Origin of the sequence: Vibrio sp. YT-17 (assembly GCF_033337375.1) — a bacterium.
Taxonomy (GTDB): domain Bacteria; phylum Pseudomonadota; class Gammaproteobacteria; order Enterobacterales; family Vibrionaceae; genus Vibrio; species Vibrio alginolyticus.
The window spans coordinates 1-57671 of record NZ_JAWOQP010000015.1 but is presented as its reverse complement, the minus strand read 5'-3'; the positions used below and the strand labels follow the sequence as shown (position 1 = coordinate 57671).

Annotated in this window: 55 protein-coding genes and 1 pseudogene (1 of these 56 running past the window's edge); 35 read left to right on the top strand and 21 right to left on the bottom strand. The window is 44.2% G+C overall.

The features are described from left to right. The 3 genes in view from R7F67_RS15395 to R7F67_RS15385 are tightly spaced (at most 9 nt apart) and all read left to right on the top strand, a layout consistent with a single transcriptional unit that may run on beyond the window. On the top strand, window positions 1-655 hold the 3' portion of the coding sequence (locus tag R7F67_RS15395; protein WP_005375320.1) for a hemin ABC transporter substrate-binding protein. Its footprint begins 215 nt before the window's first position; 655 of the gene's 870 nt are visible here — the last part of the coding sequence; its start codon lies off the left edge, out of view; it ends in the stop codon at window positions 653-655. 9 nt (window positions 656-664) lie between these two features. Continuing rightward, a complete protein-coding gene (locus R7F67_RS15390; protein ID WP_318057259.1) occupies window positions 665-1702 on the top strand; it encodes an iron ABC transporter permease in 1038 nt (345 codons plus the stop codon). Further along, window positions 1702-2484, top strand: coding sequence for a heme ABC transporter ATP-binding protein (locus R7F67_RS15385; protein WP_053303821.1), 783 nt, complete (start codon window positions 1702-1704; stop codon window positions 2482-2484). Before R7F67_RS15390 ends, R7F67_RS15385 begins: the two co-directional genes overlap by 1 nt. Before the next feature lie 112 nt (window positions 2485-2596). Here R7F67_RS15385 and R7F67_RS15380 read toward each other — a convergent pair whose 3' ends face one another. Then, window positions 2597-3058 (bottom strand): TetR/AcrR family transcriptional regulator, encoded by a 462-nt coding sequence (locus tag R7F67_RS15380; RefSeq protein ID WP_005385033.1) that lies wholly within the window; start codon window positions 3056-3058, stop codon window positions 2597-2599. A 607-nt stretch (window positions 3059-3665) separates the two neighbouring features. Here R7F67_RS15380 and R7F67_RS15375 point away from each other — a divergent pair. Then, window positions 3666-3965, top strand: a complete 300-nt coding sequence (locus R7F67_RS15375; RefSeq protein ID WP_318057258.1) for a DUF406 family protein — start codon at window positions 3666-3668, stop codon at window positions 3963-3965. Window positions 3966-4053: 88 nt separating this feature from the next. On the opposite strand, the gene R7F67_RS15370 is transcribed toward R7F67_RS15375, so the two are convergent. Next, a complete protein-coding gene (locus tag R7F67_RS15370; RefSeq protein ID WP_005375306.1) occupies window positions 4054-4326 on the bottom strand; it encodes a YnjH family protein in 273 nt (90 codons plus the stop codon). Between the two features lie 319 nt (window positions 4327-4645). On the opposite strand from R7F67_RS15370, the gene R7F67_RS15365 reads away from it, so the two are divergent. Next, window positions 4646-5245, top strand: coding sequence for a hypothetical protein (locus R7F67_RS15365; RefSeq protein WP_017821237.1), 600 nt, complete (start codon window positions 4646-4648; stop codon window positions 5243-5245). A gap of 74 nt (window positions 5246-5319) precedes the next feature. Here the strand turns inward: R7F67_RS15365 and R7F67_RS15360 are convergent, their stop codons facing one another. Next, window positions 5320-6429 (bottom strand): 1-acyl-sn-glycerol-3-phosphate acyltransferase, encoded by a 1110-nt coding sequence (locus R7F67_RS15360; RefSeq protein ID WP_005385027.1) that lies wholly within the window; start codon window positions 6427-6429, stop codon window positions 5320-5322. A 191-nt stretch (window positions 6430-6620) separates the two neighbouring features. On the opposite strand from R7F67_RS15360, the gene R7F67_RS15355 reads away from it, so the two are divergent. Further along, a complete protein-coding gene (locus tag R7F67_RS15355) occupies window positions 6621-7229 on the top strand; it encodes a hypothetical protein (RefSeq protein ID WP_005375302.1) in 609 nt (202 codons plus the stop codon). Window positions 7230-7356: 127 nt separating this feature from the next. Here the strand turns inward: R7F67_RS15355 and R7F67_RS15350 are convergent, their stop codons facing one another. Beyond that, on the bottom strand, window positions 7357-7839 hold the full coding sequence (locus tag R7F67_RS15350) for a hypothetical protein (RefSeq protein ID WP_017635276.1): 483 nt from the start codon (window positions 7837-7839) through the stop codon (window positions 7357-7359). A 14-nt stretch (window positions 7840-7853) separates the two neighbouring features. After that, window positions 7854-8387, bottom strand: a complete 534-nt coding sequence (locus R7F67_RS15345; protein ID WP_005375300.1) for a nicotinate-nicotinamide nucleotide adenylyltransferase — start codon at window positions 8385-8387, stop codon at window positions 7854-7856. Window positions 8388-8565: 178 nt separating this feature from the next. On the opposite strand from R7F67_RS15345, the gene nadE reads away from it, so the two are divergent. Continuing rightward, window positions 8566-9396, top strand: coding sequence for an ammonia-dependent NAD(+) synthetase (gene nadE, locus R7F67_RS15340; protein ID WP_005385021.1), 831 nt, complete (start codon window positions 8566-8568; stop codon window positions 9394-9396). A gap of 100 nt (window positions 9397-9496) precedes the next feature. On the opposite strand, the gene R7F67_RS15335 is transcribed toward nadE, so the two are convergent. Further along, window positions 9497-11314 (bottom strand): hybrid-cluster NAD(P)-dependent oxidoreductase, encoded by a 1818-nt coding sequence (locus R7F67_RS15335; RefSeq protein ID WP_017635277.1) that lies wholly within the window; start codon window positions 11312-11314, stop codon window positions 9497-9499. Between the two features lie 267 nt (window positions 11315-11581). Here R7F67_RS15335 and R7F67_RS15330 point away from each other — a divergent pair, with 267 nt between their 5' ends. Then, window positions 11582-11746, top strand: a complete 165-nt coding sequence (locus R7F67_RS15330) for a YqaE/Pmp3 family membrane protein (protein WP_005375297.1) — start codon at window positions 11582-11584, stop codon at window positions 11744-11746. A 155-nt stretch (window positions 11747-11901) separates the two neighbouring features. Next, on the top strand, window positions 11902-12930 hold the full coding sequence (pyrC, locus tag R7F67_RS15325) for a dihydroorotase (protein ID WP_053303823.1): 1029 nt from the start codon (window positions 11902-11904) through the stop codon (window positions 12928-12930). Between the two features lie 95 nt (window positions 12931-13025). Here the strand turns inward: pyrC and R7F67_RS15320 are convergent, their stop codons facing one another. After that, window positions 13026-13931, bottom strand: a complete 906-nt coding sequence (locus tag R7F67_RS15320) for a DUF808 domain-containing protein (RefSeq protein ID WP_017635279.1) — start codon at window positions 13929-13931, stop codon at window positions 13026-13028. 172 nt (window positions 13932-14103) lie between these two features. On the opposite strand from R7F67_RS15320, the gene R7F67_RS15315 reads away from it, so the two are divergent. Continuing rightward, a complete protein-coding gene (locus tag R7F67_RS15315) occupies window positions 14104-15021 on the top strand; it encodes a M14 family metallocarboxypeptidase (protein WP_017635280.1) in 918 nt (305 codons plus the stop codon). On the opposite strand, the gene R7F67_RS15310 is transcribed toward R7F67_RS15315, so the two are convergent. Further along, on the bottom strand, window positions 15016-15804 hold the full coding sequence (locus R7F67_RS15310; RefSeq protein WP_047101782.1) for an AraC family transcriptional regulator: 789 nt from the start codon (window positions 15802-15804) through the stop codon (window positions 15016-15018). The two genes, R7F67_RS15315 and R7F67_RS15310, sit on opposite strands and share 6 nt — an antisense overlap. Before the next feature lie 98 nt (window positions 15805-15902). On the opposite strand from R7F67_RS15310, the gene R7F67_RS15305 reads away from it, so the two are divergent. The 3 genes from R7F67_RS15305 to R7F67_RS15295 all read left to right on the top strand — a co-directional run bounded on the left by R7F67_RS15305 (window position 15903) and on the right by R7F67_RS15295 (window position 17856). Beyond that, the gene (locus tag R7F67_RS15305) at window positions 15903-16808 is read left to right on the top strand and encodes a DMT family transporter (RefSeq protein ID WP_151515373.1); all 906 of its coding nucleotides are present in this window, start codon (window positions 15903-15905) and stop codon (window positions 16806-16808) included. Window positions 16809-16953: 145 nt separating this feature from the next. Next, window positions 16954-17439 (top strand): acyl-CoA thioesterase, encoded by a 486-nt coding sequence (locus tag R7F67_RS15300; protein WP_005375279.1) that lies wholly within the window; start codon window positions 16954-16956, stop codon window positions 17437-17439. A 171-nt stretch (window positions 17440-17610) separates the two neighbouring features. Then, the gene (locus tag R7F67_RS15295) at window positions 17611-17856 is read left to right on the top strand and encodes a hypothetical protein (protein WP_005375277.1); all 246 of its coding nucleotides are present in this window, start codon (window positions 17611-17613) and stop codon (window positions 17854-17856) included. Window positions 17857-18223: 367 nt separating this feature from the next. Here R7F67_RS15295 and malG read toward each other — a convergent pair whose 3' ends face one another. The 3 genes from malG to malE form a co-directional block, all read right to left on the bottom strand. Next, complete coding sequence (malG, locus tag R7F67_RS15290; protein WP_005375275.1) at window positions 18224-19114, bottom strand: maltose ABC transporter permease MalG; 891 nt, start codon at window positions 19112-19114, stop codon at window positions 18224-18226. Between the two features lie 12 nt (window positions 19115-19126). After that, complete coding sequence (gene malF, locus R7F67_RS15285; RefSeq protein WP_005375273.1) at window positions 19127-20701, bottom strand: maltose ABC transporter permease MalF; 1575 nt, start codon at window positions 20699-20701, stop codon at window positions 19127-19129. A gap of 79 nt (window positions 20702-20780) precedes the next feature. Beyond that, window positions 20781-21959: a maltose/maltodextrin ABC transporter substrate-binding protein MalE gene (gene malE, locus R7F67_RS15280; protein WP_005375272.1), complete on the bottom strand. Its 1179-nt coding sequence runs from the start codon at window positions 21957-21959 to the stop codon at window positions 20781-20783. A 672-nt stretch (window positions 21960-22631) separates the two neighbouring features. Between malE and malK the strand changes: the two genes are divergently transcribed. From malK to R7F67_RS15195, 17 genes are all read left to right on the top strand, one after another. Further along, window positions 22632-23750 (top strand): maltose/maltodextrin ABC transporter ATP-binding protein MalK, encoded by a 1119-nt coding sequence (malK, locus tag R7F67_RS15275; RefSeq protein ID WP_005375271.1) that lies wholly within the window; start codon window positions 22632-22634, stop codon window positions 23748-23750. A gap of 422 nt (window positions 23751-24172) precedes the next feature. Beyond that, entirely contained in the window at window positions 24173-25573 is a 1401-nt protein-coding gene (locus tag R7F67_RS15270; RefSeq protein WP_033906767.1) for an undecaprenyl-phosphate glucose phosphotransferase, read from the top strand. A gap of 10 nt (window positions 25574-25583) precedes the next feature. Beyond that, window positions 25584-26789: an outer membrane beta-barrel protein gene (locus R7F67_RS15265; protein WP_017635284.1), complete on the top strand. Its 1206-nt coding sequence runs from the start codon at window positions 25584-25586 to the stop codon at window positions 26787-26789. Between the two features lie 12 nt (window positions 26790-26801). Next, window positions 26802-27335, top strand: a complete 534-nt coding sequence (locus R7F67_RS15260) for a polysaccharide biosynthesis/export family protein (RefSeq protein WP_411913741.1) — start codon at window positions 26802-26804, stop codon at window positions 27333-27335. A 15-nt stretch (window positions 27336-27350) separates the two neighbouring features. After that, window positions 27351-29531, top strand: a complete 2181-nt coding sequence (locus R7F67_RS15255) for a GumC family protein (protein WP_170893368.1) — start codon at window positions 27351-27353, stop codon at window positions 29529-29531. Then, entirely contained in the window at window positions 29509-30318 is an 810-nt protein-coding gene (locus R7F67_RS15250) for a putative capsular polysaccharide synthesis family protein (RefSeq protein ID WP_170893369.1), read from the top strand. The genes R7F67_RS15255 and R7F67_RS15250 overlap by 23 nt, the downstream gene beginning before the upstream one ends. A 2-nt stretch (window positions 30319-30320) precedes the next feature. Continuing rightward, window positions 30321-31373: a glycosyltransferase gene (locus tag R7F67_RS15245; protein ID WP_005375260.1), complete on the top strand. Its 1053-nt coding sequence runs from the start codon at window positions 30321-30323 to the stop codon at window positions 31371-31373. Next, window positions 31339-32586: an O-antigen ligase family protein gene (locus R7F67_RS15240; protein ID WP_005375259.1), complete on the top strand. Its 1248-nt coding sequence runs from the start codon at window positions 31339-31341 to the stop codon at window positions 32584-32586. Before R7F67_RS15245 ends, R7F67_RS15240 begins: the two co-directional genes overlap by 35 nt. Window positions 32587-32606: 20 nt before the next feature. After that, complete coding sequence (locus R7F67_RS15235) at window positions 32607-33440, top strand: putative capsular polysaccharide synthesis family protein (RefSeq protein ID WP_005375258.1); 834 nt, start codon at window positions 32607-32609, stop codon at window positions 33438-33440. Further along, window positions 33437-34468, top strand: coding sequence for a glycosyltransferase (locus R7F67_RS15230; RefSeq protein WP_170893370.1), 1032 nt, complete (start codon window positions 33437-33439; stop codon window positions 34466-34468). Before R7F67_RS15235 ends, R7F67_RS15230 begins: the two co-directional genes overlap by 4 nt. Window positions 34469-34476: 8 nt before the next feature. Then, window positions 34477-35784, top strand: a complete 1308-nt coding sequence (locus R7F67_RS15225) for an oligosaccharide flippase family protein (protein ID WP_042521586.1) — start codon at window positions 34477-34479, stop codon at window positions 35782-35784. A 2-nt stretch (window positions 35785-35786) separates the two neighbouring features. Further along, window positions 35787-36182, top strand: a complete 396-nt coding sequence (locus tag R7F67_RS15220; RefSeq protein ID WP_031781000.1) for a VanZ family protein — start codon at window positions 35787-35789, stop codon at window positions 36180-36182. Window positions 36183-36249: 67 nt separating this feature from the next. Then, window positions 36250-36570, top strand: coding sequence for a N(4)-acetylcytidine aminohydrolase (yqfB, locus tag R7F67_RS15215; RefSeq protein WP_005385855.1), 321 nt, complete (start codon window positions 36250-36252; stop codon window positions 36568-36570). Between the two features lie 50 nt (window positions 36571-36620). Beyond that, window positions 36621-37220 carry a TetR/AcrR family transcriptional regulator gene (locus tag R7F67_RS15210; protein WP_005385858.1) on the top strand — a complete coding sequence of 200 codons (600 nt, stop codon included), beginning with the start codon at window positions 36621-36623 and terminating at the stop codon, window positions 37218-37220. A gap of 151 nt (window positions 37221-37371) precedes the next feature. Beyond that, window positions 37372-38406, top strand: a complete 1035-nt coding sequence (locus R7F67_RS15205) for an NADP-dependent oxidoreductase (protein ID WP_170893371.1) — start codon at window positions 37372-37374, stop codon at window positions 38404-38406. A gap of 14 nt (window positions 38407-38420) precedes the next feature. Beyond that, window positions 38421-39038, top strand: coding sequence for a glutathione S-transferase family protein (locus tag R7F67_RS15200; RefSeq protein ID WP_005375238.1), 618 nt, complete (start codon window positions 38421-38423; stop codon window positions 39036-39038). Window positions 39039-39328: 290 nt separating this feature from the next. Continuing rightward, window positions 39329-40768, top strand: a complete 1440-nt coding sequence (locus tag R7F67_RS15195; RefSeq protein ID WP_033906756.1) for a catalase — start codon at window positions 39329-39331, stop codon at window positions 40766-40768. Between the two features lie 195 nt (window positions 40769-40963). Here R7F67_RS15195 and R7F67_RS15190 read toward each other — a convergent pair whose 3' ends face one another. The 4 genes from R7F67_RS15190 to norV all read right to left on the bottom strand — a co-directional run bounded on the left by R7F67_RS15190 (window position 40964) and on the right by norV (window position 45069). Then, the gene (locus R7F67_RS15190; protein ID WP_005375233.1) at window positions 40964-41842 is read right to left on the bottom strand and encodes an NAD(P)-dependent oxidoreductase; all 879 of its coding nucleotides are present in this window, start codon (window positions 41840-41842) and stop codon (window positions 40964-40966) included. 184 nt (window positions 41843-42026) lie between these two features. Then, window positions 42027-42365 (bottom strand): DUF1971 domain-containing protein, encoded by a 339-nt coding sequence (locus R7F67_RS15185; RefSeq protein ID WP_005375231.1) that lies wholly within the window; start codon window positions 42363-42365, stop codon window positions 42027-42029. A 42-nt stretch (window positions 42366-42407) separates the two neighbouring features. Continuing rightward, window positions 42408-43556 (bottom strand): NADH:flavorubredoxin reductase NorW, encoded by a 1149-nt coding sequence (gene norW, locus R7F67_RS15180; protein ID WP_054577063.1) that lies wholly within the window; start codon window positions 43554-43556, stop codon window positions 42408-42410. A gap of 10 nt (window positions 43557-43566) precedes the next feature. After that, on the bottom strand, window positions 43567-45069 hold the full coding sequence (gene norV, locus R7F67_RS15175; protein WP_005375223.1) for an anaerobic nitric oxide reductase flavorubredoxin: 1503 nt from the start codon (window positions 45067-45069) through the stop codon (window positions 43567-43569). Window positions 45070-45259: 190 nt separating this feature from the next. Between norV and norR the strand changes: the two genes are divergently transcribed. The 4 genes from norR to azu all read left to right on the top strand — a co-directional run bounded on the left by norR (window position 45260) and on the right by azu (window position 49416). Next, window positions 45260-46792, top strand: a complete 1533-nt coding sequence (norR, locus tag R7F67_RS15170; protein ID WP_005375220.1) for a nitric oxide reductase transcriptional regulator NorR — start codon at window positions 45260-45262, stop codon at window positions 46790-46792. Window positions 46793-47189: 397 nt separating this feature from the next. Beyond that, a complete protein-coding gene (locus R7F67_RS15165; RefSeq protein WP_053307894.1) occupies window positions 47190-47708 on the top strand; it encodes a hypothetical protein in 519 nt (172 codons plus the stop codon). 269 nt (window positions 47709-47977) lie between these two features. After that, the gene (locus R7F67_RS15160) at window positions 47978-48628 is read left to right on the top strand and encodes an HAD family hydrolase (protein WP_005385872.1); all 651 of its coding nucleotides are present in this window, start codon (window positions 47978-47980) and stop codon (window positions 48626-48628) included. Between the two features lie 335 nt (window positions 48629-48963). Beyond that, window positions 48964-49416: an azurin gene (azu, locus tag R7F67_RS15155; protein ID WP_005375211.1), complete on the top strand. Its 453-nt coding sequence runs from the start codon at window positions 48964-48966 to the stop codon at window positions 49414-49416. Window positions 49417-49642: 226 nt separating this feature from the next. Here azu and R7F67_RS15150 read toward each other — a convergent pair whose 3' ends face one another. The 6 genes and pseudogenes from R7F67_RS15150 to R7F67_RS15125 form a co-directional block, all read right to left on the bottom strand. Next, complete coding sequence (locus R7F67_RS15150) at window positions 49643-49993, bottom strand: ethanolamine utilization protein EutQ (RefSeq protein ID WP_017635301.1); 351 nt, start codon at window positions 49991-49993, stop codon at window positions 49643-49645. Beyond that, on the bottom strand, window positions 49990-51306 hold the full coding sequence (locus tag R7F67_RS15145; RefSeq protein WP_005385877.1) for an NAD(P)/FAD-dependent oxidoreductase: 1317 nt from the start codon (window positions 51304-51306) through the stop codon (window positions 49990-49992). The genes R7F67_RS15150 and R7F67_RS15145 overlap by 4 nt, the downstream gene beginning before the upstream one ends. A gap of 12 nt (window positions 51307-51318) precedes the next feature. Further along, on the bottom strand, window positions 51319-52602 hold the full coding sequence (locus tag R7F67_RS15140) for an NAD(P)/FAD-dependent oxidoreductase (RefSeq protein WP_230856647.1): 1284 nt from the start codon (window positions 52600-52602) through the stop codon (window positions 51319-51321). Beyond that, window positions 52591-52752: pseudogene (locus R7F67_RS15135) on the bottom strand (rubredoxin); the annotation flags it as partial. The pseudogene R7F67_RS15135 and the gene R7F67_RS15140, both read right to left, overlap by 12 nt. A gap of 142 nt (window positions 52753-52894) precedes the next feature. Then, window positions 52895-54331: an aldehyde dehydrogenase family protein gene (locus R7F67_RS15130; protein WP_054577060.1), complete on the bottom strand. Its 1437-nt coding sequence runs from the start codon at window positions 54329-54331 to the stop codon at window positions 52895-52897. A 1-nt stretch (window position 54332) separates the two neighbouring features. Beyond that, complete coding sequence (locus R7F67_RS15125; protein WP_054577059.1) at window positions 54333-55520, bottom strand: aromatic ring-hydroxylating oxygenase subunit alpha; 1188 nt, start codon at window positions 55518-55520, stop codon at window positions 54333-54335. Window positions 55521-55839: 319 nt separating this feature from the next. On the opposite strand from R7F67_RS15125, the gene R7F67_RS15120 reads away from it, so the two are divergent. Continuing rightward, the gene (locus tag R7F67_RS15120) at window positions 55840-57576 is read left to right on the top strand and encodes a BCCT family transporter (protein ID WP_138939664.1); all 1737 of its coding nucleotides are present in this window, start codon (window positions 55840-55842) and stop codon (window positions 57574-57576) included. Window positions 57577-57671: the final 95 nt, after the last annotated feature.

The window sequence follows — 57671 nt, the reverse complement described above, 5'->3', positions numbered from 1 at the left end:
AGTGGGCTACCATCGTCGTCTTTCAGCGGAGGGGTTGCTCGCCTTACGTCCGACAAAAGTCATTGGTTCTGATGAGATGGGGCCGAAAACAACATTGAGCCAATTGAAATCGGCTGGCGTAGATGTAGAAATCGTTAATACTGATGCAAATGTCGAGGGCCTTTATCAACGTATTGATCAAATTGCGAACCTTATGGATCGCAAAGCTCAAGCTGAAAGCTTAAAGCAAGATGTCCAGGCGCAAGTACAAGCACTCAATGCAAACCAACCTGATCAAGCGAAGAAAAAGAAAGTGCTCTTTCTGCTGATCCATGAAGGGCGACCTGCAAATGTTGCGGGCTCACAAACGACACCCGATGCAATTATTCAACTCGCCGGCGGACAAAACCCAGCCGCTACACAACTCTCGTCTTACAAGCCTCTATCCACAGAAGCGATGGTAGAGATGCAGCCTGACGTGATTCTTGTTAGTGGTCGCAGCTATGAAACGTTGGGTGGTGCCGATGCAATTTTAAAAGCAATGCCGCTTCTTGCTGCAACACCCGCTGGAAAGAACAAAGACATCATAACGATTGATGGCCATGCTCTGGTAGGTGGTTTGGGCCTTAAAAGCCTTGCAGAAGCTAAACGCTTGAATGCACTGCTTTACCCATAGAGACATGACATGTTGTTAAGACGCATCCCCCTTTCAACGACGTTATCAGTGCTTAGTGGATTTTTAGCATTTATTGCTATCGCCTCTATTACCGTTGGCCCAATGAACATTAGCTTTACTGACAGTTTGCGTAGCCTAACGGGAGGCAGTTCTGATCTCGCTCCTCACATTCAGTTGGTCATTAACGAAATCCGATTGCCTCGAACCATTTTGTGTATGTTCATCGGCGCCATTTTAGCAATTTGTGGTGTGGTTATGCAGGGCTTGTTCCGTAACCCATTAGCCGAGCCTGGTATCATTGGTGTGTCTGCTGGCGCTGCTCTTGGTGGTGCATTCGCTATTGTTGTATTTGCTGAATTTAGCCAAAACTATCCGCAACTAATGAACTTAGCGGCTCTGCCTCTTTTTGCTTTCCTTGGCGGTGCACTAACGACTATTCTCGTTTATAAACTCGGCACAAGTAAGTTTGGTACCTCAGTTACAATTATGTTGTTAGCCGGCGTTGCCATCAGCGCGCTCTCGGGTGCTGCGATTGGCTACATGAACTTTATCGCAGATGATCAGATGCTGCGAGACTTGACGCTTTGGTCGATGGGCTCATTAGCTGGTGCAAATTGGTCAGGGATTGCTCTATCTGCTGTAACACTCGTCATCCTATTGCTCTGGTTTCAGAAGAAGTCGATGGCGCTGAATGCTCTGTTGTTAGGGGAATCAGAAGCAAGACACTTAGGAGTTCCGGTTCAAAAACTCAAACGTCAGCTTATTTTACTTTCTGCACTGGGTGTTGGTATTACGGTGAGCATCAGTGGTGCAATTGGCTTTATTGGGCTCGTGATTCCTCACTTAGGGCGCATGCTCGCTGGGCCTGACCATCGAACGCTATTACCAATATCTGCCTTAATGGGAGCACTGCTTCTTACTGCCGCAGATATGTTTGCTCGTGTTGCTGTGGCACCAGCTGAATTACCAGTTGGAATCGTGACCGCATTGATTGGCGCGCCCTTTTTCATCTACTTATTGTTCCAGCAAAAAGGGAAGATTTTGTAATGAACCAGATCGTTTTATCGGGGAAAAACATTTCGATGACGTATGGCAACCGTGTGGTGCTCAATGACATCAACATTGATATCCGAGCTGGTGAAGTGACCGCCCTACTCGGCCCCAATGGCGCAGGTAAAAGTACTTTGCTCAAGCTTCTATGCGGTGAGATCTCTTCGAATCATCACATCACCTACTTCGGTAAACAAAAGCATGATTGGGAGCCTGAAAAAAGCGCCAAACATATTGCAATGCTCCCGCAGCACAGCACCTTAACCTTCCCATTTCTAGCCAGAGAAGTCGTAGAGTTGGGGGCAATACCGCTATCACTGTCCAATAAAGAAACCACTAAACTGGCTTTACATTACATGGAACAAACCGACGTATTGCATTTAGCAGAAAGCCTGTACCCGTCTTTATCTGGTGGAGAAAAGCAACGACTGCATCTAGCACGAGTGATGACACAACTACATCAATCTGGCGAAAAACGAATCTTAATGCTTGATGAACCTACCTCAGCGTTGGATCTCGCCCACCAACACAACACGTTAAAGATTGCTCGTGAAACGGCAAAAGCACAAAACGCAGCGGTGGTTGTGGTGTTACATGACTTGAATCTAGCCTCTCAGTACGCAGACCGCCTTGTACTCTTGCATAACGGGAAACTAGTTTGTGATGACACGCCATGGAATGCACTAACGTCAGAGCGCATTGAGCAAGTTTATGGCTATCGATCTATTGTGACAAAACATCCGACGCTAGACTTCCCTCAAGTGCATGCCGCAGCATAAAGCGTATCTCCTCTAAGCCGTCTCTAAAACACTTTGATACGACAAAGGCCCGCAATATGAGAATTGCGGGCCTTTGCTTTGATAGTGGCAGAATTTGGTGCTTTAAAGGCTATTACTTGCTCATTTGGATCAATGATCGACCAATCAACCACTCAAGCTCTTTGTCACCACCCGCACCAAACTGGCTTTCAACCATTTTGTATAAGCGGTCAATACCATTAGCAGCAAATTCTTGCGCATTTTCAGCGGTGACAATGTGATGGAATAGCAGTCGTAAAATCGCGAGAAACTCAGCATCTTCCAGCGCTTTAATCCAACTTTGTGAAAATGCATTTAATCCTTTATCAAACTCTAAGTGTTCAATAAACATTTTAAAGATACGGCCATCCAGTGCGGCGGTGAAGTCCGTTTTCTTAGGGAAGTGATGGCTAATACCGGTACGCGATATACCTGTCTGCTGGCTTAGCGTCGTGTACGACATTTTGTCGTAACCTAATCTGAGTAGCTGATCAATAACGGCATCCATGATCTTTTGGATAGTGATTTCGGTATCTTCTTTACTACGCTTTGGCATATTTTAAGCTCTTCTCTTTGTAAATCCATCTAACTCACTATTAAATGAGGCCAGAATGAAATCATTCTTAGCATTATACCCGGCTCGCCGATGCGGTTCGATTAGCGAAAACCTAGAAATCAGGTTGCTAAGCGCTGCACTTGAAAGCGCTTTGGGTATATGTATTGCGACTATTTAATATCATGTCGAGTTCCAAACCATAACGTCTTTACACTGCGTAATGTGTAATTTTCAGTTATGTTTTTGTCAATACATGCTACTCAAAATAAGGCGAAAAGTTAGTCTCATCAAAACCTTGCGCCAATTATTCATCGAAACTATTCAAAGACCAAGAATGATAATTATTAAAAATAATCAATCAAGAAATAGTCTTATAAATTAACCATTAGTTCAACTGGACTGAGCAAAATCTCGTCACTATGTTCGTTAATTGATTTTAAATGTTGATATATATCACATTAACGTTCTTGATGATTTAGTAATCCAATCTTTAACCCTTACTTAACAAGTGCCTATTCTGTTCCTTTTTTACGCAAAAGTCGTCATTTTTGTAGATACAGATCAAATACCTGATAGAATACCCTTAGTATTTACAAGAGGATTCGTTATGAGTGTCGAATTAGAAAAAAACCAAGTATGTGAGGCCTGCGGCTGTGCTGGCGAGATTGGCTTTATCATCAAAGAAGGTGACGAAGTTGCCGACGTAACGGTTTTCGCACAGACAAAAACAGAGCTAGAGTCTGAACTACAAAAATACATCGAGCTCGCTAAATCAGTATGTGCTGATGTTGAATACAATGTTTCAGAAATAACCGAAGAATCGAACCAAGCGACGACTCGATTCAAATTTGAAGTAAGTGCTGAAAAACTTATCTTTGAATTAAAAACTCGCTCACTCGCGCGTTAATGAAAAAAGCGAGCATGATGCTCGCTTTTTATTTTTCCAATCTCTTAATCTTAAACCGCTCTAAATGAAACAGACAACTTCGGCGCGTTTATTTATCTTTTTTGAACACGACCCACTTTAACGAGCCATTGGTTTCAAAATCGTTCTCAGCGGTACACATCAGTAATACGCCTTCAACATTAATCACGGCCCCTGTGGTGTAGGCTTTATCATCGTAGTAACAGATACGCTGACCTACCTTACCGTCAGCAACTATTAGCGCTTTGTTTTCTGGTGTACTGTATGATTTAGCAAAAACGGAACCCGACAGCAGTACTGCAAAAACACCAGCGGTAAAAATAGATACACTTTTTAACTTCATGAAAATCTCCCTCAAACCTCAATAATACTAACAAGGACCCTTGTGAAGTTCTTGGAAGAATCTCATATTATTCAAATATCTACTGATATTTTTCTCACCTCTACACTTGGGTCTGCTTCACATTCAATCATTTAATTTATCTCATTTTAGTAAGCTTGAAGTTACTTAGCTCAGTAAAGAAGCGCACACTTTTAACGTGTATCTCTAATTTGAATATTTAAGTTATGAATCAAAAACTGTGAGCAAAAAATGCATAATAGGTTTATTTAAGTATAAGATAAGCACCTGTTGATCTCGGTATTTAACTAACTCTTTGACTATGCGTTTTGTTTCCCTATGCCTTACTTCAATCCTACTCTGCTCGTCTCCTTTGGCATATGAGCTAGATTACTATTCTAAGTTTGGTCACATCGATAATTACGGCAATCTTGATCTTAGAAACAAGCCTTACACCCAACTACCCTCTGGCCTAGTGGTAAAGGGCAACTTAAACATCTCACAAACCCCTATCAAAACCTTGCCTAAAGGGCTTGATGTTGAAGGCAGTCTGGAAGCAACTAACAGCGCACTCAAAGTTATTCGCTCAGGAACAAAGATAAAAGGCTATGCAAACCTACTAGGTAGTAAGATCGAAAACTGGCCTAAAGGCATCAAACTAGGCGGTTACCTAAATCTGACAGATACACCGTTAAAAGCGCTTCCAGCTAAACTTCGAGTAAAAGGTGATCTAAGTGTTATTCGCACTCCCATTTCTGAACTTCCTGAAGGATTGGTGGTTGATGGTAATCTTTATATTGGAGGATCAGCGCTGAAAGTATTTCCAGACACAATGACGGTGAAAGGGAATATCTATTTAGGTGGTAACAGGATCACCAAATGGCCTAGCAATTTAACCCTTGGTGGCGCCGTCGCACCTTAAAGAGCAGATAAACAAAAGCCCCGGCAGACCGAGGCTTTAAGGCATTCTGAATCAACAGAGTTCAGTGACGAAAGTTACTCTTGGTTATTCACAGGATTGGCATAGCTCGCCACCAAATAAGGTCTTGCGCCTTCAGGTAGCTGATCCAACTTATCCGCGAGATGACGCTTAACCGCTTCCGTAATGATGCTCGAATCTTCATGCCCAGCAGCTAACAAGTTGATTGGGTACAACTTGTAGTTGTTGTGAATTTGGCGGTCGATTTCACCAGCAAGAGATTCCGGCGTTTCAAACTCTTGCTCAATCACATCACCAAACGCAACATGTACACGGCCTTTATAGCCAACGATACCTTGAATGATGCTTTCGATATCTTCAAATTCGCCTTTTTCATAGCGGCCATTTTCTGCTTTTTCGTACAGCTCTTTTGCTTTGGCAATGTCACATGGATCATTTTCATAGGCAATCGAGACAGGAACGATTTTCAGAGAACGCGTGTACTCACCAAAGCTGATCTTTTGTTTACGACCTTCAACATGGAACATTTTTAAAATCGCAGGATCAGTAAAGTCGTTTCCATCTTTAGCACGGCCTTCCTTTTGGGCAATCCAAATTGAATTGCCAGTATCAAGCGAATGTTTGATATAGCTTGAAAGTTGTCCCAATGCTTTCATCATTTCTCTAGGCGCTTTAGCAGAGCGCTTAACGATGAAGCTCTTATTGAGTCGCATCAATTCTGTCGCACATGGCTTCTTCAGCAGGTTATCGCCAATCGCTATACGAACTGTACGGTGCCCACTTTGGTACAAGCCATAGTTTACGAGCGCAGGGTCCATCGCAATATCACGGTGGTTAGAAACGAATAGGTATGACGTGTTTTTATCCAGCTTATCCAAACCAGAAAAAGTGACGCCATCCGTTGTCTTATTCAATGTATCTTTCAGATACTTCTTCACTTCAATCTGAATTGCTTCGACAGAATCAAGCTTGCTCCACTTAGCTTTCAGGTAGATGCGCAGGATCGGGCTCATTAGCGTTTTGAACCACGCTGCTTTATTAGCAAAGCGATGTTCTAGGATAGCAGTGATAAATTCATCATCTTGGATTAGACGATCCAGCGCTGCTGGAATTTCTTCGTCGTTGTAAGGACGAATTTCAATATAAGGATCGGTATTGGCTGTCATTGTTCATTACATATCAAAAAAAGCTGGCACATTTTACGCATAGTTTTGCTGACAAGCAGCATTTCAACCCATACTTTTAACATGGTCATACCAGTTAAGCCACCATTTATCATGCTAAAAAATTCTCTCAGCAGGTTGGAATCGTATGGGTTTAACGTTACCCTTAGCGCCAAAAAACACTGGTACTCATAATGAACTACGCAATTGAATTTCACGACGCTAAATACCCCTTTCTTGATGTAGCTGCGCGTAAAAAAGCACTGAAGCACAGTCTATTGTCTGTCATCGAAGGGTTAGCCGTCATTAAATTGGGTAAGCAGGAGTATGCCATTGAACCAGGCCAATATTTTTGGATTCCTCAAGGATGTTTGAGCTCCCTCACCTTTTTACCTAATTCTCGTGTATATCGTTGTGATTTTTCTGTGCGTTTAAATGACGACTTCTCACAACAAGCGGGCTTTGTGAAGCCTTCACCGCTACTAAAAGCGCTCGTCGAGAAGCTAGCAACAACTGCCGAACGCTCGGATCTGCAAACCGATCTACTGACAGTAGTAAGACATGAAGTATTGACGCTGTCTCCTAAACTAGCGCACTCAACGTTAACGAGAACCATCAATCAATGGACTCCTGGCTGTGACATGAATATTTCTAAAGAGCTTTGCTTGGTACTAACACTACGTGAAGCAAGAAAAATGAAACTGTCGGGGAAGAAGGAAGAGCAAATTGTTGACTCTCTTTTTGCTGGTAACACCGAAGAATATGAACAGCTTTGCTTTTTAGTCTTTGGAGAAGCGCTATAACTTGCTCTTTAACAAGCTACGTTTTCAGCATTACGTAGAGTTACGGATACAGAAAGTAGAGATTCAAGTAAAAGCAAAAAGGGCGTACATTGATAATGTACGCCCTTTTTTCATTTGCTTGAGGTGTCTAGAAAGGTACTTCTATCTGCATCATCCAGTCAGCGTCATAATATTCGTGCCAACGATAATCAAACCGCATTCTTGGCTGTCCGTCGGATTTATCACCAAAACCAACGCTGAACATCAACCCGTGACTACGAAGCCACTCTTCTGTATCCATTTTACTCTCTTCGTCTCGGAGCTCTTCCGGCATCCAAAAACCAAGACCAAAGTAATTCTTTTCTAAGTTTTGAGTTAGAAGTGGGGTGTCTTCCGGCTTAATCGCCCACTCCTCCCAATAGTTTTCTGTTGGTCCTTCAAGCTTCGCTTCCGCTGCATACCAAATCAATGCTTCAGTACTTAACACGCCGATGGAATCTAAAATTTCTTCACAGATTGGAAGCGTGTTATCTTCAAACACCACGGAACGATCAGAAAAATAGTTACACGCGGAATGAGCTTGTGTCACCACAAGCAGCGCACATGCACTAAATAAAACTACTCTGACCATGAAAATCTGACCTCTCAGTTCCCAGACAATGTTTCTCTGTATAAGCCTTTACTAAGTAATAAATCACGTACGGAAGGTGTTGTATAGGCGCCGATCTCTTCACCCTCGGCCAATGCTTTGCGAATATCTGTGCTTCTGACTTTTACTTTTTCAGGACATGCCATAACAGTCCAACGTTCCGTAATCTCTTCAGCTCTACTAAATTTAGCAAATTTGAAGAAATTATCAGGACCAATGACAAAAGTTATATCGGCAGTTGGGTAAATTTCTTGAATTTTTTCTAACAACGCATAGGTCGTCACACTTTGTCCAGGTTGGTATAAAGCTTGCTCTGCATCAGAACGCTGAACATTAGAAAGCCCCATATCCTTGATGAACGCGTCAACCATTTTGCACCGAGTTGGGTAATCAAGCATGTTCTTGCCCCAAGCGTGTGCAATGCTTGGCTCAAGTAGCACAAGATCAAAGTGGCTCAAAGACTCAATAACACTTTTATGCCCTAAACTAGGTGGGTTAAATGCACTACCAAAAATGGCGATTTTTTTCATATCCGGTGATTACCTGGTTGAAGAGAGTTTTCTAATCTGATGATTTCGGTATGATACTACTAATCTTTACAGCTTTTGACCCTAAAGTCGCGTTTAATGAGCCTCAACTGTATGGTTTATCACCATTTGAGCAAATGCGCTTTAGAGTCTGAAATATTTGCAGGAAAAGGAACCCTAAATGGAACAATCCATCCGTGACGAAATGCGCGTACTCCCTTCAATTGATCCGCATTTTGAAATTGAACGCCGTGTCGCTTTTATTAAGCGTAAATTGCAAGAAGCGGGCTGTAAGTCTCTTGTTCTTGGCATCAGCGGTGGCGTTGACTCAACGACATGTGGTCGTTTAGCTCAGTTGGCTGTAGACCAACTAAACGAAGAAGCGGGCAACAATAGCTACCAATTTATCGCAGTTCGCCTGCCTTACGGGGAGCAAAAAGATGAAGATGAGGCTCAGCTCGCTCTGTCTTTTATCCAGCCAACCCATTCTGTATCGGTGAACATCAAAGCAGGTGTTGACGGGCTTCATTCGGCTTCTCACGTTGCATTAGAAGGCACAGACCTTCTACCAACTGATGCAGCAAAAGTCGACTTCGTAAAAGGCAATGTAAAAGCGCGTGCTCGCATGGTTGCTCAATACGAGATCGCGGGCTACGTAGGCGGCCTTGTTCTTGGTACTGATCACTCAGCAGAAAACATCACTGGTTTCTACACTAAATTTGGTGATGGCGCTTGTGACATGGCACCATTGTTCGGATTAAGTAAGCGCCAAGTTCGTGAAGTGGCTGCTACATTGGGTGCACCTGAGCAACTAGTGAAGAAAGTGCCAACGGCAGACTTAGAAGAGCTTGCTCCACAGAAAGCAGATGAAGATGCCCTACGCCTAACTTACGAGCAAATCGACGACTTCTTAGAGGGCAAACCTGTTCCACAGCAAGTGAGTGACCGTCTGGTAGCGATTTACAAAGCAACGCAGCACAAACGCCAGCCAATCCCGACGATTTACGACTAAGCGATATTTTCAGCTCTCTTTAAAACTCAAAACGCTGCTAAAAATAGCAGCGTTTTTTTGTCTAGGAACAGTTTTTGTCGAATGACAAAGTTGCTCTCGCCTAGTTGGTTACTGTTACGTCCGTCTCTGGCACAGCACAACACGCCAACACGGTTCCCATTGCACGTTCCTCATCAGTCAGCGCGGGCACGTCCGGATGATGAACTTGCCCCGACGTAAGCTGAACTTTACACGCGCCGCATAAGCCAGCACGACAGCTATTGCTGATGACCTTCCCAGCATCTTCGAGCTGATCTAACAACGTTTTTTGGTTGTTGCCTACGACTTTAGCTCCATTAAAGTCAATAGCGAGACTTTTCTCTGGCTTTGACGTAAGAGAAGAAACTCCAAACGCTTCTTGATGGTAGTTTTCCTCTGGCAGCCCTTTTCTTAGTAGAAGACTTTTTGCTTTATCCATAAAGCCATCCGGGCCACACACAAACACCTGCCGCTGTTCAACATCTTTGATTTGCTTAATGTGTGACAAACTTAAACGCCCTTTCAAACCAAACCAATCAACAGCAGGTTGCGTTAAACAGACTTTTACTTCTAGCCCTGGGTGCTCACGCTTTAACTGCTCCAACTCTGAGCGACAAGGAATATCATTCTCGGTGCGACATTGATGGTAGAAAACCACATTATCCAACTGATTGTGATCCGCTAAGTAACGCACCATTGATAACATTGGTGTTACTCCGCTACCCGCAGAGAGTAACAGCAGAGGCTGCGCTTCATGCGTTTTAAGGTGGAACTGACCGTCAGGTTGTTCTGCCTCTAAAACATCACCGACTTGTAAGTTGTCTAAGAGTGAGTTAGAGACTCTTCCACCCGCGATACGCTTTACAGAAATAGCATAACGACCCGGGCGAGAAGGACTGGATGATAAGGTATAGCGTCGACCCACTTTCTTACCATCAATATTCACCTCTATTGGCAGGTGTTGTCCTGGCAAGTAATTAGGCAACGAACCTTTGTTTGGCTCTAACCATAAGGTCACAAAGTCTTGGGCAATTTCTTCACGCTCAACACATGTAAGCTTCATGCGCACTGGCGAGTTATCTGCGTAAAACTCCGGCTCTTTGTACTCCAATACTTCAACTTTATCGCCTTGACGAATAATGCCTTCATTTCGCGCGACAAGATTCTGGCCAAAGAACACACCACCGACATCGTTTGCACGGAACTGTTGCAAGGTTTTGAGCGGCTCTTTGCTCTCACGGAATGTGCCTCTTTGGGTATTCACCGTAGTCAGGATACAGCGCTCGCAAGGTTTGAGAGACTCAAACTCTACCTCACCGATTCGTATGCGCTTCCATGAATCTTCTTCAAATGGCTTAGTATCAGAGACAACTAAGTTAGTACGAAACTGATCCATTGAGTGTAGCTCTGAACTTCTTCGGTTCAGCTCATCAAGTGAAGCTTGGCTGATCACTAAAACCGGATAACCATCAGCAAAACTGACGTTTTGACCTAGCTTTTCACGGACACGATTCGATTGCTCACCACTAAACAACAACTCAACGCGCTGCCCCAACACACGACTAAACCAGTCATCTGCATCATCTGTCGTGGTATAGGCAGTAAACGTATCTTTCCAAACCGTTGCAGGTGTCTCCTGCATTTTGAAATCTTGGTAACGGATTTTAAGTGGCTCCATACCCAAACTACTAAACACCACTCCATCGGACAATAAGGCAGACTTAATGGTTACCATTTGCGGATACTTTCGCGCAGTGATCATCGAGCCATCAGCTTTCGCAATCATAAAGCGACGATCGAAGCTCAATCCTTGCTTCTCAACCCATACGGACGACAGCGATAATCCGCCAACTGACTTAACCGGAAAAACATTAATTTGGGATAAAACGGGTTGCAACATAGCCTTCTTCCTACGGGTGTTTTTTATTTGTTGCGGTATTGTATACTCAAATCACATTAAGTTGCAGAGTCTGCTGCCTCTTCATCCATTTCAACTTTCTCGAAACCATATTCTTATAAATTTGGTTTTAGTGACAAGTATTTACTACACTCAATATTCGCGTTTTTTAACACCGTTCTGACCAAATACCGTTTGATAAAGTGTGATACGACACACATAATTCACCCAAGTTATCACTACTCCCATTTATCGATTTGGAGCTTAATTATGGATACAAGAAAACTGGTTCTGATTTTGTTATGTATCTTTCTTCCGCCTGTCGCGGTGTTTATGGAGAAAGGTCTAAATAAAGACTTTTTGATTAATCTAATATTGACGTGTTTCTTCTTTCTACCAGGTACGATCCACGCGCTTTGGTTAACAATGAAGTAACCACTTACACTCTCACTCTTTATAAAATTGAAAAATGGGATGAAATATGAGGGCAATTCCTCTATCATCCTGTCGCCTAAGCGCAAGCGTTTGCTCAAAAGCAAATACGGCGCTTAGGCTCCAATCAGACAACTTTTCAATGGTGGGAGCAATTAATGACAACACTGACTATCACTCGTCCTGACGACTGGCACGTTCACTTACGCGATGGGGAAGTTCTTAAAGACACCGTTCGCGACATCAGCCGCTACAATGGCCGTGCGCTGATTATGCCAAATACCGTCCCACCTGTTACTACAACTGAGCTCGCCCTAGCCTACCGTGACCGAATTATTAAAGAGCAACATGGCGAACAGTTTGAGCCTTTAATGGCGCTTTACCTTACAGATAACACGACACCAGACGAAATACGTAAGGCTAAAGCAACCGGACACATTGTTGCTGCCAAGCTCTATCCTGCTGGCGCCACAACAAACTCAGATTCCGGTGTGACCAATGCGAAAAACATTTATCACGTTTTAGAAGCAATGGAAGAAGTCGGAATGTTACTTCTAGTTCATGGGGAGGTAACACATCACGATGTTGATATATTCGACCGAGAGAAAGAATTCCTTGATACTGTCCTCGCTCCTATCGTCAATGACTTCCCTAATCTTAAAATCGTTCTAGAACATATCACCACCGCCGACGCAGCAAACTTCGTTAGCAACGCCTCAGACAACGTAGCGGCTACCATCACTGCCCACCACCTTCTTTTCAACCGTAACCACATGCTTGTGGGTGGTATTAAACCTCATTTCTACTGTTTGCCAATTCTTAAGCGCGGAACCCACCAGCAAGCGCTGATCGAAGCAGCAACTAGTGGTAGCAAGAAGTTTTTCCTAGGTACAGACTCAGCGCCACATGCGAAAGGGGCAAAAGAATCGGCTTGCGGTTGTGCTGGTTCTTACACTGCACACGCAGCGCTAGAGCTTTATGCAGAAGTCTTCGAAAAAGAAGGCAAGTTGGAAAACTTGGAAGCTTTCGCAAGCTTCAACGGTCCTGATTTTTACGGCATTGCACGTAACACAGATACGGTAACGTTAGAAAAATCCGCTTGGGATGTGCCAGAAACGATGCCATTTGGCAATGATATCGTTGTGCCTATTCGAGCAAATGAACAGATCGAGTGGAAAGTGAAGTAAGTACTTTACTGACATTTCACCTATAAAACAGGGTCATGCTTTTTGTAAAAAGAAGTCATGACCCTTGTTATTATCGTCTCATGTTTTAGATGTGATTATTGACCACGAAGCTTTTCAACCATCGTCCATACCGCAACCACAACCAACCCCGCCACAAAGCCGATAATACCGTTCAATAAAATAGGCAAAATGGCTGTAGCAACCGAATAACCACTAAAGTTCATAATAATCGGCTCTACAAAGTGATGAATGGCTGGCACGTTGTGCACCACAATTCCCCCACCCACCAAAAACATCGCAGCAGTTCCTACAATGGTTAACAACTTCATCAACTTTGGTGCAAAAGCGACCAAGGCCCCTCCGACTTTCGCCACCCAACCTTTACCGTTTGAGCGACTTTCAAGATAAAGGCCTAAATCATCTAGCTTCACAATCCCAGCGACTAGTCCATAAACTCCAACCGTCATAATCACTGCAATTAAACTGACAACTAAAATTTGCGTAACAAGACTGGCTCCTGTCACGGTACCTAACGCAATCACGATGATCTCTGCTGAAAGGATAAAGTCTGTTCGAATCGCACCAGAAACTTTACGCTTTTCATACTCTTCTATCGACTCGCCAGTATTAACTAGCTCCTCTTTTTCTTCGTGCGGATGCGAGTGAGGGAACACTTTCTCAAGTACTTTCTCTGCCCCTTCAAAGCAGAGAAATAAGCCGCCAATTAGCAATAATGGCATGATAAGCCATGGAATAATGGCGCTAATAAGTAAAGCAGAAGGAACCAAAATCAATTTATTTTTGAATGAGCCTTTTGCAACCGCCCAAACCACTGGAATCTCTCGCTCAGATGCAACACCAGACACTTGTTGAGCGTTTAACGCTAGATCATCTCCCAACACACCTGCGGTTTTCTTTGCCGCCATTTTTGACATTAAGGCGACATCATCAAGCACCGTGGCAATATCATCCAACAGTGTGAGTAAACTTGCTCCAGCCATTTTTTGTCTCTTATATGAAATTGAGTAAGTAACAAAATGTAACACCAATGAATCACTCATCAAAGTGATGATTTTGCAAAGAATACCACCCCAAATGGTGTTTTATATTGCCGTAAAGATAAGACAGGTCTAGTCTTGTGATACCTTTCAGCAGTCAAAAGAAAAAGTATAGATGAAAAGTGGATACATTTACCCAATCGGTACTCCTGGCCAACCTTGGAACGAAGAAGAACGTAAAGCTTGGTTAGCAACGCAAGAAGTAAAACGTAGCTACCAAGATGAAGTCGTCAGTAAAATCGATGCCCTACGCGAGCGTTTTGATGTTGAACAATATGGTGCGCTCTCATACAACGAGGCACGCTTCCCTCTGTTTTGTATCAAAACACGCAATTGGGATTCAACTAAACCTGCTGTGTTGGTCACAGGCGGCGTGCACGGTTACGAAACCAGCGGTGTACATGGCGCTTTAAAGTTTGTAGAAACGGAAGCAGAGCGCTATGCAGAGCATTTCAATATTGTCGTTGCACCCTGCGTAAGCCCTTGGGGTTACGAGGTGATCAACCGCTGGAATCCAAACGCGATTGATCCAAACCGCTCTTTCTATAAGGATAGCCCTGCCGAAGAGTCCGCTAACCTCATAAAGCTAGTTGCAACTTTAGGCGATGTGTTAATGCACATTGATCTACATGAAACGACAGATTCTGACGAAACTGAGTTCCGTCCAGCCTTAGCTGCTCGTGATGGTATTGAGTACATTGAAGGTATGATCCCAGATGGCTTTTACACGGTGGGAGATAGTGAAAACCCTCAGCCTGACTTCCAAAAAGCGGTCATTGAGTCAGTTGCAAAAGTGACTCACATTGCACCAGCAGATGAAAACGGAGAAATCATTGGTTCACCCGTCGTACAGTTTGGCGTTATCAACTACCCAATGGTAAAACTGGGCCTGTGTGGCGGCGTAACAAATTGCGTTTACGGCACGACAACGGAAGTGTACCCAGACAGCCCAACAGTGACCGACGAAGAATGTAACGATGCACAGGTTGCAGCCGTGGTGGGTGGTTTGAATTACATAATCGCTCAGCTATAACAATCGATTCTTGTATTGCTCCGGTGTCATGCCGGAGTATTTCTTGAACATCGCGATAAAAGGGCTAGCTTGGTTATAACCTAACGTCAGAGCGACTTCTTTCACAGTCTGCCCTTTACGCAGCAACTCCATAGAATGTAAATATCGCACACGTAAGCGCCACTCAGTAAAGCTCATGCCCAACTCACTCTGGCAATGTCTCGCTAACGTGCGTTCTGTGGTATGCACTTTTGCCGCCCACTCCGCCAAACTGATCTCATCCGTCGGCGATTCTTCTACTGCTTTTAAAATCGGTTCAAGATACTTATTGTCGGTAGTCGGTAAAAAGTGATGTTCGACTTCTTGCTTTGCAAGCTGGTCCAATAACACTTGTACCAAGCGCTTGTCTTCATCAGTTTGCGCCACGTTAATGTCTCGCTGACGAAAGTCCTCAATAATAGATGACACGATTGGAGTCACTTTGATCAAGCTCGTTTTAGTTGGAAAATGCGCCGTCAATTCAGGGGCAATGTTCAAAGAACAATATTCGATTGGCTTACGGTTGTAGCTAGTGTGACGAACTCCGGCGGGAACCCAAATAGCAAGATGTGGAGGTGCTAGAAATCTTGTGTCTTCTGCATCCATCTCCAGAATCCCACCGCTGATCAGTTGCACTTGCCCCCAAGGGTGGCTATGAATTCGTGTTTCTGTATTAGAGAGAAACGCTTCGAAATTCATAAATACATCTGATGGCGCACGATCGATTGATAAGGAGGGGTGAAGATTTCTGGCGCTCTTTTTCAAAATTGTCTTCCTATCGCTTACGATGTCTTTTAAGAGATACTTTTTATTATAAAGACCTGCCAGACTAGCGCCATCAATAATTGTGCTATAGGGTTCTCATGATTTATTTACTTCCGTTTTTCACCGTTATGATTTGGGGTGGTAACTCAATTGTGAACAAGATGGCTGCGAGCGCCATTGAACCAAGTGCGATGAGTTTCTACCGTTGGTTTGTCGCAATGGTACTCCTAACGCCATTTTGCCTGCCTGCAATCATCAAACAACGACACATTATTCGACCTTACTTAGCTAAGTTGGCGTTTCTTGCGTTACTTGGTATGGTTCTCAACCAGTCACTTGGATACTATGCCGGTTTAACAACAACGGCCTCTAATATGGCCCTGATCACCTCTTTAGTTCCTTTGCTCAGTGTGTTTTTAAGTGTCCCATTGCTCGGTAAATCTATATCAATGTTAAGTATCGTCGGTGGTGTCATTTCGCTCGGCGGCTTGGCATTTATGCTTGGTCACGGTGATATCACTTACTTTTTACATCAAGACTTAACGCAAGGTGACAGCTTAATGCTCGTTGCTGCCATGGTATACGCGGCTTATTGTGTTCTGCTAAAACGCTGGAAAATGCCATTCAGTAGTTTGACTCTGGTTTACATGCAGGGCTTCTTTTCTGTTTTGATGCTCACACCACTTTGGCTCTCTAGTGAACAACTGTTACCAAGCCAAGACGCGCTACCATTAATCGCTTATGCTGGTATTGCTGCTTCCATTTTCGCGCCGCTGATGTGGGTAAAAGCGATTGATTCAATTGGTGCTGATTCAAGTGCTATGTTCATGAACCTAATGCCTGTGGTTTCCGTCATACTTGCTTCAACACTAATTGGTGAGAAAATTTACGCTTACCATATTATTGGTGGGTTGTTAGTCATCTCTGGCGTTATCCTGTCGCAAATAAAAGTAAGACAGAGAGAACTATTGTCCAATTCTGAGATTGCCTCTACCGCCAATTAACATCTACACCTCAAGCCACAGAACTACGCTGTGGCTTGTCACTTCCAGCGTTCGAATAAAAGTTAATATTTTGTTTCATTCGCTATTCCCGAAAATTCATCTTGCTGCTAAATTGGGAAAACAATAACCCATCAAGGAAAGACAGATGAGCAGTGGTCAAAGAGACATTACCCTTCGCTTTTTAGCAGAACCCAGCGACGTAAATTTTGGCGGAAAAGTGCACGGCGGCGCCGTAATGAAATGGATCGACTTGGCAGCGTACGCCTGTTCTGCAGCGTGGAGTGGTAAATATTGCATTACCGCATATGCTGGCGGCATTCGGTTTGTTGCTCCGATTCATGTCGGCAACTTAGTCGAAGTTAGCGCGAAAGTCATTTATACCGGACGAAGCTCAATGCACATTGCGATTGACGTGCAAGCTAGTGATCCAAAGCAAATGAAAAACAGACTCACCACTCACTGTATCGTTATCATGGTTGCTGTAGATGAAAACGGAAAACCAACCGATGTACCGAAATGGATTCCAGAGTCAGATGAAGACAAAGCCTTAGAGCAATCCGCTATCCGTCTTATGAACATGCGTAAAGAGATTGGGGAAGAAATGGAAGCACACGTTAAATACCTCAAGTAACTGGCATCCGTTAAGAACGCTATTAAGTACCTCAACGTTACCTAGACCCAGAGTGTGGAGCAACATCATGGTTTTGCCATTTGTTTCACGCTCGCCCTTCTCTGTCATAAATCCTTCACCTAGCTTTGCTTAAATCCATCCATTATTTTAGAGTTGGATAGAGTTTGGATCTTGAGACTAAAAGAAACGACCTTAAGTGAAGAGACGTTGACCAATTTAAAAGCGGTCGAGTACCAGTGGGTGAGAACCATGTACGTCGAGGGGTATAACGAAACAGAAATTAATCATTACATTCAAACTTGCTTTGGCGGTGACGTTACCTTTGCTAATCTATTTCGTCGCGTCGCACTGCAGCAAGAAAGTTTGTACACGCTGCTTCAATACGTTGGATGCGCACCTTCCAGCCGAGAGTTTTAATCTCTTCCTTCCCTACCTCAATTTAGCTTTTTACTAAGCTCTAGTTATTTATGTGAAGTGCTACGCAGGGCATTATTCAAGCCCTGTGTAATCCATTGCAAAGCCGCTAATCTCTATCTACTTATTGCACAATTGCCTTTAACAGGCATAAAAAAACCTGAGTCTAAACTCAGGTTATGGTTACAAAAACTGTTAGTGATTGAATCGTAAGGAACTAAGCTAACAGCCAGCTATGCGTAACGCCAATAAAAGCCAAGATATTACTGATCGGCGGCCAAACCAAAATTGTAATATCCGTGCTAAGTATAAGGGCGACCATGTGGTCGCCCTTTTCTAGTTATTCTTATCAATCTCAGACCACAAGAGATTATCCTTTCACACCACCAGCGGTTAGACCACCAACCAACCAGCGCTGCGCAAGTAAGAATACGGCAGTGATTGGCACTGCTGAAAGTACAGCAGCTGCGGCAAAGTCACCCCACAAGTAGTTTTGTGGATATAGGTATTGCTGCATACCCACTGCAAGTGTGTACGAGTCTACATCAGAAAGCAGTAGTGACGCTACAGGAACTTCACCAATTACCATGATGAACGACAATATGAAGACTACCGCTAGGATTGGCACAGACAGTGGCAGCAATACCAAACGGAATGCTTGCCATGGTGTAGCACCATCAAGAGCCGCTGCTTCTTCTAGAGACGAGTCAATACTTTCGAAGTAGCCTTTAATGGTCCAAACGTGCAGTGCGATACCGCCTAAGTAAGCGAAGATCAGACCGCCATGCGTGTTCAGACCAAGGAAAGGAATGTACTGACCCAGTTTGTCGAACAACGCGTACAGAGCAACCAGTGCCAACACCGCAGGGAACATCTGGAAGATCATCATCGCTTTAAGAATGGTGTTCTTACCTTTGAACTTCATACGAGCAAACGCGTAAGCCGATGTGGTTGATAGCGCCACGATTAGGATTGCAGAAATACCACCCACTTTTACCGAGTTCCACAGCCATGTCATTACTGGGAATGGTGGCGGTGTAACTGTACCGTCTGGATTAGTCACCGAGAAACCTAATGCCAATTTCCAGTGATCAAGTGTTGGGTTGTCTGGGATCAGGCTACCCGTTGCAAAGTTACCTTCACGGAATGAAATCGCGATGATCATCAGCAAAGGGAAAATAATCAGTGCCAAGAATGCCCACATTGCAATATGAGTAGCCCAAACACGATACTTTAATGACTTACCTTGTACCATTGCCATTGTAATTTCTCCTTAGTCCTGAGCTACTTTAGTTACGCGTAGGTTGATAAGTGCCAATGCGCCAACCAATAGGAAGATAAGCGTTGCTACTGCACTTGCTAGACCGAAGTCTTGACCACCAGCACCTTCGAATGCGATTCGGTAGGTGTAACTTACTAGCAGGTCGGTGTAACCCGCAGGCTCTGATGTACCAATCATGTTTGGACCACCGCCAGTCAACAACTGGATAAGTACGAAGTTGTTGAAGTTAAATGCAAAACTCGCGATCAACAATGGTGTTAACGGCTTCAACATCATTGGTAGTGTGATACGTGTGAAGTTCGTGACAAAGTTCGCACCATCAATTGCTGATGCTTCATATAAATCGTCTGGAATCGCTTTTAGTAAGCCCATACACAAAATCATCATGTAAGGGAAACCAAGCCAAGTGTTCACAATTAAGATCATGGTTTTCGCCATGAACGGGTCAGAGAACCAAGCCGGGCTAATGCCGAACAAGCCTTCCAACAACATGTTGATCTCACCAAAGCTTTGGTTAAACAAACCTTTAAAGATCAAGATAGAAATAAACGCCGGAACTGCATAAGGCAGGATTAGCAACAAACGGTAAACTGAGCGACCTTTAAGTGCTTCCCACTGAACCACACTGGCAAGGACAAGACCAATAACAAGCGTAAACAATACGGTTAGCGCAGAGAAAACAATGGTCCAGATAAAGATACTGATAAACGGCTCTTTGATACCATCATCTTTCCAAACACGCTCAAAGTTGTGGGTACCAATGTTCACCACGAAACCTGGTGACACTGTGCTGCCAACAAATTGACCGTTTTCATCGACAGGCTGGTAGTAACCTACTTCCATATTTGGACGTAGCGTTTCTTCAGTCCGGTTGTTGTAAAGCGTTTCACCATCTTCTTGTAATGTGTACAAAGGCACAACTGCAGCAAATTTGCGCAGCCCACTCATACGGATATCATCACCGCTTGGCAAATGTAAATCGACACTGCTCAACGCACTGCGGTTCTTAACAATCGCCTTGATTGATTCTTTTTCACCCGTCACTTCTTCAATTGGTGAAAGATCAAACTCCGATGCTGAAAGGTTATCAAGCTGAAAAGTCGGGCTTGCAAGTAGCTCACCATCTTTTTCAACCACAAGTTGATGGCCTTGCTCCGTTTTATACAAAGTGAACGGGTAGCTATCACCACTTTGGTAAGTTCGGTCCAAAAGTACGTTCTGAGCGCGATCAAAAGAGAGTTGGTTCTTCGCGCTATAGTTGGTAAACGCCAAACCTATGGTGTACGCCAAAGGAAAAAGAATGAAAAGGATCATCCCTGCTATACCAGGGTAGATGTAACGGTGTGCGTACGTCTTTTTGCTACCAAAGATGAACAACGCTAAAGCGGTAAGAATGAGCGTAAGTAGTGCAAACGCAATCTCACCGCGAGAATACATAAGGATTGTTGCGTAGCCATTGATGATGCCGACTGTGCCTAAAAGTGACCATTTCATGAACACTTTTTTGCTGCTCGGAAGGCTGGCTTCTGGTGCTGTCATAGCATTTGTACCTTGAACTGACTGCATAGGGAACCTGCTAGCGAATATAGAATAAATATAGAAAAGTAAGGAGGAGTTGCCTCCTCCTTAAAAAGGTCTTACTTAATTATTTAGTCATTTGTTTTTCTGCATCTGCAAGAGCTGCATCGACAGTTTGACGACCGTCAACTACGTTGATGATTGCGTTCTTAGCCGCACCCCAGAATGCGTTCATTTGAGGGATATTTGGCATGATTTCGCCGTTCATCGCGTTATCCATAGTCGCAGCGATACGAGTATCTGAATCTAGTTCACGTTGGAACGAGTTAAGCGCTACCGCACCTAGAGGCTTATCGTTGTTAACCATACGTAGGCCATCGTTTGTTAGTAGGTAGTTCTCAATGAACTCAACCGCTAGGTCTTTGTTTGGAGACGCAGTGCTGATACCAGCTGTTAGAACACCAACGAATGGCTTAGAAGATTGACCTTGGAACTTAGGTAGCGTAGTCACGCCGTAGTTAACGCCTGACTTCTCAATGTTGCCCCAAGACCATGGACCGTTGATCGTCATCGCTGTTTTGCCTTGGTTGAACGCAGACTCAGACACTGAGTAATCCATATCCGCAGAGATTACGCCTTTATCAACTAAGCCTTTTACGAAGCTCATTGCGTCTTTAACGCCTTCTTTCGCGATACCAGCGTCTTTAACATCGTAACCTTCAGAAGTGTATTTGAACGCGTAGCCGCCATCAGCCGCCATTAGTGGCCAAGTGAAGTACGGTTCTTTTAGGTTCCACATGATTGCAGACTTGCCGTCTTTTTTAAGTTTTGCATCTAATGCTGCAACCTCTTCCCAAGACTTTGGTGGGTTTGGAACTAGGTCTTTGTTGTAGATTAGAGATAGAGACTCAACCGCAACTGGATAGCCGATCAATTTGCCGTCGTAACGTACTGCATCCCAAGCGAAATCAACGATACCTTCTTGAATATTCTTAGAAGGTTTAATTTCTGCTAGCAGGCCAGCTTCTGCGTAACCACCGAAACGGTCGTGAGCCCAGAATACGATATCAGGACCGTCGCCAGTCGCTGCAGTTTGAGGGAATTTGTCTTGAAGGCCATCTGGGTGAGCCACAGTCACTTTAATGCCTGTGTCTTCTTCAAATTTCTTACCAACTTCAGCAAGGCCGTTGTAGCCTTTATCACCGTTGATCCAGATAGTAAGTTGTCCTTCTTCGATGGCAGCATTAGCACCAAAAGAACCCAAAGCAACAAGAGTACCTAGTGCTACAGCGCTTAACTTTTTCATGTTCGTATCCTTTTTATATTTTTGATGTAGGGCTAGTCCATTGAGGTTCAGCCGTATTTCGACATATATCATCTGAAATAATCCAATATGTCTCATCCTCCTAATCCCTACGCCCTTACAATTATGACGTATTTTCGTGATCTAAATCGCCAAGGGTAAGAGACTCAAATCACAAAATGGATAGTTCCTGTGATCGGTTTCAACTTTAGGTGGTGCAATAATGTGATTTCCGACCAACTGCTTTCTTCCTCCTCCTTTTTTACTCCTCCCTTTCTACTCCCCCTACAATTATTTCTATTAGGAGGATGTCGCACTACGCACAATCTTAGAAACTGCAGTCATCCAAGAGTGGATGGTAAGAACCCTTTCCCAGCAGTGCCTACGTATTAGGAAAAAGATTTGCTGGTTTTGCATTGCCAGACGAGTGGAATGTCATTATTAGTGTTGTTTGTGGTAATTATTTCACGGGGGAGACAATACGAATAATGTGGGGGAGAGAAACTCGTACTTGGCTATGATGGGTAGCACTTCTATTCAGGACATTTTATTGAAGTGCTACCCTACTTTTCTTACCAACCGCAAGAACTTACCGATTCCTACTGTTACTGCTCGCTAGATAATTCATATAATGATGAGCGGTGAATAATAAAAAATTGATCGAGGACGAGCTACATGGCGAGTGTCACGTTAAAAAATGTTTGTAAAGCGTATGGCGACGTACTGATTTCTAAGAACGTAGACCTAACAATCAACGAAGGTGAATTTGTTGTTTTCGTAGGTCCATCAGGTTGTGGTAAATCTACCCTTTTACGTTGTATTGCCGGTCTTGAAGACATTACTTCAGGTGATTTGTATATTGGTGACCAGCGCATGAATGACGTCGAACCATCCAAACGTGGTGTTGGTATGGTATTCCAGTCTTACGCTCTTTACCCGCACCTTAACTTATATGACAACATGTCATTTGGCTTGAAACTAGCAAAAGCAGACAAAGCAGAAATCGACAAGCGTGTTGAACAAGCAGCAGAAATCCTACAACTAGGCCACTTGCTTGAGCGCCAACCAAAAGCACTTTCCGGTGGACAGCGTCAACGTGTGGCGATTGGCCGAACATTGGTATCGCAGCCAAATGTATTCCTTCTAGACGAGCCACTATCAAACTTGGATGCGGCACTGCGTGTAAACATGCGTGCACAAATTACTAAGCTACAACGCCAACTTGGTTGTACCATGATCTACGTAACGCACGATCAGGTAGAAGCGATGACAATGGCAGATAAAATCGTTGTACTAGACGGCGGTTATGTATCGCAAGTTGGTAAGCCGCTTGAGCTTTACCATTACCCACAAAACCGCTTTGTAGCTGGCTTTATCGGTTCTCCTAAAATGAACTTCATGAGCGTATTCATTGATGAAGTAGAAGCAGAGCGCGTCAAAGTTCAACTATCTAACGGCGTATCTTTCTGGATTCCGGTGGATGGTACAACCGTTAACCGCGGCGACCGAATGTCTTTAGGCATTCGCCCTGAGCACCTATTATCCGCTTCTGAAGCTGATGCAAGTATTCACGGTGAAGTGATGATTGTTGAGAAGCTAGGTAACGAAACTCAAGTATACCTAAATCTAGAAGGCGCGGACGCCGACGTTATTTTCCGTCAGCCGGACACGCTTGCAGTCGACACTGGCGATAAAATCGAGATCGGTATTCCAGCTCATCGTTGTCACCTGTTCCACAGTGATGGTCGCGCATGCCGCCGCCTATACAAAGAAAACGGCGTAGAAGTCGAATAGTTCATTCGTCCTTACTCAAAAAAATCCCTCTCAAGTGAGAGGGATTTTTTTATCTTAATAAATATCAGCAATTCGATACTAAATCATTAATCGTGAACGAATCAAATCACCCGTTTCTTCTACCCTCACATAAACCATTGTCTTTGTACTGATACTTCATTTTTAATACTTTTCCTCATTCCTCATAAGTAAGTACCAGCTTTTTCCTAACCCGCCAAACTTAGCCAAAGGGCTAAATATCATTCTTATTTCCACTTACCTCAACAAAGCAAATTTTTACACTTATCAACGAAATTACACGTGACAAAAAACTCAGCAGCATTCCACAGAATGCTCTGTGCACTAACTACTAATAACGTTCACGACACGGCAATTGGGGAAGACACCCAAGGGCGGTAGCGTGTCAGAAGGGAAACTGAGTCATGAAACAAAAAGGACTTATCCGCTCTCATGAGATGGAGTTCGCTTTTTTATATCGCATCTCAGATCTTGCTGTCATCGTCTCTTTTATGCTGCTTTTAGTGTTCAAAGACATGAATACTGCGATGGGGAAAGATTACGTCATATTGGCTTTCGTTGGAGGCATCTCCTTTCTATTTATGGCAGAAAGCGGCAATCTGTATCGCTCTTGGCGAACCAGTTCGTTTAAAGAGCAGATGTTTATTGTCTGTGTTGCTTGGGCGGTGACTTCTGCACTTATCTTTATTGTGCTGTATTTTTCTGAAGTCCATACCTTATTTGATAACACAATTTTAGCGCTGTGGTTTGCGATTACGCCCGCTCTGCTCTTAGCATGGCGAGTAACATTCCGTACCGGATTAGCCTATTTGAGAAAAAAAGGATTCAACACTCGCACTGCGATCATCATCGGCCAAACTCCTCACGGCATTACCCTAGCTAACGAAATTCAAAACCACACAGAACACGGCGTGCTTTTTGATGGCTTTTACGACGAACGATCTTCCGACAGATTGCCAAATTCTGATTATCCTATTAAAGGAGCTGTTGACCACGCCCTTGAGCGAGCTAAAAAAGGGGAAGTAGATTACGTCTATATCGCGATGCCAATGCACGCAAAAGAGCGCATTGCGTCACTTCTTAACCAATTCTCAGATACCACCGCAAATACGTATCTGATTCCCGACTTCTTCACTTATAACCTTTTACATTCTCGTTGGGCGCAGATCGGCCAAGTTCAAACACTAAGTGTCTTTGATACACCTTTTGCTGGAATTTCTTCTTGGGTAAAACGGTTTGAAGACATCTTGTTTTCGAGCATTATTTTGGTCTTAATCGCCCCTATTCTATTCGTCATTGCGATTGGCATTAAGGCAACTTCTAAAGGCCCTGTCATCTTTAAACAACATCGTTACGGTCTTGATGGACGCAAGATTGAAGTCTGGAAGTTCCGTTCAATGACAACCATGGATCAAGGTTCCAACGTGAAACAGGCGACAAAGAACGATCCTCGTATTACGCCTTTTGGCGGATTTCTACGTCGCACCTCTTTGGACGAACTACCTCAATTTATCAATGTACTGCAAGGGACCATGTCTATTGTCGGCCCACGCCCTCATGCCGTGGCACACAATGAAGAATACCGTCAGATCGTGGATCGCTACATGCTACGTCACAAAGTAAAACCAGGCATTACTGGCTGGGCACAGATTAATGGTTATCGCGGCGAAACCGACACCTTAGAAAAAATGGAAAAGAGAGTCGAGTTTGATTTGGATTACATCCACCATTGGTCGGTTTGGATGGACATCAAAATCATCTTTATGACCGTTTTCAAAGGCTTCACTGGTGCTAACGCTTACTAAGGTTGAGATTATGAAGAAACTGACAATGGCAATAGCATTGAGTCTGTTTTCTACTGACTTGCTCGCAGAACCGATGGCTTACCAAACCGAGTCTGGTATAGAGTTGATTCCCCTCGTAAAAACTTTCTACGAGGGAGATGACAACATCAATAAAGCGGAAAAATCCGGCAATGTGGAATCGGTCAATATTTGGGGTATAGAACCAAGCTTACTAGCACGTATAGAACGGAATCGCTATCGCGCAGATATTTTATATAAGTTAAAAGCTGGCTTTTCATCTGACGATCGCAACGACTTCGACGACCACACTTTTCAGTTTTCCAACTTTTTCGAATTTAATCATCGTCATCGTTTAGTGGTTGATTACCGTTTTCGCGCCCAGCATGAAGTTCGAGGAGAAGATATTACCGAAGGTAATGGTAGCGCAATCGACTCACCAATAGAGTTCAACCGTAACGATGTAAAAACCAATTATGTCTTTGGATCTAACGGTGCCAAAGGCAGACTCGAATTCGGTTTAGGCTATAGTGATAAAACCTATCAAAACTATCGTGACGGCTTGCCTGGGCGCCCAAACGCTAAAACTAAATACAACGATTTTCGAGCTCCCAATGCACATTTGGAGTTCTATTTAAGAGCGACGCCAAGAACCTATTGGTTAGTCGGAACAAACCAAATCGTAACCGAGTATCAGCATCGAAATTCTGCGCAACCATCGAAAGATAACAACACCAGTTTCTATTACACCGGTGCCGAATGGGAAGTCACAGGAAAAACCAAAGGCATCGCTCGACTCGGTTATCAAATCAAAGATTTTGACAGCGCTCAACGAGAGACATTTAAAGGCTTTAGTTGGGATATCGGCTTTGAATGGTTGCCTCAAGAACAAACTCTAGTCAGCGTGAAAACCACTCAAGCGGCGGTTAACCCCGATCAAGATGGCGATTACAACCTACAAACTCGTTACCGACTGAACCTGAAGCACGATTGGAATAGTTACCTTGCAACTCGCTTAGGTGCTGTTTATCAACAAGATGATTACACGGGAATCTCCAGAAACGACGATCGGTACACTCTATCTTTTGGTATCGATTATCAGATCAAACGTTGGATACAGCTGCAAGCCGATTGGCAATACCAAGATAAAAACTCTAGCCGATCGGATTATAGCTTCGAACAAAATATTTGGACTTTAAGCGCACAGTTTTCTCTGTAAAAAGGATTATTAATGAAGGCATTCATCAAATTCATGAGTGTAGCGTTGTTGCTATTTAGCACTTTGGTCAACGCTGACTCAAACGAGGAAGATTACTTACTCGATACTGGCGATACCATTTCCGTGCAGGTCTATGGTGAAGAAGATCTTACGATTAAAAATATTCTAATAACGTCAGATGGCTACTTTGATTACCCCTACCTTGGCCGAATTAAAGCAATCAAAAAAACACCAAAACAACTCAAGTTCGAAATAGAAACGGGCTTAAAAGGCGATTATCTCATCAATCCAAAAGTGATGGTCACCATCAATAACTTTCGTCTGTTTTACGTTAATGGAGAAGTCAGGAAACCTGGTGGATTTGAGTACCGTCCAGGGTTAACCATAGAGAAGGCGATCGCTCTAGCAGGTGGCTTGACCGACAGAGCCTCACGCAAAGGCATTAACCTCACCAAGCATAAGACGGGTCAAACGATGGAAGGGGTCAGTATGCACCGCAACGTTGAACCTGGTGACATTGTATTTATTGACCAGAGCTTCTTTTAAGTGACAGGGAATCAAATGAACGGGACTCATCCAAATAATCTCCAGATGAACAAAGTAGAACTGATTCGTTTTGGCCATCACTTCAAAGCGATTAAAAAGAATTGGCTAAGCATCGCAGCATTCACGCTTCTGTTCTCATTAACTTGTACTTGGTATATCTACTCCAAAGCATCGATATACCAAGCTACAGCTACGCTACTCATCCAAGAGGAGCAAAAAAGCGCCCTTTCAATCGAGGAAGTATATGGCGTCGACACGACAAAAAAAGAGTACTTTCAAACGCAAATCGCCATTTTAAAATCGAATCATATTGCAGATAAGGTCATTAGAGAGCTGAACCTTACCCAATTACCTGAATTCACAAGCTCAGGGGGGTTAAATAAAAAAATCGACCAAATAAAGTCGATTCCTTTTGTTCAAGACCTACTGAATGTGGCACCAAGCCCAAAAGAAACCGCCCAGTTTTCAGAGTCCTATTATCAGGCACTTCAAGCTTTCAGAAGTAAACTCGATATTGAGCCAGTACGTAACACCCAATTAGTCAGAATTCGCTTTCGTTCTATCGATCCTAAGCTTGCGACGACAATCGCCAACGCGGTCGGCCAAGCCTACATTGACGCAAATTTTGAAGCCAAATTGGTCGTTACACAAAATGCGGCTACTTGGTTGACAAATAACTCTCAAAAATTGGAGGAGCGATTACGTAACTCGGAGCAAGCGCTGCAAGAATTCTTGTTAAAAGAAGGGTTGATCGATATAAACGGTATTGATGAAATTTACGCAAATGAGCTAGAAGAACTCACTCGCAAGCTGAATATCGCTGTTAATAAGCGTATTGAAGCGCAGACGTTAATCCAACTGTTACGACGTAAATCTTCGCAAAGTTTAGACAGCTTGTTGTCAATTGATGAATTCGCTAATCAAGCGCAAATCCGCGATCTAAAATTGTCGGAAGCACAGGCAGCCAAAAATCTCTCTGAACTGGCACAGCGCTACGGACCTAAGCATGATCGAATGATTCAGGCGAAAGCACAGCTTGCTGAAATTCAATCAAGAACCCAGCAACTCATCCGGGACATTTCCTTCAGTAAGCAACAAGACCTTCTTGCTGCAAAAGCGCAAGAGGACATGCTTCGAGCAGAACTCGATAACAAAAAGTCAGACTTCCAATCGTTAGGGTCACAAAAAGCGCGTTACGAACAGTTAAAACGCGAGGTTGAATCCAATAAGGCACTCTATGAAGCGTTCTTAAATCGTGAGAAAGAGACCAACGCCACCAGCGACTACAAGAATGTCACTGCTCGCTTTACTGATAAAGCCATCATCCCTCTATTCCCGGTGGCACCACAACGAATCAAACTGGTACTAATTGCCACCTTTTTTGGCTTTGCCATTGCTTGCGCTCTGGTCATCATCTTAGAAACGATGCGAGAAGTTATCCGAAGCACAGCCGATGTGCAGGAAAAACTTGGTGTTACGTGTTTAGGTGTGATTCCTATGGTCAAAAAACGCAATTTGCGTAAAAACGGCGTCAGTTATACCGCGTATTTAGATGATGAAGAAAAGCTATTTAGTGAAGCTTGCCGCTCCGTCAGAACCTCGCTTCTGCTCAGATTAACCAACACGAAGCAAAAGATATTGCCCTTTACCTCTGCTATTCCAGAAGAAGGAAAAACATCGACCAGTATCAATATGGCGGTGTCGTTTTCAAAAATGGAAAAGGTGTTGATCATCGACTGCGATTTACGTCGACCTTCCATAGCAAAGCGATTCGGTATTGCTGAATCAAGCCCTGGCTTAACGCATATCCTGACTATGGATACGCCAATCAAAGATTGTGTTACACATATAAAAGAAGCCAACTTAGATGTATTACCAGCCGGCCTAGTTCCGCCAAACCCACAGGAATTACTGGCTTCTGATCGCTTTAAAAAGTTGCTCGAACATTTTCAAAATAAGTATGACCGGATCATTATCGATACACCGCCCCTATTGTCAGTGAGTGACGCACTTATTCTTGGTCAGTATGCCAATGGTCTGATTACCGTCATTCGCTCAGAATCAACAAAATCATCACTGGTTAACCTTGCGTTATCTAAACAAATACAACACTCAGTTCCATCTCTTGGCGTCTTAATCACACAAGCCAAGGCCAAGGAAGGAGAGACGCTCTATGTCCAGAAATACGCCTACTAACGTAAACCTATCTTGGTACCAAACGTTGAAAAGCCAAGAACAGCCGGTATTGATCTATCAAATGGGCAAAGTAGGTTCGAGTGCATTAGAGCATTCCATTCCTAACTCGATTCACTTGCACGACCTTATGAGCGTCGATGCGCAAAAACAAATATCCCCCGTTAGAGCGCAATTGCATAAGCCTCAGATCAATGCGTTAAAGCGACGACTAAAGCGTATAACGATGAGCCATATGTTAAAGCGCAAGAAAAAAGTTCGAATTATCTCGCTGGTGCGAGAACCGATCGGACGAAATGTCTCAATGTTCTTTCAAGCACTTCCTTTTTGGATGGCGGACAAATATCTAAAGGATGACAGCGCAATACGTACCGAACGACCGCAATTACTCCAAGAAGCATTTGATAAGCACATGAATCATCAATATGCGCTGCAGTGGTTTGACAACGAGATCAAACAACTAACAGGGATTGATGTGTTTAACGAGTCTTTTAATCACGAAGTAGGCTATCAAACATACCATAACAATAACTTCTCACTGTTGGTCATTCGAAGTGACAAGCTAACGAAGGCTAACTCCGCAGTTGAAGACTTTTTAGGTTACCCCGTGGATGTTGTTTATGAAAATCAATCAGACAACAAATGGTACTCGCCACTAATGAAAGAATTCAAAACGCAATTTCAACCTACACCCGAGTACGTTGAAGAAATGCTGAATTCTAAATTGACGAAGCACTTTTTCTCAAATGCAGAAATCACCGACCTTAAACAGCAATATCTGACCAATTAATCATGAAAACCAAGATTCTACATATTATCAATGATCTTTCTCAGAACGGCGGTGCTCAGAAGTTCTTAGTCGACCTTGTTTTAGAACATAAGCCTGAATACGAAATCAAAATTTTGGTCTTGTGTGATGAAAATGATTACTTACCAATGCTATCCGCCCAAGGCATAGAGTGTTTTAACTGGCGCACATTGCCATTGAGTGAGAAATTCTCTTTGCTGCGTTGGCCGGATGTCGTTCACGGGCACCTCTACCCTTCCATTTACCTAGCGCTATTGGCGGTAGGTAAAAAACGAATCCAGACTGAGCACTGTTCTTATAACCGTCGACGTGACTATCCGCTGTTTAAGTTCATGGAATACGTCTTATATTGGGGCCACGACTTGACAGTCAGTATTAGTGAAAAAGTACAAGATGAACTGGTGAAGTTCATGCCTCGCTATCAACATAAATATCACGTGGTGCACAATGGCGTTGATTTAAAAAGGTTTTCTATGACGCCAAGATTCGCCAGCCACCTAATCGACAAACCAGTTATCAAGATTGGAATGGTGGGCCGACTTCACCAACATAAAGACCATGAAACGCTTATCCAAGCACTTATCCATTTACCAAGACGATACGAACTCCACCTTGCGGGAGATGGAGAAAAAAAATCGTCACTGCAAGCATTGGCAACAAAAATCAACGTCGCGCAACGTGTTCACTTTCATGGCGTAGTTTCAGACGTTCCAGCCTTTTTGAACGACATGGATATTTACGTGCAATCGTCGCACGTCGAAGGCTTTGGTTTGGCGGCGGTTGAGGCGATGGCAGCAGGCTTACCCGTACTATCGTCGGACGTACCTGGTTTGGATGACGTCACCGGACGTGCCGAATATTTATTTCAAGTTGGTAACGCCACTGAACTGAGCCAAAAAGTGCTCCAGCTATGTGAAAGTGTTGAGCGGTACGACGCTGCAAGTCAATACTCAGTCAATAGGGCCTCTCTCTACACCATCGATAAATTTCGTGAAGGTTACTATGGAATCTACCAGCAGCTTTGCGCCAACAAATAGTTCCGCGCCATCGAGCCATCGCGCCTCATTGCTTGCAGCATGCCTATTAGCATTGTTCTTTATTCCAATGAAGTTTCGTGCTGGAGGAATAGCGCTAGCCCCATCTGACATCGCAAGCCTTTTGTCTATTGGTTTTACTGCATTAGTGGTATTGGAAGGAAAAGCTGAAAAACTCATGCATCCCTGTATGGGGTTCCTCGTATTGTTCACTGGGTATGTGTTCATAAATGGTCTGCTAAATCGCGTCCCTTTAATGCCGCTAGTTATAGAAACTGTGCAATGGTTAGCGATTTTGTGCCTACTGAGCCTAATGTACGCCTATGGCGTGTTTGATGACGAACGGGTAATGGTATATTTCACGTATCTGTTGTTTTTCATCTGTACGCTCGTTGCCTTATGGCACTTTGCTCAGGGCTATCAAAGCGGGTTTAAGTTACTCGGGGTAAGTAAATACGGGTTCGGTGTACTGTGCTCACTACTGTACCTTTATCGAGATAAAATTCGCGCTTTCCACCTTTTGATGCTCGTAGCTTTAGTATTACTGGTGTTGTCACAAGAAAGAAAAGCGCTACTTGGTTTTTGTCTGCTTTTCTTCTTTGACCAACTGCTCGTAAAAAACTTAATGAGAAAATCGCTCAGCGAAACGTACACGTGGACAATTTTATTAGCCTTGAGCTTCATTGTGTTTACTGCCGTCACAACCACACTCTACGTTGGGTTTGAAACGCTAGCAGACACATTGGAAATAACCCAAGAAGACGTCTTATTTGCCAACCAAAGTGAAGCGCGCTGGGTATCGAATCTTCATAGAAAACTTTTACTTGCCAATGGGCTAGATATTTTACTTCAACACCCAGTGTTAGGTGTCGGCGCGAAAATGTTACCCAACTTTATGATCAGTTACTTTAACTATGATGAGCTGGCGATCTACACCCACAACTTTGTGTTAGATACCGCAATTGAATACGGATTGCTTGGTATCGGTCTGCTGTTTGGTGGTTATTTTCTTTTTATTCGCTTTTGCTTCCGCAGCCTTAATGAAAACAGAAAAAGCCTATTACTTGCGATATACGCCCTCATCATGGTGTTTTTCGTTGCGGTAAACACCACCATAATTTTAATACTCTTGTTACCCGTCATGATCAGCATGAGCAACGACTCAAGGGCCATTGCTCATACTTTTCCGGTAAACCATCACCACGAATATGAATAATCAAGGATAGGATAGGATAGATGAAGTATTCAATCTCTCGACAATTTGAAAAGAACCGAGAACTCCAAGCTGATAATTTTGTTTTAGTTTACCAAATGGGCAAAGTTGGCTCCTCATCAATTGAGCACACGCTAGGGGAGAAAAATATCCCGAGCTATCACATCCACACCTTTGATGATCACGAAGAATTTCACATGTATCACAATAAAAAAGACGTGAGTAAATTCTTCGACTTCCGAAACCGCGCACTCTATCGCTTAGTGCTCAAGCAGCGAAAACGTATCTTACAAAAACGCGAGCAGATTAAAATCGTTACTCTGGTCCGCGATCCAATCGCAACTGTCTTTTCTCGCTTCTTTCAAGATCTCCATTTGCAATTTATCGAAGGCAAAAAGAACGATGCAATTCACCGAGATATGGAAGTCACGTATCAGCACCTCGAGCATTGTTTTGATAACTATATCAATCTCAACTATTTTGCGGACTGGTTCGACAACGAGTTAAAGCGTAATTTCAATATCGATGTGATGCGCCAAGAGCTGGACAACACTCAACCTTTCTTCACATTCCAGAACGATCAGGCCAACGTCATGCTAATCAAATGCGAACAGCTCAGTTCTCTTGATAAAGAAATCGGTGAGTTTCTTGAGTTGCAAGACTTCGTGCTGAAAAACAGTAACGAAGCGAAAAACAAGTGGTACTCCAATATCCACCAACACTTTAAGAATCACTACGACTTCTCAAAACTGTTCTATATGTACGATCTTCCCTTGTATCGCCACGTTTATTCAGAGCAAGAGCGTGATGCTTTTAAACACAAATGGATGCAAACACCAGGGACAAAATCATCATGAAGAAAGTACTCCATGTTACAGAAGCGTTTGGAGGTGGCGTTCAAACCGCCCTCTATAGTTATGTTCACTCATCCAGAGACGAGCCTTACCAGCATTTCTTGCTAGCCAGAGCCCGAGAAAACGACTTAACCAATGAGAACAACCACCACATTTTCGTACAGACAAAGTGGGTAGAAGGCGGCTTGCTTCAATTTATTCGCGATGCAAACCACATGATTGCATCACTTGGTCCCGACGTCGTGCATTTGCACTCGAGTAAAGCAGGATTTCTCGGCCGATTTCTAAAGCTTGGCAAGGCACGCTTGGTTTACACACCGCACTGTTATGCCTTCGAACGTGAAGATATCTCAGAGCTTGCACGCCAGATCTATAAAGCACTAGAGAAAGTAAAACTGAGCAAAATTGATGTGGTTGCAGGCTGTAGCCAACGAGAGTGTGACCTAGCCATTAGCATTGGTGCGAAACATGCCGAACTGCTCAACAACTACGTGTCTTATCAAAGTGAAGATCGTATAGAGCGAGACAAGCAAGAAGCGCTGAAGCTCATTGTACTTGGTCGTGTCGCGCCCCAAAAAGATCCTCAGTTTCTTATCAGCACATTGCAGTTCCTTAATCGGTATGCGCTTAACCGCCCGATAGAGATCACATGGATAGGTGGCGGTGACCAAGTACTCGAACAGAAATTACGTACTGAAAATGTGGATGTAACGGGTATGCTGCCTCGCGATGAGGTAGTTGAAAAGCTCAAAGGTTCAGACCTTTATCTACACACTGCAGCATGGGAAGGGATGCCGTTAACCATTCTAGAAGCATCCAAGTTACATCTTCCTATGGTTATTCGGACCATCGGCGCAACCAAAGATCTCAACTACCCGTTTTTAGCGCTCACACCTGAAGAAATGGCCAAGCAGATCGCGCATTGTGTCAATCATTATGAAGAGATCGATTTTCGCCAATATACAGCAGAATTAAACGATGCCTTCAGTGAAGAAAAGCAGCGCCTCGCACTCAATAAACTTTACGGTTAAATGCCCCTATGTTTCACACTGTTCAACAAAAATTACTGTTGATGCCCAGCGGTAAAAAAAGCTTGTTATCTACTGGATTAAAAACCGCAATCACGCGTGTGTTGAGTGCGCTATTTGCTTTTTTACTGACTCTGATTGTATCGAAGACCAGTGACGCTTCGACGGCCGGTCAATTCTTCTTTTTATTCAACCTAGTCTCGCTACTCGCCATCGTTTCTCAGCTAGGTTTTGATGTCTCGTTAGTTCGTTACAATGCGATCGCTTTTAATAACAAAGAGAAGCTTGAACAAAGCCAAAACTATAAAACCGCACTTTATCGAAGTATGGCATTTTGCTTGCTCGCCATAGGCGTTTTGTTGGCAGCGTTTAATCTGTTTCCAGAACAGCTAAACCAGACTCAATCACCAATGTATGCGATTACTTTATGCTTGCTTTGCATACCTTTCTTGGTGCTTGCGCAAACCAACAGTCGGGTGCTTCAAGCATGTAGAAAAGTTGTATCATCTCTGTTTGCGTTGCAGCTTGGGGTAAGCATGTTGATGGTCATTTTTGTCTTTGCCCTAGACTATATCGGTCAGCAAAATATCAACAATCTAATGACCGCACTGCTTTTAGCGAGCATAGGTGTCGCGGTCATATCTAGTGCCAATTGGCTTGGCTCAGATCAATATCAAACATCGGCTTTCGTACCAAACAAAAAAATGGTCGCTTCTGCCAAGCAAGTCTGGGTTGGCAGTATCTTCACGAATGTTCTTCAATGGGGAAGCCTTGTTATTGCGGGCTTTTTTATCTCAACAGCGGAAATCGGTTTGTTAGCCGCAGCCCAACGCACATCACTACTGATTGGCTTTGTGCTGATTACCATTAACTTTGTGGTCGCCCCGATGTTTGCCTCTCTCTACAAAGAGCGTCAAATGCTCAAACTGCAGAACCTGAGCCGCTTGGCGTGCCGAGCCAATGTTGGTTTAGCGATTGTACCCGTAGTTATTTGCACCCTCTTCCCCGAGTTTGTAATGCAGTTTTTTGGTGAGGAGTTTCTCGCCGCGGCGCCACTATTAGTCGTCCTTTCTCTGGGGCAGTTAGTCAATGTTGCGACTGGTTCAGTAGGGTTTTTATTATTAATGAGCGGTCATGAGAGAACCATGAAATACATTACAATTTCCTCCGGTACGGTGTCTATCTGCCTACTTGTTACGCTTTGCCAAATGTTTGGGGTGATTGGTGCAGCGTGGGCAATGGCAATTGGCATGGCTATCCAGAATTTAGCTGCACTGTACTTTGTAAAACGTTACTTAGGCTTCTTTCCAATAGGTTAATTATGGCTTTAATACTGGCACGCACGAGTTTTGTTTTAGTCCTGATGCTAACCGCTTCACTCTCTTTGTGGAAAAGCTCTGACCTACACCATACTGCTTACCTGCAAATGGAAACCTACTTAGGCGGATCGAGTACGCTTCACTTTACTTTCAGTTTATTGATCGGCTTTTTATCGGTTTTCACGTTCCCTTCTCTGGTGAGCTCGAATAAAACCGACATTTTTGGGATTCGTCTTTTGCTACTGCTGTTGGCTATCGTTTCAATGGAAGAAATAAGCCAACTTTTTATTCCAAATCGATCATTTAGTTTTGATGATCTCAGCACCAACTGGATAGGTGTTATCTCAGGTTACTTTAGTGCCAAGTTAATTCGCTTCATCCGCGCTCGATCGTTCTAGTAATACAGGAATCTCTGAGGGATTTGGGTATATAATTACGCCAAACAACCAGACTAACGAGTACATCATGCCATCTCATCCAACCAAGATTACTTTTTTTGAATTCTTAACTCCGTTGATCACGTCAGGCAAAAAGACGATAACGATTCGAGATGAATCAGAAAGCCATTACGTTCCCAATACAGAAGTCGAAGTTTTTACCTTAGAAACGGATCGTAAAGTCTGCGATATCAAGATACGTTCTGTAGAACCACTTCACTTTGAAGATATTAATGAGTTTCATGCAGAACAAGAAGCCATCGAACTACCAAAACTTAAGCAGTTAATTCGAGAAATCTACCCAAATACCGACACGCTATTTGTTATTGAGTATGAGCTGATTAAATAACCCACAACAAAGGCTAGACGACTGGTCTAATTCATTCTATAGTACACTTCATGAACGCAAAGACGAATGACACACGCCAACATATTCTCGACGTCGGATACGAGTTAATCGTAAACCGAGGGTTCACGAGTGTTGGTCTTTCAGAGCTATTAAAAAAGGCCGCAGTGCCAAAAGGCTCGTTTTATCATTACTTCAAATCCAAAGAACAATTTGGTGAAGCGATGATTCAAGACTACTTTACTAAGTATTTTGAGCGTTTAAACGCACGCTTTACCAATACTGAACTGAGTGGCTACCAACGCCTAATGAGCTATTTCGAAGAAATGGTCAAAGTAGAAGACGACGTGTGTAATGCGAACAAATGTTTATTGGTTAAGTTAAGTGCAGAAGTCTCCGATCTCTCTGAGTCAATGCGCTTGGCATTACGCCAAGGAGCAGACAAAACCATTCAAGCGATAGCGGATTGCATTGACATCGGCATTCAAGATGGCTCAATCCCCAATGGTGACAGTGCGTTATTAGCAAGGCAGATATACTACCTTTGGAATGGCGCTAGCTTGCTGAACAAACTTTATCAAGATCAGGCAGCATTGACGCAAAGTCTGACCTATACTCAACACTTACTGCAGAATACGCGCACTTGCCCATAACGGGCGGCGTGGAAGCAGAATGAACACCCTACACACGTTTCACTGTCAGAAAAAGCGTCAGTGTTAACACAGTAAACCTTCCCGCTTTACATAAGCGGGATATTTTGAAACAAATACTAGACGACCGGTCTAATCAACAAGTGAGATAGATATGACTAACGCAACAAATCGCAGAATAGTACTCGCGTCACGTCCCCATGGTGCACCGACACAAGAAAACTTTCGTTTAGAAGAGGTAACGAAACCGACTCCGAAAGAGGGTGAAATGCTATTGAGAACGGTTTATTTATCTCTAGATCCATACATGCGTGGTCGCATGAGTGATGCCGAATCATACGCTGACCCTGTTGCAATTGATGACGTAATGGTCGGTGGTACAGTTTGTCAGGTAGAAGCATCAAACCACCCAGATTACGAAGCAGGTGAATGGGTTCTTGCCTACACTGTTGGCTGGCAAGACTACGCTATCTCAACTGGTGAGATGGTCATTAAACTTGGTAAAGAACCGAAAAATCCTTCTTACGCGCTAGGCGTTGCAGGTATGCCAGGATTTACCGCGTACATGGGTTTACTCGACATTGGTCAGCCAAAACCAGGGGAAACCATCGTGGTAGCAGCTGCTACGGGGCCTGTAGGCGCAACAGTTGGTCAAATTGGTAAAATCAAAGGTTGCCGAGTTGTTGGTATAGCAGGCGGAGAAGAAAAATGCCGTTACGCTAAAGAGGTGCTTGGTTTCGATGAGTGTATTGATCACAAAGCTGAAGACTTTGCAGAACAACTGAAAAATGCCTGTGACAAAGGTATCGATGTTTACTTCGAAAACGTAGGTGGCAAAGTATTCGAGGCTGTAATGCCACTTCTGAATACAAATGCGCGTATCCCACTTTGTGGTTTGATTTCTCAGTACAACGCGACAGAGCTGCCTGAAGGTACCGACCATCTTCCATTACTAATGGGTAAGCTCCTGACCAAACGAATCAAGGTGCAAGGCTTCATCATTTTTGATGATTACGGACATCGTTACGGTGAATTTGCGCAAGATATTAATCAATGGTTGGCAGAAGGAAAGATCCAATACCGCGAACATCTAGTACAAGGACTGGATAATGCGCCAGAAGCATTCATCGGTCTGTTGGAAGGTAAGAATTTCGGCAAACTTGTAGTACAGATTAACGACCCATTATAAAAAGGGATATGTAAATGATTAAACTTCACCATCTCAATCAGTCTCGTTCAAAGCGCATCATTTGGTTACTTGAAGAGCTAGATGTAAATTACGAGATTGTACCCTATGTCCGTGATTCCGTGACCTTCATGGCACCGCCAGAACTAAAAAGTGTTCACCCATTAGGAAAGTCACCTGTTCTTGAAGATAACGGCGAGATTATCATTGAGTCAGGTGCAATGACCGAATATTTGATTGAGAAATACAGTGACGGAGCCTTTGCTCCTGAGCGCGGTACAAAAGCACACACAGAATATTTGCAATGGATGCACTTTGCAGAAAGCTCCGCAATTTTACCTATGCTGCTAAAAATCTTCGTAAGCAAAGAGCCAAATGAAACTCAGTTTTTATCAGGCTATGCCGACAAGGAAGCAATGAATGTACTAGGCTACTTCGAGCAATCCTTAGAAGGCAAAACTTACCTAGTAGAAGAGCGTCTGACTGGCGCAGACATCATGATGTCTTTCATTGTCGAATTGGTTCAAAAGTTTGGTTTAGTTAATCACTTCCCTAATATTGAACGTTATGGGAAACAGCTCGCGACACACCCTGCATTTGCAAAAGCTGAACAACTTGAAGTGAAGTACTCTTAATTACTTCCCCCCTTTCGCCCCTTTGATGACACGTAAAACTTCATTTAAGGGGCGATATTACTAGCATCGCAGACACGCTAACTGGATAGCGCTCCCCCCAGTCAATCGCATTCGAGAACGTCGATTGTTATGTCAATCAAGCTAATGTAGTAAATTTCTGATTCTAATATAGTTTCGACCATAGTCACCATCTATTGAATTGATAAGCAATATCAGTTTTCTCCCCCAGCTTTTCCGTAATAACCTCCTCTACAGTTTCTAAGGTATTGAGCCCTGGAGGGGGAAGAAAAATGACAAACAAGAAATTGACTACAGCAGCAGGTTGCCCTGTCGCACATAACCAAAACGTTATGACTGCAGGTCCTCGTGGCCCTCAACTATTACAAGACGTTTGGTTCCTTGAAAAATTGGCACACTTTGACCGCGAAGTGATCCCTGAGCGTCGTATGCACGCAAAAGGTTCTGGTGCTTACGGTACGTTCACAGTAACGCACGACATCACAAAGTACACGCGCGCTAAGATCTTCTCTGACATCGGCAAAAAAACAGAACTATTCGCTCGCTTCACTACTGTAGCTGGTGAGCGCGGTGCAGCAGACGCAGAACGCGACATCCGTGGTTTCGCACTAAAATTCTACACTGAAGAAGGTAACTGGGACTTGGTTGGTAACAACACACCAGTATTCTTCCTACGTGACCCACTAAAATTCCCAGACCTAAACCACGCAGTAAAACGCGACCCTCGCACTAACATGCGTAGCTCTACCAACAACTGGGATTTCTGGACATCACTACCAGAAGCATTCCACCAAGTGACTATCGTAATGAGTGACCGTGGTATCCCAGCTTCTTACCGTCATATGCATGGTTTTGGTAGCCACACATTCAGCTTCATCAACGCAGAAAACGAACGTTACTGGGTGAAATTCCACTTCAAAACTCAACAAGGCATCAAGAACCTGACTGACCAAGAAGCAGAAGCCATCGTAGGTAAAGACCGCGAAAGCCATCACCGTGACCTTTACGAAGCGATTGAGCGTCAAGACTTCCCTAAATGGAAGATGTACGTACAGATCATGCCTGAGCTAGAAGCGGATGAAGTCAACTTCAACCCATTCGACCTAACACGTGTATGGTCTCAAAAAGACTACCCACTGATCCCAGTTGGTGAGTTTGAACTGAACCGTAACCCAGAAAACTTCTACGCAGAAGTTGAGCAATCAGCGTTCAACCCAGCTGCAGTAGTACCTGGTATCGGCTTCTCTCCAGATAAGATGCTACAAGGTCGTCTGTTCGCTTACGGCGATGCTCAGCGTTACCGTCTAGGTGTGAACCACCATCAAATCCCAGTGAACGCACCTCGTTGCCCTGTTCACAGCTACCACCGCGATGGCGCAATGCGCGTTGATGGCAACTTTGGTTCAACACTAGGTTACGAGCCAAACTACAAACAAGAATGGGCAGAGCAACCAGATTACTCTGAGCCACCTCTACGCATCAACGGCAACGCTGATCACTACGATCACCGTGTAGACGAAGACTACTTCAGCCAAGCGGGTGACCTATTCCGTCTGATGAGCGAAGAGCAACGTCAAACTCTGCTCGATAACACAGCTCGCGCAATGGACGGTGTACCCGAGTTCATCCAACAGCGCCACGTTCAACACGCATACCAAGCGGACGAAGCGTACGGCAAAGGTCTTGAAATTGCACTAGGCTTAAACAAGTAAGCGAACGCTGTAATCATTACACTGTGTGATTTAAAGACGAAAAAAAGGAGGTGCTCTACAGCACCTCCTGATTTCAAATCACTAATCCTTAATCACAAGTCATAAACCATGCTCAAGGAGGTTCATTATGATTAACTTAGATTTCTTTAAGCTCTTTAATACCAAAGAACTGTTTATCTATTACTGATTCATCAACTACTGATTTTTAGCGACCGCTTTGATCAGTACTGATGTATCCATGCGACCTAAACCATCACGTTGAAGGTCTGCGTATTGCTCATCCACTTTCTTAGTCAGTGGAAGTTCTAGACCCACTCGCTCAGCTTCTTGCAGACAGAAACCTAAGTCTTTGCGCATCCAATCAATAGCGAAGCCAAAATCGAACTTGTCTTCAGCCATTGTATTTGCGCGGTTTTCCATCTGCCAAGAACCTGCAGCGCCATGCTTAAGCGTTTCTACAACTTGAGCGATGTCCAAGCCTGATTTTTGTGCCAGCAACAAAGCTTCACTCAGACCTTGTAAAACGCCTCCAATACAGATTTGGTTTACCATCTTACAGCGTTGACCCTGACCGTTTTCACCCAGTAGCGTCATCTGCTTCGCGTACACATCCATCGCCGGAGACACACGGTCAAAAATGCTTTGTTCACCACCACACATGATGGTTAGAACACCATTTTCTGCGCCCGCTTGACCACCAGAAACTGGCGCATCAATGAAGTGATTACCATACTTAGCACACGCTTCAGCCAGCTCAACCGCTAGGTCTGCAGAAGTCGTCGTGTGATCGACTAACACTGCATCTGCTTTCAAACCGACCAGAATGCCTTCTTCACCGTAAACAACGCTACGAACGTCATCATCATTACCCACACAGGTAAAAACGATGTCACAGCCTTCTGCCGCTTCACGTGGTGTTTCACAAGCTACGCCTTGGTATTCTTCAGCCCATTTGTCGGCTTTCGCTTTTGTGCGGTTGTATACTTTGGTTTCAAAGCCCGCTTTACTTAGGTAACCAGCCATTGGGTATCCCATCACACCCAGACCAATAAATGCTACTCGTTGTTTTTCCATTGCACGCTTCCCTTAGTTCACCTGACTGAAATGTTTCGTAACATGCTACTAAAGAATTGAAATCATTACTCGTGATTTCTCTTTCCTCGGTCTCGATGATCCTGCATTGCAGTCCGTTTATTGCGCCTTCTACACCCCTTTACTTGACGATTAGCGTAACAGTCAAAGCACTTACAAAGGTTCACTACTGCTTAGCGTGGAACATCGCTTGCCCACTCTTGTCCTTGTTCGACCAGAAATTGATGTTGAACTGAGCATCATCGCTCATCTCAATGCGGTGCCAGTACTGCGGTGGACTTGTAGCAAACTGGCCTGCATTAATCACCACCACTACTTCTGCTTCTGTGGCATTTTCATCAGCAAAGCCGTAGTAAGTCACTTGCCCTTCCATGACGCACAGCTGCCCAAACACACCCTCAGCGGTATTGTGATGAGTCAGTAGCGCTGGTGGCACATTGTCTTTAGTGAAGAAAGGCGTTGAACGTTGAACAGTCCAGTCTTTAGGAATTCGTAGATGCGACATAATAATACCCTCTCTAATTACAATTCTTTTCGTTTAAATCGGTTAAGCCTGACCGGCTTGAGACAACTCTCGAAGCAATGGAAATGCTTGCGTAACTTGTTCTCCCGTCACGACGAAGCCCATGAGTCGGCTATTTTCATCTTCTGCTTTCGCGGCAATGCCTGTTTGAGAAATCTGCACGCTCCAGTTCGTCACCGAACTAAAATCGCCTGCCAATTGAATTGGGTAGCTCGGCGTTTTGACCTTTACCATCATGGGCGGTAGTTTCAACTCTGCTTCTTGCCCCAGTAGTTGTTTGCCCAAAGCATTGGCACTTAGCACGATCGGTTGGAGGTACGGCATCATTCGACCTTGGATCTCAGCACAATCGCCTAATGCGAACACATTGGCTGCTGATGTCTGTAATCGAGCATCCACCTCGATGCCTTTATTGACACTCAACCCACAAGCCTTCGCTAACCAAGTGTTAGCACGTAAACCCGCAGCTGAAATCACTACATCGGCTTCGATTTCCTTACCTTTGCTCAAGCTTGCCACCAGCGAATCATCCGAGTGATTGATCGCGACAACTCCAGTCTCTAAGGCAAGTTGAATACCTTGCTGCTTAAGTTGATTCTCCAGCGGCAATGCAACAAATTCAGGAATCAAGTTAGCGAGCAAACGGGGATTTGGCTCAACCACCGTAACGGCTTTACCACTGGTTGCGAGATCCATGGCGATCTCGACGCCGATCAAACCACCACCCATTACTAGAATTCGTTCCGCGCGGCTAATTTGCTCTTCCGCTAATTGATATTCTTGTAGCGAGTTCAGCGTTATCACCTCAGGTGCTGCACCACCAGATATTGGCGGCACAAAGGCTTTCGCGCCTGTCGCAAACACCAGTTTGGAATAAGGATAGGTTTGGCCGTTGGCGACCACTTGCTGAGCTTGCACGTCGACATGCTCAATCATGGTATGGGCGAACAGTTCGATGTTGTGTTCCTGTGCAAACGCCTCACCACTTTTAACTACCAAATCTTGGGCAGTTTGCTTGTTACTGAATACATGACTCAAATCGGGCTTGTTGTATTCCGCGCCATCATCAGCAGTAAACACTTGCAGCGGAATATGTGCGTCCATTCGACGCACTGTTTTCACCAATTGGTAAGCCGCAAAGCCGCTACCAATAATCACAATAGATGCTTGCATATTCTCCCCCTTACCCGTTGTATTCGACAAAGACGTCTTTACCCAAGTGGCATTCTGGGCACAAGAAGTAATCTGGCACTTCAGACCATGCCATGCCCGGTTCAACGCCTTGATTAGGCTCGCCTTTAGTTGGGTCGTATACCCAATTACAAACGGTGCAAACCATGCATTGACAACCTGCAGGATGCGCCTCAGTACTAGGGTTGCTAGAAGCAGCATCTACTGCCGCTTGTGTTGCTACTTGTGCAGCGGGTTGTGATTGAACTTGTGGTGCAGACGCAGCAATCGCCAGCGAAGTAACAGGACTTGTCAGGTCATGCTTTGCCCACAATTTCGCGATGTTTTGACCATGTTCGCGACATTCACGCATCGCTTTACCATCTGGTCGCCATTTGGTTTTCAAACTCACCGCGGTTTCAAAGCCTGCGTCAGTCAATCGAGCATGGATACGATCCACCGCACCACCGTTCCAACCGTAGCTACCGAACGCAGCGGCTTTCTTCGCCTTAAAGCGCAGACCGGTAATTTCTTCTAGCATGCCTGCGATCTTCGGCATCATGACGTTATTCATGGTAGAAGAACCAACCAAGATGCCTTTTGAGCGGAATACGTTGGCGAGAATTTCATTCTTATCATGCTTAGAGACATTAAAGACTTTGACCGCCACACCAGGATCGACATCGTGAATGCCTTGCGCGATTGCATCGGCCATCATTCGAGTGTTGTTTGACATTGAATCGTAGAAAATCGTAATGCGATCTTCTTGATAATTGTCTGCCCACGCCAAGTATTGCTCGATGATTTGAACCGGATTATCGCGCCATACAATACCGTGTGACGTTGCGATCATGTCGACAGGCAAATTGAAACTCAGCACTTCTTTGATTTTTGCGGTTACCAAGCTGCTGAATGGCGTTAGGATGTTTGAGTAGTAACGCAAACACTGTTCCATCAACTCATTTTGATCCACTTCATCATTGAATAAGCGTTCATCGCAGTAGTGCTGACCAAATGCGTCATTGCTGAATAATACTGCATCGCCAGTTAGGTAAGTCATCATGCTGTCTGGCCAATGCAGCATCGGCGCTTCCACGAACACCAATTGCTTACCGTTGCCAATATCAATGCTGTCGCCTGTTTTTACGGTTTTGAAGTTCCACTCAGGATGGTGGTGATGACCAACGATGGAATCAATCGCCGCTTCTGTACAGTAAATTGGCGTGTTCGGAATCTTCTCCATTAATGCCGACAATGCGCCTGAGTGATCTTCCTCTGCATGGTTTACCACGATAAAGTCGATAGACTTAAGATCGATTTCCATTTCTAAATTTTGGATGAATTGTTGACTGAATCGATGATCGACCGTATCAATCAATACGGTTTTCTCTTCACGAATTAGATAACTGTTGTAGCTGGTACCTTTTGTCATTTTGTATTCTGTACCGTGGAAATCTTGGACTTCCCAATCGCGTTGACCTACCCAGTGGATGTTGTTTTTTACGTGAATTGTCATAATTACTACCTTGAATGACGGGATAAACAAAAATAATTTCTTCTTGTATTGCACTGGGCGTGCCAACTTTTAATTATCTTATATTTCAACAACTTAATTAAATATTAACTTTAACAACTGTCATTTAGACACAGTTGAAAATTGTCATTAAGACACTACAATAGTCATATTGACACAATCGGTATTGGCTATGACTTCTTTAATCGCGCAATGGCTACACATCACGCAAGACCTTAACTCGGCCCTCACTCAACAGGCTCGCTTCGATACGTTGTTAACCACGATTCGAGAGGTATTGAAGTGTGACTCTTCTGCCCTTCTTTTGTATGAAGACCAACACTTTAAACCTTTAGCGATCAATGGATTGGCGAAAGAAGTGCTTGGACGCCGTTTCTCCATTGAGCAGCACCCAAGATTAGAAGCCATTGCCCGAGCAGGCGATATCGTGCGCTTTCCCTCTGACAGCGACTTACCTGATCCATACGATGGCTTGATTCCAAACCACGATGACAAACTGCATGTCCATTCCTGCATTGGTTTACCTCTGCTGATCGACGATCAACTGATTGGTGCCATTACGATTGACGCCTTCGACCCCAATCAATTTGATGGGCTACGCAACCAAGAGTTACGTTTTGTCAGCGCGTTGGCAGCAGGTGGCCTACACACTGCACTCCTGTTAGAGCAATTAGAAACACAAGCGAGCCTGCCACGTGACTCTTACGCCGAGAAGCGCACCTTAAGTAATGAAATCATTGGCAACTCTCAGGGTATGAAGAATCTTCAAGAGCAGATTGATGCCGTCGCCGATACGGAATTGTCTGTGCTGGTGATGGGAGAAACGGGCGTAGGTAAAGAGTTGGTTGCCAGCGCTATTCACCATCGCTCTAGCCGCTCTAGCAATACTTTGGTTTACCTCAACTGTGCGGCGCTGCCAGAATCAGTCGCGGAAAGCGAGTTGTTCGGCCATATCAAAGGCGCATTTACAGGCGCAATCAGCAATCGCAAGGGTAAGTTCGAACAAGCCGATGGCGGCACACTGTTTTTAGATGAAGTCGGCGAACTGTCGTTAGAGCTGCAAGCCAAGTTACTTCGAGCCCTACAATACGGCGACATTCAACGTGTGGGTGATGACCGCCATATTCGAGTCAATACACGCATTGTCGCCGCCACCAACCGTATATTGCATGAAGAAGTGACTGCTGGTCGCTTCCGAGCCGACTTATATCACCGTCTAAGCGTCTTCCCGCTTCATGTTCCACCTCTTCGTGAACGTGAAGACGATGTGGTGTTACTCGCAGGCTTTTTTGCCGAACGTTTAAGAAGCAAATTGGGATTGAACAGCATTCGTTTGTCCCCCACTTTGGTGCAGGCACTCAAAGACTATTCATGGCCAGGCAACGTGCGAGAGCTTGAACATGTCATTAAACGTGCTGGTGTTTTGGCAAAAGCGCGTACCCACGCCATGGACATTGAGTTAGTTGAGCAAGATTTTGACATCCGAACGCCGAATCAGAACATCAAGAACGTTGAAGAAACGGAACAAAAATCTCGGCTTGAGCTACCAGAAGGCGGATTAAAGCCTGCCACAGACGCCTTCCAAAAAGCGATGATTGTTCGAGTTCTGGAAGAGAACCAAGGTAACTGGGCAGCAACGGCACGTCAGCTTGAATTAGATAACGGCAATTTGCACCGATTAGCAAAACGGCTAGGGATAAAATAGACACTAACGAATATCACCTAATATGGCATATTCATCGCCAAATAAAGAGCCGATGCCCAACCGCTCACTCAGCCCACTATAAGTAGTGAGCTGAGTGCTCAGATAGAATAGCCACCTAAGTTTGACGGTATTTTCTTCTAAATTTTATTGTCTTGAACCACCTCACAGATTTAATAACCCTTAACAATAAACACAATAATAGTTAAGGTATTTTTATGAGCCAGATCTAATAAAATTAAATATATAGTATTTATTTTAAGAATCTAAACTTTCAAAGTTCATCATAATAAATACAACCTCTATGTATACACTTTACCTTCAAAAAACATCAAAATATAATCCCTTCGATAAAAACACTTAAATGAATTTAACTGTATAAAAGTGAGGAGAATAAAATATGGGATATGGGGCGACAGTATATTCATTAGATACTGAAAAGGTTTTTAACGTACTAAAGAATGAGCGTAATCCAGAGCTAGAAAAAGCCATCATGGAAAGGTGTCAAGACTCCTTTAAAGTGATTAATGAAATGCTGGAAAGTAGTGGCGAAAGCATCCGAGCTGAAGAGCTTCTTATGCAGATGCTGTCTGAAGAGATAAAATACAGTCACTTGGGTTACGCCTATGCTTACTTGCTTGAAGCTATATGTAAGATCACTGGTTATTACTTATCCAATAACTCTTGGTATCCTTGCGATGTAAACGATTTCTGCGATATTCCATTCACTAATACCGATTATCCCATAAAATTCCCACTCCCTGACGATTTCCCTGTTGTTTTTATGATAAAAAATCAAGATATTCACCAAGATAACGTTGACTTCGGAGGCTTATCAGAGCAACAAATATCTGAAGTCAAGAGCTGGTACACTCATGCAGTCGTAAACAATCGTGACTTGGTATTATTTTATTATTAATTTTAACTATTAATAAATTATCCAATAGTTAAAATAACAATAGAATATTAATAAAACTCTAGCTTATATTAAGATAGAGTTTTATCTATTTAACTGAAATTTTTATAATTTTAAAAATATTATATTTCACACCTAATTTATAGACTCTGTGTATAGTGTGTTCAGAGGCAATGTGAACTCATAGGATCAAAATCAAGTTCTAATTTTTAGAAGAAAAAACGATCTGCTTGTGTCAAAATGCGCCATCCCAACCAAAAAGTCTTAATGTAATGAACTACCAAGCTGCTATTTTTGATATGGATGGTTTGCTCCTTGATACTGAGCGCGTCTGTATGCATATTTTCCAAGAAGCATGTGAAGCCCAGAACCTACCCTTCTATAAAGATGTTTACCTTTCAATCATTGGTCGCAATGCAGCGGGCATTGAAGTGATTTTTCGTAAAGCTTATGGGGATGATCTTGACCGCTTACACCAAGAGTGGCGCGACCGTTACGACGCTGTGGTTAAGCACCAAGCGATACCGGTAAAAGAAGGGGTGATTGAGCTGCTTGAGTGGTTGAAAGGCCAAGGGTTGCCAATTGCAGTCGCCACTTCTACAGCAAAAGAAGTGGCACAGAAGAAGTTGGAGTTAGCGGGCCTAAGCAAGTATTTCGACAACTTAACGACAGGCTGTGAAGTGTCACACGGCAAACCTGATCCAGAGATCTACCTGCTTGCAGCAAGTCGTCTAAGCGTAGATCCAACCAAATGTCTCGCTTTTGAAGATTCAAATAATGGCGTACGTGCTGCGGTAGCAGCGAACATGATCACTTATCAAATTCCTGATTTGGTTGAGCCTTGTGACGAAATAAAGCAATTAGGCCATACTGTCGCACCTTCACTGCATGATGTGTTGCACACGTTAAAGCAAACTCGCTAGGCCTACTTGTCGTCTGTTCTCTAGAAGCTCAGCAATTTAGCTGAGCTTCTTTCTTGAAACCTCTCCAATACCGTAAAACCAAACAATTCTGCCACCCGTTTAGAGAGATTATTTTCACCTTAACTCTGGCTAATCACGACTTTTGATTTAACTCACGCAATCGCATGAAATAAGGCATTTGAGTGATCAAATAGCGGAACTGACCAGTACAAGCTTGCAACAAAACGTCAATATACCGATTGAAGCACGTTTTTGGAGTGAAAATTGGCTGATAATGAGAACTATTGGATAAGATCAATCCAAGTCAGCCTAAAATACAAAATGGAGAGTGTTATATGTCTTTACGTTTATTAGCAACAACCTTCGCATTAGTAGGAATGAGCTTTGGTGCCCAAGCCAGTGCCGAGTGTGAAGTGTCATTAGATGCTAACGATATGATGCAGTTTTCTACTAAAACATTGAGCGTACCAGCCACTTGTAAAGAGGTAAAACTAACGCTGAATCACACAGGTAAGATGCCAGCGCAATCGATGGGTCACAACGTGGTCATCTCTGACACAGCCAACCTACAAGCAGTCGGTACTGATGGCATGGCAGCTGGAGCAGAAAATAACTACGTAAAACCAAATGATGATCGCGTCTACGCTCACACAAAAGTAATTGGTGGCGGTGAAAGCACCAGCATTACGTTCAGTACTGAGAAAATGAAAGCCGGCGGTGACTATTCATTCTTCTGTTCGTTCCCGGGTCACTGGGCAATCATGCAGGGTAAATTTGAGCTAAAATAAAAGCTTTAGCCAAGCCAAAAGAAGACTCATTATAGGGAAGCCAAGGCTTCCCTTTTTGATAGATAAAATAGCAATTGAGAAAGGTCTAACACGTCTGGAAACGTGACCAAGAAACATAGCAAGTATGAAACCCTTGCTCCATTGAGATTAAGTTCTTTTGCGAAAAGTTATGGTTAAAAATCAGATTTTTATTTTGCCTTTCCGAAACACAACTAAATGATAAAAGTCATTCAATACCATGTAACTCTTTCCAGTTTCCTGGATGAACCACATAGCCGAACAGAGCATGCCCACCATAAACCAATTCAGTCCCTTCCGGTATCCACAGCATCTGACCTGGGTGCACAAAATGTGTTTCACCATTTGCGGTCAGCTCGAAACAGCCTTCAATCACGAAAATAACCTCATCATAAAGCACTGTCCAAGCCACTTTAGCGCCTTCCCATTTAGCAAAGCCTACGCCTATGTTTGGTGAAATTTCTGGGCTTAACGCCCTGGCAACATACGCCATTCCTGGCGTATCACCACGAACATTGAAATCTAGACTTTTACTATCAACAAGTTTGACTGGCTTCATAATTCACTCCGGCTTTGCCATTTTGCTAATTGGATACGCGTTTTTACTCCCAAACCTAAAAAAGGCTCTGGCGGATTCAAACAAGGCATTCCTGTCACTTGCTGTATGTCATCCAATGATTTAGATGTCGCACCAACGACATAGTCAGCTAACAGTGTTCCAGAAATGGTTCCCCACGCAGCACCAACACCATTGTCACAAGCGCTGGCATAAACACCTTCATCTAATTGACCGAAAAAGTTAGTAAAGTTACGAGAGATTGCATACACCCCACCCCATGTGTGAGTAAATGGTACGTCGGCCAGCTCGGGATAACGCGCCAGAAAGACCTGACGATGATCGTCGCGAATTTGTTCTCTGACTTTATCGTTCATGCTTGAGCCATATTTCGGCACGTGTTTGTAAGTATTGCGGATCAAAATACGTCGATCGGCGGTCATACGTAACGTCGTTCCCGCATGATCAGCTGGAGTTAACCCCCAATTCAGCTCACCTCCGTATCGTTGCATTTCTGCGTCGGTTAATGGACGCGTCCAGCTTGCAAACGTCATCACTGGAAGTAGTCTGTTTTTAAGATAACCAAACTCCCGAGTAAAAATGCTGGTCCCAAGCAGCAGTTCAGGGGTTTCAACAGAGCCACTATCTCCATGTAGTACCCAGCAACCGTTTTCTTTACTGAGCTTGCGGATTGGCGAGTTCTCTAACACCTCGACGTTCTCTGGAAGGCTTTCCCCTAGCCCACGCACCAAAGCAGCAGGTTGCATTAAATAACCACCTGGCGTGTAAATTGCGCGGCTGTAGTAGTTGGTTCCCAAGACTTTCGCCAGCTCACTGCCATTAACATGGAAGTATGGTTCGCCAAGGTCTTTCATTAGGTGCTCAAAGTGATCGAGATACGCTTCACCGCGCGCCCCTACGGCTCCTTGATATTTGCCCTTTGCTGACCACTGACAAGAAATACTGTGCTTCGACACTAAAGTGTTTAGCTGAGCAATCGCAGAACGGTTGAGCGACAATAACTTTTGTTTGTGCTCAGGGTCGGGATGCTCAAGTGAAAACTTATGAGGCAAATCGATAACAAAGCCCGAATTTCTTCCTGAAGCCCCTTGGCCGATACGTTGCGCATCAATCAGTATAATTCGTGCATTAGGCATAAGTTCAGCTAAACGTCTTGCCATAGCTAGGCCTGCGAAACCGGCACCTAACACGGCATAGTCAGCACTTTGTTTACCTTTTAACGCCGATTTTTCTGGAATACTTGGCAACGCATGGTACCAACCACACGTCACGTCATCATTGGGTAAATGAATCATCTTTTTTCTCCGCTACGCTACTGACAGTTTCAATGACAATTGATCTAGCCAAGGGCCGCGTAATGACTGTACTTTTCTTCCTAGCAACGCAAAACCGAGCATTGCTCCTTCTGGTGAATAAAACGCAGCGGTCAATTCATCTGCTTGGGTCTCGATGTACCATTGTCCCTGTTCTTCAGCGGCTACCGGGAAAATCGTGAGTGGAAGAATCGGCGTTTTTACAATCACTGGAGTTGGTGTTAACGAGATAGGGGCGACATCGCCTAGCAAGCTTTTCGCTACAGAAGGGATCATTTGATTAATCGGTGCAATATAGGGCTGCCAACCTTGCTCAGTTTCAACACAGTCACCTAGCGAGTAAATATTCTCATCACTCGTCTGGCCGAATTGATTCACTTTAATGCCCCGGCCAACTTCAAGCCCCGCGCGCTCAGCCAGAGAAACATTTGGCTTGAGTCCAACCGCGCTCAGCACTAGATCTGCTTCAATCTGCTTGCCACTGTTTAGATGTAAAACCGCACTAGATTCCGACCTTGGTTCGATTCTGGTGATACTGTCTTGTAGAGCCCATTGCACGCCTCGATCGGCAAGTGCGCTTTGTAATGATTCACCCAACTGTTGCGGGATCAAACGCTCCATTGGCCATTGACCCAACCCGATAACTGTTACTTCATAACCGCTTTCGATCAGATCATTTGCGAACTCACAGCCAATTAAGCCATCACCTAGGATCGCGATGCGCTTTTTGTCTTGCAGCTCCGCTCTGAAACGGCGGTAATCAACTAAGTCGTTCACACTCATAACCCAAGAGCGATCGCCCTCAATAGGGATTTCAATCGGTGATGCACCTGTTGCCAGTACCAAGCGGCTGTAGGCGTATTTACCGATGGAGGTATGTAACGTTGAATTGGCACGATCGATCTGTTCAACACGGGTATGCGGGTAAACTCGGATATTGAGACGGCTTTCCCACTCCAACGCGCTCTCACTTTGTAGCGCGTCGCCGTCTTTATTCATGACCAGTGCATTAGACAATGCTGGTTTGCTGTACAAAGCGCCATCATCAGCGGTAAAGACAGTGATCGGAACCTTCTCAGATTGCGCTCTAAGTGCCGCCGCCAACTGGTAACCACTGTGGCCACTACCGATGATAACGATAGGGTCATTTGAGAATACAGGTTGAGTAACTTCAGATGGAAGAGGCTGAGCAGTATTTGGCTGAACAGACGCTTCTACCGACACCGAAGACACCGCTGCAACCTCTTCTAGTGGCGCGTCGTCGGTAATTTCGATCATTTCAAAATCGGCCTTACCCACTAAACAGTCAGGACATAACCAGTCATCCGGTACATCTTCCCATGCTGTTCCTGGTGCAATGCCATCGGATGGCCAACCTTGTGCTTCATCATAGATTAAGCCGCAAATAATACAGAGCCACTTTCTCATCACTTATACTCCAACTACCTTGTTCAGAATTTCCGTGTTTACAAACCGCTGTCAGATTTGTTGTGATTCCATCAACCTCGCCCTAGCTTGTGGTCTGAAATCCAAGCCGGTACGAGGTGATGAAAATACAGTTACACGGTAGCTATACGTTGCTGTCTTGCTGCAAACGAATGGCAATATTGCGTGTCTGGACGTAGCTATAAATCGCTTCTTGTCCTTTTTCTCGCCCAAACCCGGACAAGCCCACGCCACCAAATGGTGTTTCGATGCCACCAGCAAACCATTCATTGATGAACACTTGTCCACCACGCAGTTGCTGTGCCACACGCAATGTTTGGTTTAGGCTTTCACCAAAGACACCAGCGACCAGGCCAAAATCGGTGCCATTCGCGATTTCAACGGCCTCTTGCTCGGTTTCAAACGGTGTAATTACCAGTACAGGACCAAACACTTCTTCTTGAGCAATACGCATATCTGGTGAGGCTTCAATCACCGTCGGTGCCACAAAGTAACCCGACAAATCAGGGGCGTATCCACCCGTTAGGATGTTCGCGCCGTCGGCTTTTGCTTGTTCTATCATTTCAAGCACGCGCGCTTGTTGATCAGCCGATACCAACGGTGTTATATCCGGCTGGCTTTCACCTTGACCAATGGTTAGGTCTTGCGCCATTTTCACTACCGCCGCTTTTACTTCTTCATAACGCTCTTTTTGAATTAGCAAACGAGACATTGCCGAACAAACTTGACCAGCGTTAAAGAAAATACCGACTTGAACGCTTTGTAAAAGCGTTTCGAGACTCACATCTTTCAATGCGATAGCGGCCGATTTACCACCCAGCTCCATCACAGATGGTGTGGCGCGTTGCGCTGAATCTTTCAGTATGCGTTGGCCGGTCGGCACAGAACCTGTAAAGACAATTTGATCAACGTCTTGATGCTGCACCAAGTGGCTGCCAACTACGGAGCCTTTGCCACATAGCAAGTTAATCGCGCCTTTTGGGAAACCCGCTTTTTCAATCGCTTTAATCAACAACGTCATAGCGAGTGGGGAAATCTCTGGCGATTTGATCACCACTGCGTTACCAGCAGCTAATGCAGGTGCTAATGAGCGTGCACAAATAGAAACTGGGAAATTCCACGGCACAATCTGCACTGACACACCAAACGGCACATATTGGGTGAAATCGACATAATCTTTACCCAACGGAATTGACGTGCCTTCTAGCTTGTCGGCCATGCCAGCGTAGTATTCGAAGTAACGTGCCGATTCTAAAAACTCATCTTTGGCATCTTGCAAAGATTTCCCATTTTCACGGCAGGCAACTAACCCACCTTCATCAGCCATTTCACGAATAGCCGCGGCGGCTTTTAACATCCACTCGGTTCTGACGGCTGGACGAACGTCCGAAAGAACGCCTTGATTGACTACTCGACGTGCCGCTGCCATTGCGCGATCTGCATCGGTGATAGTGGCTTCTGCAACCGTCGCATACGCTTCGGCTGTGCCAGGGTTCATGACGGTCAGCGCTTGCTCTGAATCGCACCACTCACCATCAATATAATTAAGGTAATGCATCATATTACTGCTCCAGTGCCGCTTTCACTTGCTTTGCCAACCAGGTTTGAAAGAAATGCGTCGGAACATCCATTTCTGGTGAGAACACACCACCACCAAAGCCAGGTGAGTAACGACCTTCCTGCATGCCCTCGACCGCTCCAATATCTTCGCCGAATACGACTCGCCATGACTCAACGGTAGCAGTACGGCACGCAGCGAACTCATCTTTCGTTGCTTCATCACCCACATAGAAAACACGTAGGTGCTCAACACTCTTATTCGCAGTGATTGGTTCAATCATCATCGCAAAGGCATGATCGGCTTGAATACCAAGCAACACGTTTGGAAAGAGTGCAACATATTCTGCATGACGCAGTTTATCTTCTGGCCAGTTTGGAAATTTAGGTAAGTGTGTTCCTGCAGTATCAGAGAGGTTGTATGCGAGACTACCTTGGCCAGCAAAACGCTCTGCAAACATGATGTTGTAGTGATCCTCTAGGCGAGAATAACTGTTCAAACTCGGATGCACCCAAGGTAAGTGGTAAGCTTCACAGTAGTTTTCTACGGCAAGCTTCCAGTTACTTTTCACTTCTATCTCTAGGTTGCCACCCATGTTCACGCGGCGAAGAAGCCCTAATCCTTCTTCACCTAAGAATTGCTGCCAACGTTGCTCTAGCGGCGCGATATGCTCTTCAAAGCTTTCTGCATTGCCCGATAAGTTGACGAACACCATGTCCATCCAAACGGCTGAACGAAGTGGCTTAAGGCCATGTTTTTCACACTTAAATCGGTCATCTTTGTGTTTTGCGATACCACCAATGTGTGGTGTGCCTTTTAGATTGCCGTCAAGATCGTACGTCCATGAATGGTAAGGACAGCGAATCATGCCTTGAACTTCGCCTGCCTCATGAACCAGCTTCATACCTCGGTGGCTACACACGTTGTGGAAGACTTGGACTTCACCTTGACGATTTCTCATCATGAGTAGTGGAAGATTCATGAAATCAAGTGGCATTACATAACCATTTTTAAGCAGGTCTGATGCAAAACCAATACATACCCAAGTGTTACCAAACACCTGATCACGCTCAAAAGTAAAATACTCTTCGCTGGTGTAGGCCTGATTCGGCATTCCTGTTGCTTCACTGATTGGGTTCAGTACATTATCAACAAGTTCAACAGGAATAATGGTTTGGTTGACATTGCTCATATTCTTATCTCCGAGAGTCGAGTTGCATCCAGTGCGTACAACATCGTGTTGTGTTAGTGGAGATAATTGTGATTAACAACCCGGCAACAAACAAACGACTTTTTCGCCGGGCTTGGATGAGTTTTTGTCATTCATGCATTGATCTCGAACAAAAAAATAACCTTTTAATTAACAATGATCTTCTTGTCATGATTAATACTCATTAACCGATGAGTATTAATCAGTTGAAACACAAAAGCCCTCTCTCTACTCTCTTTCAAAAATTAACAATAACGCAACAAACAATAACGTTAAAACAAACGCACTGTGAGGGATGCCTATGAGAGCAACATCTGGGATATTGAAAGGACTCAATCCGACTGTGACAATCGCATCAAAGATCGTCGTTATCGGTTTTGTACTTTTCTGCGCCATTCTCGCCAATCAAGCGGGCCAATACTTCGAAACGATTTCTGGCATTTTGCTACAGAATATGAAGTGGTTTTACATCGGACTTGTTTCACTCGTTGTCGGTTTTCTTCTTTACCTTATGGTTAGTCGATATGGGCATATTCGTTTGAGTAAAGATGACGAAAAACCAGAGTTTAGTTATTTGTCTTGGGTATCCATGCTTTTTTCCGGAGGTATGGGGATAGGCTTAATTTTCTGGTCGGTCGCCGAACCGATGTGGCATTACGCTGACAACCCATTTACTCAAGGCCTGACCAATGAAGCCGCAACAACATCAATGAAACTGACATTCTTTCACTGGGGTCTACATCCTTGGTCTGTCTTTATCATTGTTGCACTCGCATTAGCTTACTTTTCCTACCGTAAAGATCTGCCTTTTACCCTACGCTCTATCTTGTACCCTTTGATTGGTGATCGTATTTATGGGCCTATCGGGCACACGGTTGATATCCTAACAGTCGCGGTGACAGCTTTCGGTATCTCTCAAACCTTGGGGATGGGAGTTATCCAAATAAACTCTGGTTTGAATCAAGCCTTTGGTCTAGACATTAGTTTGGGGATTCAACTCTTTATTATCGTTTCCCTTTGTACTTGTGCGGTTGCGTCGGTGCTATCTGGTGTAGGAAAAGGTATTCGCCGTTTATCAGAATGGAACATGCTGCTTTCACTCGCACTCGTGCTAGTCGTACTTTACATTGGTCCAACTCGCTATATCTTAAATACGCTACTCGAAAGTACGGGGCTTTATGCACAAAACATTGTCGGTATGAGCTTATGGAGCGATGCACAGAATGACTCTGGCTGGCAAAACTGGTGGACGGCTTATTACTGGCCTTGGTGGATGACTTGGGCACCTTTCGTTGGCATGTTTGTGGCTCGTATCTCTAAAGGACGCACAATACGTGAACTTATCGGCGGTGCTCTCATCGTACCCACGCTGATCACGTTCTTATGGATTTCAGTATTTGGTGGTGCAGCGTTGAAGGTAGAGCAAGACGCTCGTGTTGCTCATCAAGAGCAAGTCACTGCGGCACAAGAAGCCAAACAAACACCACCTGCGGATTTTTCTGGCGGCCCGATTCTTGAAGCGACTAAAGCCGATACGACACGCGCTTTGTTTACGCTATTCGACAATCTAGATACAGGTATGTTTGGTAAACTACTTAGCGTACTTGCGTGTCTATTGCTCGGTACTTATTTCATTACCTCCGCAGACTCGGGTACCTTGGTTCTATGTACCCTCGATGCCGCTGGGCACAGTGAGCCTCCTACCTCTATACGCGTATTGTGGGGGATCATGATCGCAGCCATTGCGGGAGTACTTCTATACGCAGGAGGGTTAAAAGCAATGCAAACGGCCTCCATTATTGCCGGTTTCCCTATCGCCATTTTTATCGCGGTGATGAGCTTAACGCTGTTTCATAGTATTCGACGCGAACCTAAGCCATGGGCAATGCTGCCTGAGCATGTTCACCCAGAGCAAGAGAAACTTGATGGTCCTGTTGAACCGCTTGTTGAAAGCAAAACAGTGGCTTCCGAGCCTATCGCTTCAAGATCCTCACAAAAAAGTGATTCCACACTCAATCAGGGACCAGTACTAAGTTAGTGCGTCGTTTCATCAATCTGACCCGTCCTGATATGGGTTGACACTTTTTAACTAAAACGCTCGATGTACTTCATCGGGCGTTTTGTATTTTAAAG

What these genes read in the sequence shown, in the direction of transcription:
- R7F67_RS15390 (WP_318057259.1), top strand. Translation starts at nt 665, where the DNA reads ATGTTGTTAAGACGCATCCCCCTTTCAACGACGTTATCAGTGCTTAGT.
- R7F67_RS15385 (WP_053303821.1), top strand. Translation starts at nt 1,702, where the DNA reads ATGAACCAGATCGTTTTATCGGGGAAAAACATTTCGATGACGTATGGC.
- R7F67_RS15380 (WP_005385033.1), bottom strand. Translation starts at nt 3,058, where the DNA reads ATGCCAAAGCGTAGTAAAGAAGATACCGAAATCACTATCCAAAAGATC.
- R7F67_RS15375 (WP_318057258.1), top strand. Translation starts at nt 3,666, where the DNA reads ATGAGTGTCGAATTAGAAAAAAACCAAGTATGTGAGGCCTGCGGCTGT.
- R7F67_RS15370 (WP_005375306.1), bottom strand. Translation starts at nt 4,326, where the DNA reads ATGAAGTTAAAAAGTGTATCTATTTTTACCGCTGGTGTTTTTGCAGTA.
- R7F67_RS15365 (WP_017821237.1), top strand. Translation starts at nt 4,646, where the DNA reads ATGCGTTTTGTTTCCCTATGCCTTACTTCAATCCTACTCTGCTCGTCT.
- R7F67_RS15360 (WP_005385027.1), bottom strand. Translation starts at nt 6,429, where the DNA reads ATGACAGCCAATACCGATCCTTATATTGAAATTCGTCCTTACAACGAC.
- R7F67_RS15355 (WP_005375302.1), top strand. Translation starts at nt 6,621, where the DNA reads ATGAACTACGCAATTGAATTTCACGACGCTAAATACCCCTTTCTTGAT.
- R7F67_RS15350 (WP_017635276.1), bottom strand. Translation starts at nt 7,839, where the DNA reads ATGGTCAGAGTAGTTTTATTTAGTGCATGTGCGCTGCTTGTGGTGACA.
- R7F67_RS15345 (WP_005375300.1), bottom strand. Translation starts at nt 8,387, where the DNA reads ATGAAAAAAATCGCCATTTTTGGTAGTGCATTTAACCCACCTAGTTTA.
- nadE (WP_005385021.1), top strand. Translation starts at nt 8,566, where the DNA reads ATGGAACAATCCATCCGTGACGAAATGCGCGTACTCCCTTCAATTGAT.
- R7F67_RS15335 (WP_017635277.1), bottom strand. Translation starts at nt 11,314, where the DNA reads ATGTTGCAACCCGTTTTATCCCAAATTAATGTTTTTCCGGTTAAGTCA.
- R7F67_RS15330 (WP_005375297.1), top strand. Translation starts at nt 11,582, where the DNA reads ATGGATACAAGAAAACTGGTTCTGATTTTGTTATGTATCTTTCTTCCG.
- pyrC (WP_053303823.1), top strand. Translation starts at nt 11,902, where the DNA reads ATGACAACACTGACTATCACTCGTCCTGACGACTGGCACGTTCACTTA.
- R7F67_RS15320 (WP_017635279.1), bottom strand. Translation starts at nt 13,931, where the DNA reads ATGGCTGGAGCAAGTTTACTCACACTGTTGGATGATATTGCCACGGTG.
- R7F67_RS15315 (WP_017635280.1), top strand. Translation starts at nt 14,104, where the DNA reads ATGAAAAGTGGATACATTTACCCAATCGGTACTCCTGGCCAACCTTGG.
- R7F67_RS15305 (WP_151515373.1), top strand. Translation starts at nt 15,903, where the DNA reads ATGATTTATTTACTTCCGTTTTTCACCGTTATGATTTGGGGTGGTAAC.
- R7F67_RS15300 (WP_005375279.1), top strand. Translation starts at nt 16,954, where the DNA reads ATGAGCAGTGGTCAAAGAGACATTACCCTTCGCTTTTTAGCAGAACCC.
- malG (WP_005375275.1), bottom strand. Translation starts at nt 19,114, where the DNA reads ATGGCAATGGTACAAGGTAAGTCATTAAAGTATCGTGTTTGGGCTACT.
- malF (WP_005375273.1), bottom strand. Translation starts at nt 20,701, where the DNA reads ATGCAGTCAGTTCAAGGTACAAATGCTATGACAGCACCAGAAGCCAGC.
- malE (WP_005375272.1), bottom strand. Translation starts at nt 21,959, where the DNA reads ATGAAAAAGTTAAGCGCTGTAGCACTAGGTACTCTTGTTGCTTTGGGT.
- malK (WP_005375271.1), top strand. Translation starts at nt 22,632, where the DNA reads ATGGCGAGTGTCACGTTAAAAAATGTTTGTAAAGCGTATGGCGACGTA.
- R7F67_RS15270 (WP_033906767.1), top strand. Translation starts at nt 24,173, where the DNA reads ATGAAACAAAAAGGACTTATCCGCTCTCATGAGATGGAGTTCGCTTTT.
- R7F67_RS15265 (WP_017635284.1), top strand. Translation starts at nt 25,584, where the DNA reads ATGAAGAAACTGACAATGGCAATAGCATTGAGTCTGTTTTCTACTGAC.
- R7F67_RS15260 (WP_411913741.1), top strand. Translation starts at nt 26,802, where the DNA reads ATGAAGGCATTCATCAAATTCATGAGTGTAGCGTTGTTGCTATTTAGC.
- R7F67_RS15255 (WP_170893368.1), top strand. Translation starts at nt 27,351, where the DNA reads ATGAACGGGACTCATCCAAATAATCTCCAGATGAACAAAGTAGAACTG.
- R7F67_RS15250 (WP_170893369.1), top strand. Translation starts at nt 29,509, where the DNA reads ATGTCCAGAAATACGCCTACTAACGTAAACCTATCTTGGTACCAAACG.
- R7F67_RS15245 (WP_005375260.1), top strand. Translation starts at nt 30,321, where the DNA reads ATGAAAACCAAGATTCTACATATTATCAATGATCTTTCTCAGAACGGC.
- R7F67_RS15240 (WP_005375259.1), top strand. Translation starts at nt 31,339, where the DNA reads ATGGAATCTACCAGCAGCTTTGCGCCAACAAATAGTTCCGCGCCATCG.
- R7F67_RS15235 (WP_005375258.1), top strand. Translation starts at nt 32,607, where the DNA reads ATGAAGTATTCAATCTCTCGACAATTTGAAAAGAACCGAGAACTCCAA.
- R7F67_RS15230 (WP_170893370.1), top strand. Translation starts at nt 33,437, where the DNA reads ATGAAGAAAGTACTCCATGTTACAGAAGCGTTTGGAGGTGGCGTTCAA.
- R7F67_RS15225 (WP_042521586.1), top strand. Translation starts at nt 34,477, where the DNA reads ATGTTTCACACTGTTCAACAAAAATTACTGTTGATGCCCAGCGGTAAA.
- R7F67_RS15220 (WP_031781000.1), top strand. Translation starts at nt 35,787, where the DNA reads ATGGCTTTAATACTGGCACGCACGAGTTTTGTTTTAGTCCTGATGCTA.
- yqfB (WP_005385855.1), top strand. Translation starts at nt 36,250, where the DNA reads ATGCCATCTCATCCAACCAAGATTACTTTTTTTGAATTCTTAACTCCG.
- R7F67_RS15210 (WP_005385858.1), top strand. Translation starts at nt 36,621, where the DNA reads ATGAACGCAAAGACGAATGACACACGCCAACATATTCTCGACGTCGGA.
- R7F67_RS15205 (WP_170893371.1), top strand. Translation starts at nt 37,372, where the DNA reads ATGACTAACGCAACAAATCGCAGAATAGTACTCGCGTCACGTCCCCAT.
- R7F67_RS15200 (WP_005375238.1), top strand. Translation starts at nt 38,421, where the DNA reads ATGATTAAACTTCACCATCTCAATCAGTCTCGTTCAAAGCGCATCATT.
- R7F67_RS15195 (WP_033906756.1), top strand. Translation starts at nt 39,329, where the DNA reads ATGACAAACAAGAAATTGACTACAGCAGCAGGTTGCCCTGTCGCACAT.
- R7F67_RS15190 (WP_005375233.1), bottom strand. Translation starts at nt 41,842, where the DNA reads ATGGAAAAACAACGAGTAGCATTTATTGGTCTGGGTGTGATGGGATAC.
- R7F67_RS15185 (WP_005375231.1), bottom strand. Translation starts at nt 42,365, where the DNA reads ATGTCGCATCTACGAATTCCTAAAGACTGGACTGTTCAACGTTCAACG.
- norW (WP_054577063.1), bottom strand. Translation starts at nt 43,556, where the DNA reads ATGCAAGCATCTATTGTGATTATTGGTAGCGGCTTTGCGGCTTACCAA.
- norV (WP_005375223.1), bottom strand. Translation starts at nt 45,069, where the DNA reads ATGACAATTCACGTAAAAAACAACATCCACTGGGTAGGTCAACGCGAT.
- norR (WP_005375220.1), top strand. Translation starts at nt 45,260, where the DNA reads ATGACTTCTTTAATCGCGCAATGGCTACACATCACGCAAGACCTTAAC.
- R7F67_RS15165 (WP_053307894.1), top strand. Translation starts at nt 47,190, where the DNA reads ATGGGATATGGGGCGACAGTATATTCATTAGATACTGAAAAGGTTTTT.
- R7F67_RS15160 (WP_005385872.1), top strand. Translation starts at nt 47,978, where the DNA reads ATGAACTACCAAGCTGCTATTTTTGATATGGATGGTTTGCTCCTTGAT.
- azu (WP_005375211.1), top strand. Translation starts at nt 48,964, where the DNA reads ATGTCTTTACGTTTATTAGCAACAACCTTCGCATTAGTAGGAATGAGC.
- R7F67_RS15150 (WP_017635301.1), bottom strand. Translation starts at nt 49,993, where the DNA reads ATGAAGCCAGTCAAACTTGTTGATAGTAAAAGTCTAGATTTCAATGTT.
- R7F67_RS15145 (WP_005385877.1), bottom strand. Translation starts at nt 51,306, where the DNA reads ATGATTCATTTACCCAATGATGACGTGACGTGTGGTTGGTACCATGCG.
- R7F67_RS15140 (WP_230856647.1), bottom strand. Translation starts at nt 52,602, where the DNA reads ATGATCGAAATTACCGACGACGCGCCACTAGAAGAGGTTGCAGCGGTG.
- R7F67_RS15130 (WP_054577060.1), bottom strand. Translation starts at nt 54,331, where the DNA reads ATGATGCATTACCTTAATTATATTGATGGTGAGTGGTGCGATTCAGAG.
- R7F67_RS15125 (WP_054577059.1), bottom strand. Translation starts at nt 55,520, where the DNA reads ATGAGCAATGTCAACCAAACCATTATTCCTGTTGAACTTGTTGATAAT.
- R7F67_RS15120 (WP_138939664.1), top strand. Translation starts at nt 55,840, where the DNA reads ATGAGAGCAACATCTGGGATATTGAAAGGACTCAATCCGACTGTGACA.